At 34.7% G+C, this 57671-nt stretch carries 48 protein-coding genes (1 of these 48 running past the window's edge); 15 read left to right on the top strand and 33 right to left on the bottom strand.

The features are described from left to right. On the bottom strand, positions 1-829 hold the 5' portion of the coding sequence (gene fcl, locus IP023_RS08855; RefSeq protein ID WP_241789913.1) for a GDP-L-fucose synthase. The gene continues 101 nt to the left of window position 1, outside the view; the window shows 829 of its 930 coding nt (coding positions 1-829); its start codon is at positions 827-829; the stop codon falls past the left edge of the window. 56 nt (positions 830-885) lie between these two features. Here fcl and trmB point away from each other — a divergent pair, with 56 nt between their 5' ends. Further along, positions 886-1539, top strand: a complete 654-nt coding sequence (trmB, locus tag IP023_RS08850) for a tRNA (guanosine(46)-N7)-methyltransferase TrmB (protein WP_241789912.1) — start codon at positions 886-888, stop codon at positions 1537-1539. Between the two features lie 41 nt (positions 1540-1580). Here trmB and IP023_RS08845 read toward each other — a convergent pair whose 3' ends face one another. The 14 genes from IP023_RS08845 to IP023_RS08780 form a co-directional block, all read right to left on the bottom strand. Continuing rightward, positions 1581-2501, bottom strand: a complete 921-nt coding sequence (locus IP023_RS08845) for a glycoside hydrolase family 43 protein (protein WP_241789911.1) — start codon at positions 2499-2501, stop codon at positions 1581-1583. A 134-nt stretch (positions 2502-2635) separates the two neighbouring features. Next, entirely contained in the window at positions 2636-3616 is a 981-nt protein-coding gene (trhO, locus tag IP023_RS08840; protein WP_241789910.1) for an oxygen-dependent tRNA uridine(34) hydroxylase TrhO, read from the bottom strand. 90 nt (positions 3617-3706) lie between these two features. Continuing rightward, a complete protein-coding gene (locus tag IP023_RS08835) occupies positions 3707-3943 on the bottom strand; it encodes a DUF3820 family protein (RefSeq protein WP_394801848.1) in 237 nt (78 codons plus the stop codon). Beyond that, complete coding sequence (locus tag IP023_RS08830; RefSeq protein WP_241789909.1) at positions 3924-4700, bottom strand: glycosyltransferase family 2 protein; 777 nt, start codon at positions 4698-4700, stop codon at positions 3924-3926. Before IP023_RS08830 ends, IP023_RS08835 begins: the two co-directional genes overlap by 20 nt. Next, positions 4679-5608, bottom strand: coding sequence for a sugar transferase (locus IP023_RS08825; RefSeq protein WP_241789908.1), 930 nt, complete (start codon positions 5606-5608; stop codon positions 4679-4681). Before IP023_RS08825 ends, IP023_RS08830 begins: the two co-directional genes overlap by 22 nt. After that, a complete protein-coding gene (locus IP023_RS08820; RefSeq protein ID WP_241789907.1) occupies positions 5601-6731 on the bottom strand; it encodes a TDP-N-acetylfucosamine:lipid II N-acetylfucosaminyltransferase in 1131 nt (376 codons plus the stop codon). The genes IP023_RS08825 and IP023_RS08820 overlap by 8 nt, the downstream gene beginning before the upstream one ends. 9 nt (positions 6732-6740) lie before the next feature. Then, the gene (locus tag IP023_RS08815; RefSeq protein ID WP_241789906.1) at positions 6741-7373 is read right to left on the bottom strand and encodes an acetyltransferase; all 633 of its coding nucleotides are present in this window, start codon (positions 7371-7373) and stop codon (positions 6741-6743) included. Next, a complete protein-coding gene (locus tag IP023_RS08810; protein ID WP_241789905.1) occupies positions 7367-8458 on the bottom strand; it encodes a DegT/DnrJ/EryC1/StrS family aminotransferase in 1092 nt (363 codons plus the stop codon). Before IP023_RS08810 ends, IP023_RS08815 begins: the two co-directional genes overlap by 7 nt. Continuing rightward, entirely contained in the window at positions 8455-9894 is a 1440-nt protein-coding gene (locus tag IP023_RS08805; protein WP_241789904.1) for a lipopolysaccharide biosynthesis protein, read from the bottom strand. Before IP023_RS08805 ends, IP023_RS08810 begins: the two co-directional genes overlap by 4 nt. Positions 9895-9917: 23 nt before the next feature. Further along, positions 9918-10661: a DeoR/GlpR family DNA-binding transcription regulator gene (locus IP023_RS08800; protein WP_241789903.1), complete on the bottom strand. Its 744-nt coding sequence runs from the start codon at positions 10659-10661 to the stop codon at positions 9918-9920. Between the two features lie 36 nt (positions 10662-10697). Beyond that, a complete protein-coding gene (locus tag IP023_RS08795; protein WP_241789902.1) occupies positions 10698-12668 on the bottom strand; it encodes a hypothetical protein in 1971 nt (656 codons plus the stop codon). A gap of 75 nt (positions 12669-12743) precedes the next feature. Beyond that, positions 12744-13469: a YebC/PmpR family DNA-binding transcriptional regulator gene (locus tag IP023_RS08790; protein ID WP_241789901.1), complete on the bottom strand. Its 726-nt coding sequence runs from the start codon at positions 13467-13469 to the stop codon at positions 12744-12746. A 9-nt stretch (positions 13470-13478) separates the two neighbouring features. After that, positions 13479-14426: an NAD-dependent epimerase/dehydratase family protein gene (locus tag IP023_RS08785; RefSeq protein WP_241789900.1), complete on the bottom strand. Its 948-nt coding sequence runs from the start codon at positions 14424-14426 to the stop codon at positions 13479-13481. Between the two features lie 35 nt (positions 14427-14461). Then, complete coding sequence (locus IP023_RS08780; RefSeq protein ID WP_262914390.1) at positions 14462-16129, bottom strand: lamin tail domain-containing protein; 1668 nt, start codon at positions 16127-16129, stop codon at positions 14462-14464. Between the two features lie 275 nt (positions 16130-16404). On the opposite strand from IP023_RS08780, the gene IP023_RS08775 reads away from it, so the two are divergent. Then, positions 16405-17394 carry an aspartate-semialdehyde dehydrogenase gene (locus IP023_RS08775; RefSeq protein WP_241789898.1) on the top strand — a complete coding sequence of 330 codons (990 nt, stop codon included), beginning with the start codon at positions 16405-16407 and terminating at the stop codon, positions 17392-17394. A gap of 319 nt (positions 17395-17713) precedes the next feature. Here IP023_RS08775 and IP023_RS08770 read toward each other — a convergent pair whose 3' ends face one another. Next, positions 17714-18694 (bottom strand): Kelch repeat-containing protein, encoded by a 981-nt coding sequence (locus tag IP023_RS08770; protein WP_241789897.1) that lies wholly within the window; start codon positions 18692-18694, stop codon positions 17714-17716. Between the two features lie 3 nt (positions 18695-18697). After that, positions 18698-20062, bottom strand: coding sequence for a DUF4270 family protein (locus IP023_RS08765; protein WP_241789896.1), 1365 nt, complete (start codon positions 20060-20062; stop codon positions 18698-18700). A 118-nt stretch (positions 20063-20180) separates the two neighbouring features. Between IP023_RS08765 and IP023_RS08760 the strand changes: the two genes are divergently transcribed. Genes IP023_RS08760 through pncA form a run of 3 tightly spaced genes read left to right on the top strand, consistent with a single transcriptional unit; the run spans position 20181 to position 22879 of the window. Then, a complete protein-coding gene (locus tag IP023_RS08760) occupies positions 20181-21602 on the top strand; it encodes a sensor histidine kinase (protein WP_241789895.1) in 1422 nt (473 codons plus the stop codon). A 6-nt stretch (positions 21603-21608) separates the two neighbouring features. After that, the gene (locus IP023_RS08755; RefSeq protein WP_241789894.1) at positions 21609-22280 is read left to right on the top strand and encodes a response regulator transcription factor; all 672 of its coding nucleotides are present in this window, start codon (positions 21609-21611) and stop codon (positions 22278-22280) included. Positions 22281-22288: 8 nt separating this feature from the next. Further along, complete coding sequence (gene pncA / locus IP023_RS08750; RefSeq protein ID WP_241789893.1) at positions 22289-22879, top strand: bifunctional nicotinamidase/pyrazinamidase; 591 nt, start codon at positions 22289-22291, stop codon at positions 22877-22879. Positions 22880-22895: 16 nt separating this feature from the next. Here pncA and IP023_RS08745 read toward each other — a convergent pair whose 3' ends face one another. Next, the gene (locus IP023_RS08745) at positions 22896-25634 is read right to left on the bottom strand and encodes an outer membrane beta-barrel protein (protein ID WP_241789892.1); all 2739 of its coding nucleotides are present in this window, start codon (positions 25632-25634) and stop codon (positions 22896-22898) included. Positions 25635-25762: 128 nt separating this feature from the next. Here IP023_RS08745 and IP023_RS08740 point away from each other — a divergent pair, with 128 nt between their 5' ends. The 4 genes from IP023_RS08740 to IP023_RS08725 all read left to right on the top strand — a co-directional run bounded on the left by IP023_RS08740 (position 25763) and on the right by IP023_RS08725 (position 30527). After that, positions 25763-26305, top strand: coding sequence for a TetR/AcrR family transcriptional regulator (locus IP023_RS08740; RefSeq protein WP_241789891.1), 543 nt, complete (start codon positions 25763-25765; stop codon positions 26303-26305). An 89-nt stretch (positions 26306-26394) separates the two neighbouring features. Further along, positions 26395-28098 (top strand): glycoside hydrolase family 3 protein, encoded by a 1704-nt coding sequence (locus IP023_RS08735; RefSeq protein WP_241789890.1) that lies wholly within the window; start codon positions 26395-26397, stop codon positions 28096-28098. A gap of 103 nt (positions 28099-28201) precedes the next feature. Next, positions 28202-29629 carry an L-serine ammonia-lyase gene (locus IP023_RS08730; RefSeq protein WP_241789889.1) on the top strand — a complete coding sequence of 476 codons (1428 nt, stop codon included), beginning with the start codon at positions 28202-28204 and terminating at the stop codon, positions 29627-29629. Between the two features lie 139 nt (positions 29630-29768). Then, complete coding sequence (locus IP023_RS08725) at positions 29769-30527, top strand: MBL fold metallo-hydrolase (RefSeq protein WP_241789888.1); 759 nt, start codon at positions 29769-29771, stop codon at positions 30525-30527. Positions 30528-30595: 68 nt separating this feature from the next. On the opposite strand, the gene lipB is transcribed toward IP023_RS08725, so the two are convergent. Both lipB and hflX read right to left on the bottom strand, forming a co-directional pair. Further along, the gene (gene lipB / locus IP023_RS08720; protein WP_241789887.1) at positions 30596-31291 is read right to left on the bottom strand and encodes a lipoyl(octanoyl) transferase LipB; all 696 of its coding nucleotides are present in this window, start codon (positions 31289-31291) and stop codon (positions 30596-30598) included. 2 nt (positions 31292-31293) lie between these two features. After that, positions 31294-32487 carry a GTPase HflX gene (hflX, locus tag IP023_RS08715; protein WP_241789886.1) on the bottom strand — a complete coding sequence of 398 codons (1194 nt, stop codon included), beginning with the start codon at positions 32485-32487 and terminating at the stop codon, positions 31294-31296. A gap of 985 nt (positions 32488-33472) precedes the next feature. On the opposite strand from hflX, the gene IP023_RS08710 reads away from it, so the two are divergent. Genes IP023_RS08710 through IP023_RS08695 form a run of 4 tightly spaced genes read left to right on the top strand, consistent with a single transcriptional unit; the run spans position 33473 to position 37699 of the window. Beyond that, positions 33473-34360 carry an AraC family transcriptional regulator gene (locus IP023_RS08710; protein ID WP_241789885.1) on the top strand — a complete coding sequence of 296 codons (888 nt, stop codon included), beginning with the start codon at positions 33473-33475 and terminating at the stop codon, positions 34358-34360. A 20-nt stretch (positions 34361-34380) separates the two neighbouring features. Further along, positions 34381-35136, top strand: coding sequence for an SDR family NAD(P)-dependent oxidoreductase (locus tag IP023_RS08705; RefSeq protein ID WP_241789884.1), 756 nt, complete (start codon positions 34381-34383; stop codon positions 35134-35136). Further along, positions 35114-36517: a neutral/alkaline non-lysosomal ceramidase N-terminal domain-containing protein gene (locus tag IP023_RS08700; protein ID WP_241789883.1), complete on the top strand. Its 1404-nt coding sequence runs from the start codon at positions 35114-35116 to the stop codon at positions 36515-36517. Before IP023_RS08705 ends, IP023_RS08700 begins: the two co-directional genes overlap by 23 nt. Before the next feature lie 6 nt (positions 36518-36523). Then, a complete protein-coding gene (locus tag IP023_RS08695; protein ID WP_241789882.1) occupies positions 36524-37699 on the top strand; it encodes a Gfo/Idh/MocA family protein in 1176 nt (391 codons plus the stop codon). Between the two features lie 355 nt (positions 37700-38054). On the opposite strand, the gene IP023_RS08690 is transcribed toward IP023_RS08695, so the two are convergent. The 13 genes from IP023_RS08690 to IP023_RS08630 form a co-directional block, all read right to left on the bottom strand. Next, positions 38055-38351 carry a transposase gene (locus IP023_RS08690; protein ID WP_241789881.1) on the bottom strand — a complete coding sequence of 99 codons (297 nt, stop codon included), beginning with the start codon at positions 38349-38351 and terminating at the stop codon, positions 38055-38057. Between the two features lie 168 nt (positions 38352-38519). After that, complete coding sequence (locus tag IP023_RS08685; protein ID WP_241789880.1) at positions 38520-39788, bottom strand: acetylxylan esterase; 1269 nt, start codon at positions 39786-39788, stop codon at positions 38520-38522. A 3-nt stretch (positions 39789-39791) separates the two neighbouring features. Next, on the bottom strand, positions 39792-40682 hold the full coding sequence (locus IP023_RS08680) for an SMP-30/gluconolactonase/LRE family protein (protein WP_241789879.1): 891 nt from the start codon (positions 40680-40682) through the stop codon (positions 39792-39794). 9 nt (positions 40683-40691) lie between these two features. Beyond that, the gene (locus IP023_RS08675) at positions 40692-42263 is read right to left on the bottom strand and encodes an SLC5 family protein (protein ID WP_241789878.1); all 1572 of its coding nucleotides are present in this window, start codon (positions 42261-42263) and stop codon (positions 40692-40694) included. A gap of 19 nt (positions 42264-42282) precedes the next feature. After that, the gene (gene dgoD, locus IP023_RS08670) at positions 42283-43461 is read right to left on the bottom strand and encodes a galactonate dehydratase (protein ID WP_262914389.1); all 1179 of its coding nucleotides are present in this window, start codon (positions 43459-43461) and stop codon (positions 42283-42285) included. 8 nt (positions 43462-43469) lie between these two features. Then, entirely contained in the window at positions 43470-44801 is a 1332-nt protein-coding gene (locus tag IP023_RS08665; RefSeq protein ID WP_241789876.1) for an aspartate aminotransferase family protein, read from the bottom strand. A 28-nt stretch (positions 44802-44829) separates the two neighbouring features. Beyond that, a complete protein-coding gene (locus tag IP023_RS08660; RefSeq protein WP_241789875.1) occupies positions 44830-45885 on the bottom strand; it encodes a serine hydrolase domain-containing protein in 1056 nt (351 codons plus the stop codon). A gap of 26 nt (positions 45886-45911) precedes the next feature. Then, a complete protein-coding gene (locus tag IP023_RS08655) occupies positions 45912-46970 on the bottom strand; it encodes a serine hydrolase domain-containing protein (protein ID WP_241789874.1) in 1059 nt (352 codons plus the stop codon). A 31-nt stretch (positions 46971-47001) separates the two neighbouring features. After that, entirely contained in the window at positions 47002-48288 is a 1287-nt protein-coding gene (locus IP023_RS08650) for a Gfo/Idh/MocA family protein (protein ID WP_241789873.1), read from the bottom strand. 138 nt (positions 48289-48426) lie between these two features. Next, the gene (locus IP023_RS08645) at positions 48427-49719 is read right to left on the bottom strand and encodes a Gfo/Idh/MocA family protein (RefSeq protein WP_241789872.1); all 1293 of its coding nucleotides are present in this window, start codon (positions 49717-49719) and stop codon (positions 48427-48429) included. Positions 49720-49848: 129 nt separating this feature from the next. Then, positions 49849-51612: a RagB/SusD family nutrient uptake outer membrane protein gene (locus tag IP023_RS08640; protein WP_241789871.1), complete on the bottom strand. Its 1764-nt coding sequence runs from the start codon at positions 51610-51612 to the stop codon at positions 49849-49851. Between the two features lie 12 nt (positions 51613-51624). After that, positions 51625-54783, bottom strand: coding sequence for a SusC/RagA family TonB-linked outer membrane protein (locus IP023_RS08635; RefSeq protein WP_241789870.1), 3159 nt, complete (start codon positions 54781-54783; stop codon positions 51625-51627). A 79-nt stretch (positions 54784-54862) separates the two neighbouring features. Continuing rightward, positions 54863-55840 carry a serine hydrolase domain-containing protein gene (locus IP023_RS08630; RefSeq protein WP_241789869.1) on the bottom strand — a complete coding sequence of 326 codons (978 nt, stop codon included), beginning with the start codon at positions 55838-55840 and terminating at the stop codon, positions 54863-54865. Between the two features lie 878 nt (positions 55841-56718). Between IP023_RS08630 and IP023_RS08625 the strand changes: the two genes are divergently transcribed. Together IP023_RS08625 and IP023_RS08620 are read left to right on the top strand one after the other, a co-directional pair. After that, the gene (locus tag IP023_RS08625) at positions 56719-57072 is read left to right on the top strand and encodes an ISAon1 family transposase N-terminal region protein (RefSeq protein WP_241789868.1); all 354 of its coding nucleotides are present in this window, start codon (positions 56719-56721) and stop codon (positions 57070-57072) included. Between the two features lie 76 nt (positions 57073-57148). Then, positions 57149-57487 (top strand): transposase, encoded by a 339-nt coding sequence (locus IP023_RS08620; RefSeq protein WP_241789867.1) that lies wholly within the window; start codon positions 57149-57151, stop codon positions 57485-57487. The last annotated feature ends 184 nt before the right edge of the window (positions 57488-57671 follow it).

Below are 57671 nucleotides of genomic sequence, written 5' to 3'. Positions count from 1 at the left end.
TTAGTTTTCTCGGTGTTCCATCTGGTTTTGTGCTGTCGAATTTAATCGATCCTTTATAGCCAATAATACGTTTTATCAATAGAGCAAGGTCTTTGATGCTTAGATCCTCCCCAATTCCAATATTTACAAATTGCTCATCATCATAGTTCTTCATTAAGAATATACATGCATCAGCTAAATCTGTAGAGAATAAAAATTCGCGCAATGGTGTACCAGATCCCCAGATAATAACTTCTGCTGAATTATTTTCTTTAGCTTCGTGAAAACGACGGATTAAGGCTGGTAATACATGTGAATTTTGTGGATGATAATTGTCATTGTAACCATATAAATTCGTTGGCATTACGGAGATATAATTGGTCCCATATTGTGCTCTGTAAGCTTCACACATTTTTATACCCGATATCTTCGCAATAGCATATGGTTCATTTGTAGGTTCTAGTACACCTGTCAATAAATATTCTTCCTTTAGCGGTTGTGGAGCCATCTTTGGATAGATACATGAAGAGCCTAAGAACATCAATTTCTTTACATTATTTAAATAAGAATGATGGATTACATTATTTTGTATAGCCATATTCTCGTAAATGAAATCTGCTCTAAAAGTATTATTAGCAATAATACCGCCTACTTTGGCCGCTGCTAAAAAAACATATGCTGGTTTTTCGGTAGCAAAGAATCGTGCAACAGCCGCTTGATCTCTTAAATCAAGCTCTGAAGAAGTTCTGGTAATGATATTGGTATGTCCTTCGTCTTTCAATTTATTGAAAATCGCTGAACCAACCATCCCTCTATGACCTGCAACATATATTTTAGCTTCTTTTTCCATGATAATTAGTTGAATTACTGCAAATATAAGGTTATTTTTGCGACTTAATATTTGTTATGGGTAAGGATAAATTAAGAAAATTTGCTGAAGTAGCGACATTTAAAAATGTGGTACAACTAGATGCAGGTAAGGAATATAAAGGACAATGGGCTTCTAAATTTTTTGGAAATGATAAACCTGTTGTTTTAGAATTAGCTTGTGGTAAAGGTGAATATACAGTCAACTTGGCTAAATTGTTTCCTGATAAAAACTTTATTGGAATTGATTATAAAGGGAATCGTATTTGGAGAGGAGCAAAGACAGCGTTAGAAGAAGGTATTGATAATGTAGGTTTTTTGCGCATTCAAATTGAGACTATTTTAGAGCATTTTGAAGAAAATGAAATCTCTGAAATATGGATTACTTTTCCGGATCCTCAACCCCAGGATTCTAGAGAAAAAAAGCGCTTGACAAATCCTAAATTTTTGGAACGTTATAAGTTTATCCTTAAGGATGATGGTATTATGCATTTGAAAACAGATAGTGATTTCTTCTTTAACTATTCTGTTGAGCAAATAGATCTTTTAAAATTAACAAAGTTTAAACAAACAACTGATTTGTATCATTCGGATTTAGTAGATGAAGTATTGTCTATTAAAACATATTATGAAAGAAAATATCTTGCTATAGATAAGAGTATTAATTATGTTCAGTGGACATTTAAGAAATAACTAAAAAAGAGGCTTTATCCATGATAAAGCCTCTTTTTTAGTTATAACAGTTTTTTAAATTCTGCCTGTGATATCTTAAATGCCGTACCATGTCTCAATTGAGAAGGCATTTTAATTTGATCAGATATATCTGTCCATTTTTTTAAATCTTTAGATTTTACCGCTCCATATTTGTGTTCTGTATATTTATCAAAATAAACAATCCATTCATCTCCAACTTTTAAAGTAGTAGGACCTTCCGCCCAATAATCACCGGTGATGGCATCTGATATGTTGGTATATGGACCTTCAATATTTTTGGCTGAAACAATTTTTATATCCTTTTTGGGAGGAACTATAGTTTCATCTTTTATAAACATTTTCCATTGTCCATCTATAGGTACAATACTAGCATCAATAACATTAAATCCGGGTTCTAATAGAATTTTTGTTTTTTCAAAAGTCTTAAAGTCTTTGGTTTTTGTGTAGTAAATTCGATGGTTGTAGGCATTTTCTTTTTCCTCTTGTGTTTCTGGAAATAACCCAGTGATAGTCGTGGACCAATAGATTAGGTATGTTTTATCTGAAGGGTCATAGGTGATCTCTGGAGCCCATGTATTGCGTGCAAGGGGCTCATGTTCCATAACGGGGATTAACTGCTGTTCAGACCAATTTATTAGATCGGTTGAATGTGCATAGCCTATGCTTCTTTGCGTCCAACTGACGGTCCATACCATATGAAATTTTCCATCTCCGCCTCGTATGATGCATGGATCGCGCATCAATTTATCCGGACTAAGTTTGGGTTGTAGGTAAGATTTCCCATCCTGAATTTCTTTCCATTCAAGTCCATCATTACTGTATGCTAAATGTAATCCATCGGCTCCATTGTTGATGAAATAGGAAAACATATAGACGGAATCTTGTGCATACGAGGATAGCGATATTGTGAAGAGAATAAATAGGTGAAAGATTTTTTTCATACTTTATATTGAATTTAATTGGTTATTATGGTCAATATACTGAAAATATTTTTCAATAAAAGGGGCTATCAAAAAAGTCCCTTTAAAAAACAATCCCCGATACGCAAAAGTGTCGGGGATTGTTTTTTTTATGTTTATACTTGCTCCTTTGGAGGGAAGTTTTTGTGTTTTCGTTTAGAAATCTTTTCGACGTTTACGGGTTGAGGTACTTTTACATAGTAACCTGTTCCGTCGTATACTCGCTTATCTGGTACTGATTGACATTCTGTAGAGCAACATCCATCCAAATCCCATCCACATTCGTCACATTGTGTGAAATGCTCATTACATTTAGCATTGGCACAATTTATCATTTTATTTGTAGTTTTACCACAGTTTTTACACGTAGATATGATCGTTGGGTTAACGGAGTTTACAGGTACTTTGACACGATTGTCAAAAACGTAGCAATCACCTTCGAAATCTTGTCCTCCAGCTTCTTTACCATATTTGATTATACCGCCATGCAATTGATATACCTCTTCAAAGCCTTCTTTTAAAAGTAAGGCCGATGCTTTTTCACATTTGATACCTCCTGTACAGTAGGTTAATATTTTTTTACCTTTCAGGTGTTCTAACTCTTTTACTTTCTCTGGAAACTCACGGAAGTTCTCAATGTCCAAAGTAACGGCATTTTTGAATCTTCCTAATGTATGTTCATAATTGGAGCGTACATCCAAGATGACCACATCTTCTTGGTCTTTCATGGCCAAAAAATCTTTTGGTTCTAAATGAATACCTGTTTGTTTATTCGGGTCGATTATTTTAGGATCGCGCAATCCAGAGTGAACAATTTCTGCTTTGTAGCGGCAGTGCATTTTGATAAATGAAAGCTCTTCTACATCATCAATCTTAAACTCTGTATGATTGAATCTGCCGTCAGCATAGATGCTGTCCATATAAGTTTTGCAAGCTTCAGGTGAACCTGAAACAGTACCATTAAGACCTTCGTCCGCAACTATTATACGACCTACAAGTCCAATTGAATTACAAAATTCTAAGTGTTCTGCAGCAAATTGTTCTGCATTTTCGATAGGGCTGTAGCAATAGTACAGCAAAGTTTGATATTGTGCCATATGTCATTGATACCGCTGCAAACGGCGTTTAATGTTAAAAATTATGATGCAAAGATACGTTTTATCTAATTAAATAAAATTAAAGGTCGTTTATTTTTTGATAAGGGGCTGTAATAGATATTCTAAGCCATTTAGTTTTATCTCATATAAGGTAGCTAATTGAATACCTAACTTTCCGGCAGGAAATCCTTTTTTGTGGTACCATACCAAATAGGGCTCTGGAAGGTGGCACAATCGCCAACCTTGGTATTTGCCAAAAGGCATCTTTGTGTTCGCTAGCTCGACAAGAATATTGGGGTTAAACATGCTATTCTCTTGATTTGCCATTAGTGATGCGATAAGATATTAATCGTAATGCTATGATGCCATGATTGAACCAGTTTTGCACGGTGCCATAGTGTTTTTTAAAGATATCGTATCTTTCTTTAAGACTTTGGCGATGTCTTTTTTGGGACATACCACCTACTAAATAACGGGCTACGTAGCAATTTACATTCTGTGTGGTTTTTGCTTTTTTTGCAGCACGGATTACCCAATCAATATCAGCACTAAGCTGATATTGCAAATCATAAGGCGATGTAATGTCTCGCTTTATATATATTGCTTGATGGCATATATTCATACCATATTGAAAGGATTTCCAATTAAAGTGTTCAGGTGCTTTATGTCTTCTATTACCGATGATTTCTCTGTTTTCATCAACTAGTTTTGTCTCACCATAGATGATGTCGGCATTATTACCTTTTTCTACTATTGTTTGGACCGTGTTTTCATCATATAGCGCATCACCAGAATTAAGAAATAGTAGATAATCTCCTGTGGCAAGAGCCAATCCTTTATTCATAGCATCATAAATCCCTTTATCTTTTTCAGATACCAAGGTTGCTATATTATCTTTGTATTTTTCAATTATAGCTAATGTACCATCAGTTGAAGCACCGTCGATGACGATATATTCGATATTGGTATAAGTCTGTTTCAATACGGACGATATGGTATATTCAATGTCTCTGACGTTGTTATATACGATAGTGATTATAGAAATTTTTGCTGTAGACACGTTTATCGATTTCTCTTTTTCCATATTTTTTTTGCATATCGAATGGCTCTATTTACAAGAGAGCCTTTACGTTTTTTGTAAAAATACCGAATTGCTTCGTAAGCTACTTTATTTTCTTCAATTTCCTTTGGAAAGCTAGTGATTGGTTTATCTGCTAGCTCTACTGTATAGATGCTATCTTCATCCGAATGTGTACCTGATCCGTCAGTGCCTATATTTTGAATCATTGATTCGCGAGGGTAGAGTACAAGGCCATTTTTATTAAATATGGATAAGTACCAACGTATCGCCCATGAGTTTATTTGTCCTGCTTTAAACTGCTGAACTTGACGCCAAAAATTTTCGGTATGATCTATCGTGAATCTTTGGATATCTTCTTTGCTGAAGTTTTCTGTTAATTTGTTGATATCAGTATCAAAATGATTCCATGCTCTAGACCATGTGGCCCATCCCCAGCTATTGGCTACTCTAAAGAAAAAGCTCTCATCCAGCTCGCTAGGATTTTTGATAGGATACATGTATCCTGAAATTTCCATCACCTTGTCTTCAAACTGATATGTTGTAAGCGCATCATTAAAATATCTCAAGCCGTACTTGGAAATTTCTAAGTCATCCTCTAATACTATTACTCGGCCATATTTTTTGATTATCGATGATACACCATCAATAATATTAGCCGCAAGTCCTAGGTTGCTTTTACGCTCAATAATGGTGATACTTTTGAAGTGCCAAGGCTCACATATTATTGCCCTTACTTGGTTGACCAAATGGATACTATTTGAATCTTTAGCACCATCGGAAAATATAAACAGATCTGATTGGTTAGATAAATCTGCTTTTTCTAAGGCAGTTAATACTTTTCGCGTATGGATAGGTCTGTTATAAACAAATAGAAGTATAGGTGATGTTTGTTGTGTCTTATTGTTATTCATTGTACAGCAATTTATCCATCATTTCTTTATAAACAGTATTATTAAAGGTTTTAGTATAACAACTTCTATTGTGTGCTATTTGTTTGTCTGTCAGGCCGGTTAATTGTGCTAACTCTTCTATATCATCTTCCAAAGAATATACCATAAAATCTCTCTTTCGTAACCAATGTAATAGTGTATTCTCTTTACGTAGAAAAACTTTTGCTCCCATATTCAAGAGTTGAAATATGTTGCCTGCAGCTTCTTGTCTTTTCATACCAAAAATAGCAATTTTTACCTCAGATAGAATTTGTTGGTAATCACCTAACGGTATAAAATTACGGAGCGTTTTAATATCACAGGATAAGGTCGTATAAGCACTTTCTACTATTTTATCAGCAAATGCCTTGTCACCATAGCTTAGCGGTAATAATACGGTGTAGTTCTGTTGCTGTAAAGCTAGATTTTTTAGTGTTTCTAATACAAAGAAATGATTGCCAGATGGAGAGGCAGAATGATTCACCATTATTGTATTTTTCTTTTCTATCAACGGATATTCTGGATTGCCTAAAGCATTATAATAGATGAAATCTTTGTGCCGAGCATTAGTTTCTACTTTTGAAGTAAATAATGTATAATCGTATTCATTCCAGAAGCAAAAATAATCTAATTTCTTAAATGCTTTTTCCATCGCTGACTTTGTTGTCCAGCCAAACCATAGTAAATACTTAATATTTTTTAGTAAATCCTTTTTAAATGTATTTTTCTTTAATGATCTATGGTCTAATATGTCATATTGCTTATATCGACTCAAATAATCGTAAAGATCACCGCCATAAAAAATCCAGTAAAATTTGAGCGTATACTTTGCTAATATTTTTAAGCTGATGGATGCTTTGTAGGTATCCAAATAATGTACAAATAAGTTCTCTCCTTTATTTGAGCTAATTATTTGACCTATCTGTTGCACGATACCATTATCCCTAATATGAAAAGTTTTAATTTTCAAATTTGGATTAGTAAATTTTAATTGGGTACTATTATACAATAATACAATGTATATATTTTGACCGGGATAATATTTTTCAAATTGTTCTATTGCTCCATTTGTGAACTTATCATCATGGAATATATGGATATTCATATAGAATAATTATTCTTTATATTTTATGATTTTTGCAGGTACTCCTGCAACGATCGCATAATCGGGGACATCTCTTGTCACTACAGCTCCTGCACCTACGATACAGTGTTTGCCTATTTTAATGCTTGGTAAAATGGTAGCATTGGCACCGATTTGTGTATAATCATCTACGGTAACATGTCCCAATAATGTAGCGCCTGGAGACAGCTCTACATAGTCTCCAATAGTACAGTCATGGGTAATTACCACGTTATAATATACCAATGTAGCTTTCCCTATTTGTACAGCATTACTGATATTAGCATTGTTTAATATTGTTGCGCCATTACCTATCTTGCAATAAGTACTAATATGTGCATTCTTATCTATTGCTGATTGTAGAATACCTCCGTGCTCTGTCGCCATCTGTATCATATATGCTCGAGCTTTGGAATTGCCGATGCCTATGATAAAGTTAGGACCATGCTGTAAGAAATATGTTTTTAATTCTTCTTGATTTTTTAAGATTAAATATTTGTCAAAAAGTAGATCTGGTAGATTTTCAGTTCTATCGTCATAAAAAGCAAGTGGTTCGTTTGCATAATTATGCTCGACTACTTGTAGTATTTCTTTTGCAAATCCTCCAGCTCCTAATATTACCATTGTGTATTATTTTGGGTACGTAATATTAATCGCGTAATCAAATTGACCTCTTCAATGGTCAAATCATAATATAGAGGTAGACAAAGTACGCGTTTGGAAATATCATCCGTGATAGGCAGGTCCTTGGGTTCTAAATAAGGAAGAGCTGAAGCTAATGATGGGTAGAAATATCGTCGCGTAAAGATTTGGTTTTTACCTAATTCTTCCATCACATTTAATAAGAGCTGTTCTGTCTGCAATACAATTGGGTAATAGGCAAAATTAGGATCTGAATTTGTATTCCATGTAGGGAAATAGCCCTTCACATTTTTTAAACCTATATTATATTGTAAAGATAACTCGCGCCTTTTGGCAATAATATCGTCTACATATTTCAAGTTTACCAAGCCCATAGCTGCATGGAATTCTGAATTTTTGCCATTAATTCCTAATTCAGCGAATTTATTAAAATCAGAAATACCAAAATTACGCATTAAAGCGGCCTTTTTTAGTAATGAAGGATCTTTGGTTATAATCAATCCCCCTTCTGTAGAATGGTATAATTTGGTAGCGTGAAGTGAGCAAATACTGATGTCGCCATATTCAAAGACAGATTTACCTTTATATTGCACAGCAAAGGCATGTGCAGCATCATAAATAATTTTTAAATTGTGCTTTTTTGCTATTTCTTCAATTTTATCTATTTCACAGGGATTACCATATACATGTGTAGCTAATATAGCAGATGTATTTTCTGTGATAGCAGCTTCGATTTTGTCAGCATCTATATTTAACGAGTTTTTATCAATATCAACAAATACAGGTGTGCACCCTTCCCAGACAATGCTACTCGTGGTAGCCACAAATGAAAAAGGAGTAGTAATAATTTCCCCTTTTAAATCTAAAGCACGTATAGCAAGCTGTAAGGCTACAGTTCCATTGGTAACAAATATTAAATGATCAAGATTTAGGAATTCTTTCAATTGCATTTCTAACTCGCTTGAAAGGGGGCCCATGTTCGTGAGCCATTGTCGTTGCCATATTTTGTCTATATATTTTTTATAGTCTTCTACTGGGGGCAAGAAGGGCTTTGTCACTTGAATCATGATCGATAATTTTTAATGATTTTGAGTAGAAAATAAAATGGAGTTAATTTAAAAATATAACTAAGTCCTATATATCCTATTATTCCTGCAATAAAGTTAAACAAAATCTGTAATATGAGTGCGAAAGATGCTGTGTATTGTGCTACTAAGATGATAATACCGTACATGCATAGTGCTGCAAGTAAGGTAGGGATCATTTCTATAAGTTGTTTTTTTGTAGAGTAGTCAATTAGTTTTTCGCTATAATAGGTATTGACCAACAAAGATAATGCTGAGGCGGCTACAGAGCTCCATAACAAGCCTATTATTCCATAATTCCAAGCGCAGGCTATACATATAACGGTGAGTATTTTCTTTATAACTTCTAGTTTTAAGAATAGATCTGAGCGTCCATAAACTTTCAATACATTCAAGTTGATAGAATGTATAGGGTAAAGCATACTTGCTAGACAGAGAATCTGAAAGTAAGGTATTGCTTCAGCATATTGAGCGCCTAACAAAAATAGAATTAGACTGGGCGCTGTAGCAGCAAGTCCTAACATTAAAGGTGCGCTAATGTAAAGGGATACTCTTAAAATTTGCTTGTATGCGTTGGATATTTCTTCTTTATTGTCTTTTATATTTGTTAATAATGGATAGGTTACTTTAGAAACTATTGTCGTTAGAATATTAGTAGGATATCCATTTAATGTATTCGCTCTTTCGTATTCACCATTAGAAACTAACGAAAATCGTTTAGGGATTATGATATTGTAAATATTTTTGAAAATAGTATCTAATAAAGCTGATAGTAAGAGTTTATAACCAAAGGAAAAGTGATATTTAGCTTTGCTTTTTACGAATATAAAAGCAGGTCTCCATAATGATGCAGTCCATAATGATATACTTTGAAAAAAAGGTGCCGTTAAAGACATTACTACCAATGACCATATGCCAAATCCATAATAAGCTAGTGTGACACCAACAGCAGGACTAATTATTGCGGAAGGAATATTCGCAATCATCAATTTTTGAAATTGCATCTCTTTGGTTAAGATGGCCATTTGTACTGTTGTGAAACTGGATAAAATAATACTGATAGAGCTTACTCTTAGTACATCTATTGGAATAGGTTTACCAATGTAACTAACAATAGAAGGTATAGCAAAGTATAAACCTGTGTATAATAAAATAGCAGAAAATATATTCATCCAAAACACAGTAGAATAATCTAACTGTGTTGGATTCGTTGTACGAATAAGTGAGTTGCTTAATCCACTTTCTACTATGGTAGTACCAATATTGATAAAAACAATAAGAATGGCATACAAGCCATAATCTTCTTTGGTAAGTAACCGCGCAAGAATATAAAAAGAAAGTAAGGATAGACCTTTTAGAAGAATAGCATCTGTAAAAGTCCAAAAAATACCCGATACTGCTTTTTTTCTTGTTGACATTAATATCTACTGTAAAAAATAGGTTAGATAATTTTGATTTCGTTGGCGAAGTCTTTAAGGATCTTATCTGTATTTTTTAATTCTGTAATCAAATAGTTAACCTCTTTCAAAGGTGCTACACGCATTTTTTGGTTAGAATTTAATTTTTCTGCTATACTTAAGATGGCTAAGTTTTTGGAACATTTAATCATCGCACGTTTAATCTGCACTACCTCCCAATCTGAATCCGTTATACCATCTTCTATAGACAAACTATTAGTTCCTAATAAGCATAAGTCAACTTTTATATCTGACAATTCATTTATAACTTGTGCGCCAGTAACGATATTTGTGTTGCGTGAAAGTTTTCCGCCTAATAGATTAACTTCAATATTTTCTTTCTCCGCTAATTCTAATGCTACAAGTGGACTAATGGTAAAAAAAGTACATTGTAAGTCACTCGGTATTAATCGTGCTAATTCAATCATAGTGGTTCCACCGCCAATCAATATCGTCATACCATTTTGAATAAGTGTCAATGCTTTACTAGCAATTTCCTTTTTCGCATCCTTAGCATATACGTTACCTTCTTGAAAAGGAAATTGGAAAGATTTAGACAATGCACCACCATATACTTTAATAACCTTACCATTTTCAGCAAGTTCATTTAAATCTCTTCTAATTGTATCTTCAGATACATTTAGTTGAATGCTTAAGTCTGTCGATAAAACTTTATTATGCAGATTTATTTGGTGAATAATATATGCTTGTCTTTCTTCTTTTAACATGGTTTTTTATTTAATAACTGGTTTATAATTAAAACGTTAGTTTTCGTTTTTATTGTCTTGATTCTTTGTGATTCCTGCTTTAAATCGAGGTTTGAATCCAGCAGGTTTATTTGTTGTTTCTTGGGCGTCGGCTACTTCCGAAGGTTTTACTTCTTGTGATGCGGTATTATCTTGTGCTGTAGCTTCTGTAGCTTTTGTTACGCCTGCTTTAAATCGAGGTTTGAATCCAGCAGGTTTATTTGTTGTTTCTTGGGCGTCGGCTACTTCCGAAGGTTTTACTTCTTGTGATGCGGTATTATCTTGTGCTGTAGCTTCTGTAGCTTTTGTTACGCCTGCTTTAAATCGAGGTTTGAATCCAGCAGGTTTATTTGTTGTTTCTTGGGCGTCGGCTACTTCCGAAGGTTTTACTTCTTGTGATGCGGTATTATCTTGTGCTGTAGCTTCTGTAGCTTTTGTTACGCCTGCTTTAAATCGAGGTTTGAATCCAGCAGGTTTATTTGCTGTTTCTTGGCCGTCGGATACTTCCGAAGGTTTTGCTTCTTGTGATGCGGTATTATCTTGTGCTGTAGCTTCTGTAGCTTTTGTTACGCCTGCTTTAAATCGAGGTTTGAATCCAGCAGGTTTATTTGCTGTTTCTTGGCCGTCGGATACTTCCGAAGGTTTTGCTTCTTGTGATGCGGTATTATCTTGTGCTGTAGCTTCTGTAGCTTTTGTTACGCCTGCTTTAAATCGAGGTTTGAATCCAGCAGGTTTATTTGCTGTTTCTTGGCCGTCGGATACTTCCGAAGGTTTTGCTTCTTGTGATGCGGTATTATCTTGTGCTGTAGCTTCTGTAGCTTTTGTTACGCCTGCTTTAAATCGAGGTTTGAATCCAGCAGGTTTATTTGCTGTTTCTTGGCCGTCGGATACTTCCGAAGGTTTTACTTCTTGTGATGCCGTATTATCTTGTGCTGTAGCTTTTGTTACGCCTGCTTTAAATCGAGGTTTGAATCCAGCAGGTTTGTTTGCTGTTTCTTGGCCGTCGGATACTTCCGAAGGTTTTACTTCTTGTGACACCGTATTATCTTGTGCTGTAGCTTCTGTAGCTTTTGTTACGCCTGCTTTAAATCGAGGTTTGAATCCAGCAGGTTTGTTTGCTGTTTCTTGGCCGTCGGCTACTTCCGAAGGTTTTGCTTCTTGTGACGCCGTATTATCTTGTGCTGTAGCTTCTGTAGCTTTTGTTACACCTGCTTTAAATCGAGGTTTGAATCCAGCAGGTTTGTTTGCTGTTTCTTGGGCGTCGGCTACTTCCGAAGGTTTTACTTCTTGTGACACCGTATTATCTTGTGCTGTAGCTTCTGTAGCATTTGTTACGCCTGCTTTAAATCGAGGTTTGAATCCAGCAGGTTTGTTTGCTGTTTCTTGGCCGTCGGCTACTTCCGAAGGTTTTACTTCTTGTGACGCCGTATTATCTTGTGCTGTAGTTTCTGTAGCTTTTGTTACGCCTGCTTTAAATCGAGGTTTGAATCCAGCAGGTTTATTTGCTGTTTCTTGGCCGTCGGCTACTTCCGAAGGTTTTGCTTCTTGTGACGCCGTATTATCTTGTGCTGTAGCTTCTGTAGCTTTTGTTACGCCTGCTTTAAATCGAGGTTTGAATCCAGCAGGTTTAGCATTAAGCTCTTCCGTATTTGGACTTACTTGTGGTTTAGCAACAGTATCAGTTTTAATTTTAGGTTTGAATCCTAAAGGTTTTGGCACGGTTATATCTGTGACCTTTATTTCTGCAGATGAAACTATCGGTTCATTTATTTTACTTATTCCAGAAGTAGATACTTTAAGGTTCTCTATTTCTTTAAGCAAATATGTCTTTCTAAGGCGATTGAACCAAAATTTTTTAGAATGATCAAAGCTTTTTTCTCCCATTATCAAATAATGAGATTTAAATTCATCATATAAAGGCTGATCTGCAGCTTTTAGAGCAGGTAAATCTATTTTCTTTTTAATGAAAAAATCTTCGAAACTAAGCATTATCAAAGGTAATGAATTGTCTATATAAAAAAAAAGAGGGTATAACCCTCTTTTCTGCAATATAGCGAAAAATTTTTAGTCCATGTTATGATACACAGCTTGAACATCATCATCTTCTTCGATTTTATCTATCATTTTTAAGACATCAGCAGCTTGTTCTTCTGTCAATGTAGAATGAGATAATGCAATACGTTCTAATTTTGCAGAAGAAACTTCAATTCCTTTTTCTTCTAATAGGCGTTGCATATTACCAAAATCTTCGAATGATGTTTGTACTACAGCAATATCGTTTCCTTCTTCGTCAGATTCGATGTATAGTTCTTCTAATCCTCCATCGATTAACTCTAATTCTAGTTCTTCAACGTCCAGATCTTCTGCAGCAGGGAATCGAAAAATGGATTTGCGATTAAATATAAAATCTAAAGATCCAGTTTTACCTAACGAACCACCAGCTTTAGTGAAGTAACTGCGTACATTTGCAACAGTACGATTTGTGTTATCTGTAGCTGTCTCGATCAATACAGGTACTCCATGAGGGCCGTATCCTTCGTAAACGTATTCCTCATAGCCTTTAGCATCTTTTTCTGAAGCTCTCTTAATTGCTGCTTCAACACGATCTTTAGGCATATTTACTGCCTTTGCATTTTGAATAGCCGTACGTAAGCGAGAGTTATTTTCTGGGTGAGGGCCTCCTTCTTTTACAGCGATAGCGATTTCTTTCCCTAAACGCGTAAACTGAATTGCCATTTTGGCCCAGCGCTTAAATTTTCTTTCTTTTCTGAATTCAAATGCTCTACCCATTTTGTTATGTTATATGTTTGTTTTAAGATTTTCGATCATGTCTTTGGTCATCGTCGTTAAATCATATTTTAACTTCCAATTCCAATCTTCTTGTGCATATTGGTCATCAATACTTTGTGGCCAAGAATCTGCAATTGCTTGGCGCGGATCACCTTCTGAGTAAGACATTTCAAAATTAGGAAGAATTTTTTTAATTTCTTCAGCTATTTCTGCAGGAGTGAACGAAATACCTGCCAAATTGTAGCTTGAGCGAATTCTTAAATTTTCTGCCGGTGCGTCCATTAACTGGATGGTAGCACGAACAGCGTCATCCATATACATCATTGGAAGTGCGGTGTTTTCACTTAAAAAACTTTGGTAAGCACCTTTTGCTAGTGCTTCGAAGAAGATGTGAACGGCGTAATCTGTTGTACCTCCTCCTGGTGCTGTTTTCCAAGAGATAATACCTGGATATCTGATACTGCGGATATCTAACCCATATTTTTCCGTATAATACTCACATAGTCTTTCACCAGCCAATTTACTGATACCATAGATGCTGTTAGGATCCATTACACAGTATTGAGGGGTATTAGTAGTAGGCGAATTTGGTCCAAAAACAGCAATAGAGCTAGGCCAAAATATTTTCTTAATACCTAATTCTATACATAGATTTAAAACATTTAATAAACCATTCATGTTCAAATCCCATGCTTTCAATGGATATTGTTCACCTGTTGCAGATAGCATTGCTGCTAATAGATAAACTTGTGTAGGTTTATATTTTTCAAAAAGAGTTCTTAGGGCATCTCTGTCCAGGACGTTAATAGTTTCGAAGATTTCACCTTCTCCTAATGATTTAGGTTCCCTAATATCAGAGGTAATTACATTGGATGTGCCGAATTTAGCACGTAGTGCTAAACCTAATTCTGAGCCAATTTGGCCATTTGATCCTAAGAGTACAATCGTTTCTTTCATTATAGTACAAAGATACTTTTTTTAATACGTTCTTGTCAATAGCTGAGTATATCAGAGACAATAACAAATGCTTTTTTGAAGCGTTCTTTTTGGCCTTTATTATTATATATTTCAGCAATCATTATGTAATGTCCGGCAGTTGCTTTTTTGCCATTTTCATGTAGTGTGTTCCATTCTATTATTCCTGTAGAACCTGCTCTTTGATTACGAATCAAACGGTTGATTAAAGTGCCTTTATCATTATATATTGTAATATTTATGTAGTAGTCAGCATCATTAAATTGATAGTTTATTTCTAAAAAATCCTCATAGAAATCATTGTTTGGAGAGACCGTTTTTGAGGTGAAAAATATTTTATTTTTTTTCAACATATTATCAACACTTGTTGAGTTTTTATATCCTGGAGTGGCTCCTTCATGTAAAGTTGAAGCAGAACTAAACGTATTGAACTGTAAATCGAATCGATTAGTAGATTGTCTTTCCAATGAAATACCTTTCACATTACGGAGTATCGGGTCATGCATATTGGCATTATAATATACCGAATCTATTAAAAGATTATTGGCCGAAAATAGCATTACGTTTCCTTGTTGATTAGGATAGGGCGGGAGACTTGCGAGTTGTAATATATTATTAGCAATCGCGGAAGGATAATGCAGGGATAAGATAGCTTTATTTATGGTTAGTGCGAGGTATTCATCAGGATCGATTAATAGTATATCTTCGCTAATAGTTCGGTTCCCAATTTTCCAATTTTTTAAGTTTATAGGTAAGTTGGTAACATTATATACTTCTACAAAATCAACCCCTCCTTCTTTAGGGTTAAATAATATTTCCGATATAATAATATCTTGATGATTTACTGTTGTTTGCTTGAATAGTTTTTCATTGGGTATTTTGACAAAAAAGGAACAGATTTCAATGGGTTTGGTCATTAGTATATATATCTTGTTTTCTTCAAAATCCTTAACGAAGAGTAGGGTCAACGTATCTAGGGATTCATTCCATTGAATAGAAGTTGGTTTACCAATACCATTATTTATTTCAAAATCGTCTACCGTGATCTGCTGATGATTAAAGGATGATGTATTAAAGGTTAAGTTTATTTTATTAGCGGTAATACTCGAATGTGTTAGCAGGATCTGTGGTCTTGAATTTCTGTCAACTATTGAATTACGTCGCCCTGGTGTACCGCCATTTAATGCTTCAGAGCTAGCCCAGTTTTCCCTTAAATTACAAGTCCAATTAGGATTAATCCGTTCTAGACTCCAGCCACCATTTCGTTTTGAAGTATTGCGATGCCAAGTGTTTCTATAAGAAACAGCATCTATTAATGTGCTGTTTCTAAATATTTGTAAGGTAGCACCAGTGTTAGCGAGTATATACCATCTTGATAAAGCTAATACATTACCATATCTCTCGAATGCTGGGAGAGCCTCCTGATTGCATAGAATAACATATTGCTGTGGTGCTAGCAAATATTCTGGTAAGGATACGCGATTATTATTATATCCAAATGTAAACTCGCTCAATTGGATTGGAATTCTACTAGAGTTGAACAATTCTATATATTCATAATTGGGTAATCGCCCATTATTTGGATTGGACATAATTTCATTTATGACTATTTGAGCTTTACTGTTATTTAGGGTACATATTTGTACGATAAATAGTAATGAATATAATAAGAACCTAGCAGTCATAAATATACGGCACTTGAATCAGTGCTCTTCGTTAGTTTACTAAATTTACTGAACTTTTTTTGTTCTTGGAGATACTTTGAAACCGTTAATTCGGAATGTAATCGTAGTAATGTTATGATATTTGCAATTTTAACATCGTTATTGTGTGGTTTTTTACGAATATTGTTTTAAATTATTGAAAATAATGTAAAAATTTTTCATTTTATAATTTAATATTCGTTAAGTTTGAAAAGTTTAATAGAATTTAAAACAATTAAAAACTAAAATTCAAGAAGATGAAAGTAGCAGTAGTTGGCGCGACAGGTTTAGTTGGGTCAGAGATGTTGAGAGTATTAGCGGAAAGAAACTTCCCGATAACAGAATTAATTCCAGTTGCTTCAGAAAGAAGTAAGGGTAAGGAAATTGATTTTAAAGGTAAGAAGTATAAAATCGTAACAGCAACAGATGCTATTTCTTTAAAACCTGATGTTGCTTTATTCTCTGCAGGGGGTAATACTTCTATTGAATATGCACCATTATTTGCTGAGGCAGGTATTACGGTGATAGATAATTCTTCAGCTTGGCGAATGGATCCAACAAAAAAATTAGTTGTTCCGGAGGTTAATGGAGATGTTTTGACAGCAGATGATAAAATAATTGCAAATCCTAATTGTTCAACTATTCAGATGGTTGTTGTATTGAAGCCTTTGCATGAAAAATATAAAATTAAGCGTGTCGTAGTATCTACTTATCAATCAGTGACAGGTACAGGTGTTAAAGCTGTACAACAGTTAAATGATGAGCGTACAGGAGTTGAAGGGGAAAAAGCATACCCTTATCAAATTGACTTGAATGTTATTCCGCAAATCGATGTATTCCAAGATAATGGTTATACAAAAGAGGAAATGAAGATGATCAAGGAGACAAATAAAATCATGCAAGATGATTCTATTAGAGTAACGGCTACGACAGTACGTATCCCTGTAATTGGCGGACACTCTGAAGCTTTAAATATTGAGTTTGAGAATGATTTCGATTTGGATGAGTTACGTCAAGCTTTAGCTAATCAAGAAGGTGTGATTGTCGTGGATAATCCGTCTAAGCTTGAATATCCAATGCCTAAAGATGCGCATGGAAAAGACGAGGTATTTGTAGGAAGAATTCGTCGTGATGAATCTCAAGATAAAACGGTTAACTTATGGGTTGTGGCGGATAATTTGAGAAAAGGTGCCGCAACTAATGCAGTACAAATCGCGGAATTACTTGCTAAAAAGGGGCTTATATAATTATAGATTAACCTAATTTACATGAGAAAGTAATCTTATAATATTAACTTATGTAAATTTGGTATTATTATTGATGTTGTTAGATAATTTATCTATCATGAATAATCTATAAAGAAGCTACTACTTTTTATAAAGATATGAAAAAAACAAATATTAATAGTATCAGTTTATTTCGATTGACAATTTTTAATGTTTTATTAATCATTTTAATTGCTTTTGTAATGTATGTAATGCCTTCATAGCGAAATTTATAAGGCATAAAAAAAGAGTAAGTACCCATGGGTACTTACTCTTTTTTTATGCCTTATAATTATAGTAATTATCTAATTTGAGTAAATACCCAAGTGTCATCAAATTTGAAAGAACCATTAGCACCTGTAGTTAAGTATCCTTTAGAATCTATAGAATAAGAAACAGCTCCTTCTCTAGCATTCTGAGGTAATGCATCATGAATGTCAATCCATTCATTTTTAGCTGAATCATATTTCCATGTTGTTCCTAAAACGGATGATTTTTTACCACCTACTACAAATCCATTATTACCAATTACAAATGAAGATGCCGCTTGACGAGTCAAGTCATATGTGCTTTGCTTATCTTTTAGAGGTGCTAATTCATTCCAAGCAGTACCATCGAAAGAGTAGAAATCTTCAGGGTACTGATTATTGTCTATACCACCACCTACATAAGCTTTATTTCCAATGACAAATGCAAAAGCATTTACACGTTTGTTTTTGAATGGTGTATTTACAACTTCCCATGTATCGTTACTAGGGTCATATTTGTAGAAATCTTTAAGTGTTTTCTGTGTTTTAGTTGCACCAGTACCTACATAGCCAAAGCCACCTAAAGTAAATGCAACTGCACCATAACGTGCTTCACCTGGGAAATCTGCAATTTTTGTCCATTTTTGAGTTTGTGGCTCATATTTCCAAAAGTCAGATAATGCATCTGTACCATTAAAACCTGTTCCTATAAAACCAACGCCATTGATAGAAAATCCTACAGCACCATTTCTAGCTTCACCAGCAAAATCAGGTAGTTTTGTCCAAATATTATTAGTAAAAGACCAAGCGTCGTTTACACGTTCGTTAGTTGATAAAATTCCCGTTGCTAAATAACCAGTATTGCCAATTTGAAAAGATGCGGCAAAACTTCTTGGGTCGCCATCAAATGCAGAGCTTTTTACCCACTCTTCAATGCCATCGTCTTCGTTTGATTCACTTTTTTTACATGAGTTAAAAGTTGTAAAGGCAAAAGCTGCGGCTAACAATAAACATAGCCAATTTTTCTTATTCATAAATTATCTAAATTTAGTATATACAATATTTAATTTAATTTTTGGTTTTCCATTTTCTGTTGCTATAAATGCAGCATTTGCTGTATTAAATAGAGCAGGGGAAGTCGTTGCCAACAATAAGGAAGCATCCTTATATGATGGAGTATTCACTAGTTTTACATATTCAATTAAGTTGAATATGTATTTTCCATTTACACCTGAGCCGTTACCTGGGGTAAATGTTGCTGATTGTATAGTGTTCGAAAATGGCGTAGTCACATATGAAAAAGGAATACCATTTCCATTTGCTACTAAGATCATAAGTGCATTTGGAGATGGATAAAATCCATAATTAATGCCTGTTGTTTCTACAATTAATTCAATTTTATTGATCGCAATATCTGGCTCAATTAAAAAATCATTTAATGAAGGGATATTTACTTTAGCTACAAGACCTGATCCCGATTGTATTAATACTTCACCGTTTGTAGCAGTACTTTTAAGTTCTCTATTACTATTGTTTATACTAGCAAATGGAGTGCCTGTACGATCGTACTCAATATTATTAAATTGATATGCTTTTTGTAATGAAACTAAGCTCTTTTTACCAGTCTTTACAAAACCATCACTTCCAATATACGAATAATTTATATTTAAATTAACGGTATCACTTAATCCTAATAATGCACTGTTATTTGCATCAGGAACAATCACAATTCCTTTCAAGTATTGTAACAATAATTCATTACTACTAACATTCCAATCATTAGTTATGATTTTATCATATAGATCTTTCCCAAAGGCATGATCCAGCTTAATAGCAATGCTATCTAAGCTTTTTACATTAGGACTGAATGTTATATCGCCTAATGGCGAAGAATCGTAAGTGAAATTTTTTGTGTTAAATATAGTAGGTCCTGTTACATAAACAGGCGTATTAAAGTTGTCTACTGAAGTTGTAAGGTCTTCTGTTTTTATTTCTTCGGTTACTCTATGTATGGCTATTGACTGTACTTTTGTAGTATCTCCATAATAGTATCTATTTGCCGAAGGTTTTAAAACAACATTTACAGAGTCAAAGGTTGCATTTTCTGGAATATCATTACCCAAAGCTTCAAAAATCAAATTCATATAGGATTTAGAAGTAATGGTACCAATATCTGCTTGGGTAGATTTACCTACTAGTACAACACCAGTGGCTGCCGAAGGCATATTTAAAAGTTGGTATGTTGAAGTAAATACAGACATTGAGTCTACGGTAACTACACCAAAATTTTCATTTATTTTTCCTAATGATATACTTGTATCTTTATTACAACTATAGAATGTTGTAGTTCCGATTAATAGTGAGCAGATAAAAAGTATTCTAAAGTGTAATAATTGACTCATATATATTTGTTACTATGCAAATGTAAGTAATACCTACTGTTAATATGTGTTATAATTTGTTAAATATGACTTGTCATAAGTTGTCGTGCAAATCTAAGAATTTAAATTTGTTTTAATCATGTTAAAGAAGTTTAAAATATTGATGTTTATAATTATCCTGTCATTAACAGGAATTGTAGCAGTAATCTCCATTTGGTTATATGGAAGTTATAAGGATCGGCTTGAAACATCTGTCTCAGAAGTGGAAAGAAGTTTGTTTAATGTGGTGCAAAATTATTATAATTTTCACCAAGATAGTATTAAGCAGCATCATAAAGGGGACTTTCATAGTTTTGATAGCGGCGATCTTGTAAAAGAATTGTCAAAGGTATATAGTGGTATTGATTCGTCGAAGCTCAAGGTAATATTAGATAGCTTATCAATGGAGCGGTTTACTCACTTTAATTCAAAAATGGAAAAGCCATATTATAATAATGTAAGTAAATCTATAATGCCCCCTTTTCTGTTGGAGCAAATATCATTTGACACCAATACATTGGTTACTTTGGATAGCCTATTGAGCAATGTATTGAAAGATAAAGGGATGGGTTTTGATGTTCGTATCGTTTTAGAACGAATGCATGACAATCAGAAAAGATATAGACCCCGGGCATATGTTGATAGTTTAGGGTTTATGAGTACAAGACCTATGCTGGTTAATCCAGCAAAGAGAGAATTTTTGAAGGCTACTTTTGTACAGCCGGTTAGTTATGTATTATCCAAAATGTTTTGGCAATTGGTAGTTGCTTTTCTGTTAGTGTTTGGTTTGATTGGGACATTTAGCTATCTGTTTTGGACCATTAGTAGGCAAAATAAATTGGCGATTCTGCGAAAATCATTTGTTAATAATATGACTCATGAACTCAAAACGCCAGTTGCCACCGTGATGGCGGCAATTGAAGCTGTACAACGATACGGCGCTAAAGATGATAAGACTAAAATGGAGAAATATCTCCAAATTTCACAGAGCGAACTTACTCATTTAGCAAATATGATCGAGAAAGTTTTACAATTAGATATGGATGAAGTTAAAGGTATAGTTTTACTCAAAGTACCTATTGACATTAAACTTTTAGTATTGGAAGTGATTGAATTATCTAAATTGGGGGCCAATAAGGAGGTACATGTAAATCTATTAGTAGATGATGATGATTTTTGGCTTAATGCAGATGCTTCACATTTAAAAAATGTCTTTAATAACCTTCTTGATAATGCTATAAAATATTCTTACGATAGTGCAAAAGTAGATGTTCATATTTATAAGGCTAAAAAGGACATCACTATTGAAATAAAGGATTATGGAATCGGTATTGCGCAAAATTATATAGATAATATCTTTACTATGTTTTTTAGAGTGCCGAGTGGGGATTTACATCCTGTAAAAGGATTTGGTTTAGGTCTGGCTTATGTTAAGCAGGTAGTTGAGCAACATGGAGGAACGGTTGCTGTCAACAGTGAATTGAATAAGGGAACTACATTTATAGTAAAACTACCATTATAATATATTATGATAAAAGTATTGTATATCGAAGACGAGGTTAATTTAGCGATGATAGTCGTAGATAGTTTAGAGAATTATGGATTTGAGGTAATGCATAGATTGAATGGTCATGATGCATTGGCGATATTTAAGAAGGAAAAACCTCATGTCTTAGTTGTTGATATTATGATGCCTTTAATGGATGGCTATACTTTTGCTACTGAAATTCGTAAGCTGGATGCACAGGTTCCTATATTATTTCTTTCTGCACTCACCCAAACTGAAGATGTGGTTAAAGGCTTTCATGTTGGTGCTAATGATTATATTCGAAAGCCTTTTAAAGTGGAAGAATTGATCGTAAGGATAGAAGCATTAGTGAAGCGTAATTTGAGAACAGTACCTATGATATATCAAATTGGTAATTATACCCTAGATACGAATAAAAGCCTTCTTACTTTTGGTACTTATTTTGAGAAGTTGTCTTTTCGTGAAACGGAGTTGATACGTCGTTTATTTGAAAATAAAGATAGGGTAGTTCCTCGTGAAGAAATAATTAAAACATATTGGAAAGAGGATACTTATTTTACCGGTAGAAGTTTAGATGTTTTTATCAGTAGAATTAGAAAATATTTTGTCCATGATGAGCGTATTCATATTACGAATGTTAGGGGTGTTGGTTATGTAATGAATATAGATTAATACGATTTATGAAAGCTTTAATAGTAGTAGATATGCAGAATGATTTTTTACCTGGCGGTAATCTATGTGTACCAAATGGTGATGAAATTATTCCAGTTATTAATGCATTGCAAAGCAGGTATGAATTGGTGGTAGCAACACAAGATTGGCATCCTGCAGTTCACAAAAGTTTTGCGTCACAATATTCGCAGTATAAAGAATTTGATGTTATTTCGATAAAGGGTATTCAACAAACATTGTGGCCAGATCATTGTATCCAAGGATCTTTTGGTGCTCAATTTTCAGATTTATTAGATCAGGTGCGCTTCGAGGGGATTTTCAGGAAAGGAACAAATGTGAACGTGGATAGCTATTCAGGTTTTTATGATAACTCACGTCAGCGTAATACAGGTTTACATGGCTATTTGAGTGATAGAGGGGTTACAGAAGTACATATATGTGGATTAGCAGCCGATTATTGTGTTTATTACACCGCTATAGATGCTTTGGCCTTAGGCTATAAAACCGCCATTGTATCTAAGGCGACCAAAGCAATAGATAAGGATTCTTATATGACCAAGAAGCAATATCTTATTAATGCCGGAGGAACTTTTATATAGTCTTCTTGGTAAAATGTTATCTACCGCCAAATTTTCTCAAGTTATACGTGAATGTAGTTAGGAAGTACCTTGTAAGTGTGTTGGATGTGACATTGGAGATGTTATTCTCATTGACTCTTCTATTTATATTTTGTGCATTATTTAAAAGATCAAAACCACGAATAGCGATTTCTGCATTTCTATGTTTCAATATTTTATATCCTAATGAAGCATTCCAAAGGGTTGTCTCTATTGCTGGAGCACCCAGTATCCCTCCATTGTATAGATACATAAAGTTGGAACCGAGAACTATTTTTTTGAATAGTTCTATAGTTATATTGTTGTTTATTTTATGGGTATATATTTGGTACTGTTTTACAGTAGACATGGGGTTTTCTGTAAATCTACCGTTAATGGTATAACTCAATCCGATAATATATAATTTGCTGAAATTTGAATTGAAGCCTACTGTCTGCCCAAATCCGTATGAAGTACTATTAAATAAATCCCCATTTATTTGTGTAATATCATGGGACAGGTAAGCATTAGTATTGCTTTGTAGGTTTATTTTCCACTTTTTTATGGGGACACCGTAGCTGTTGTTTATTCGTGCGGTATAGGCACCACTCACATTGATCGGAACGATGTATTGTCCTCCGGCTCCTAAGATAATATCATCAAATAGAGCTATCGTGGTGTCTGTCATGATGATGGAGTTCACGATTTTATTATTGAATAAATCTAAAGATAGGTTGGTCCTTAGAGACCTGCCTGAAACTTTGTTAATATCTTTGTATTGGACTCTTAAACTATGGGCATATTCTTGTTTGAGGTTAGGGTTTCCATTTGTTATGCGTAGTTCGTTTTGATTATTAACAAAATCCTGTAGATTATTGATGCTTGGGGCGTTTGTCTCGGTATTGTAGTTCAGTTCAATATGTCTGTTTTCATCAATTTTAAATGCAAATGTAAACTCTGGTAATATACTGTTGAAGTCGGCTGTTGTCTTTAAATTAATGGGTACGATTCTATTATTTACGCGTATGCCGTGTTGGAAATTTGTGCCTATTTGTACACGTATTGTCTCTTTGTTGTTATAGGAATAAGAAATACCTGCACTATGATAATTATAGTCATTTCTAAATTCATTTGAAAGCCTGTCTTTTAGTTCGCCCAGTTGCCCAGTTTCTGCTAAGAATTCAAATGTTTCTTTGTCAGAATAGCCGGCCGTATTGCGGAAATTATAATTCGCTTGTAGTCTACTTTTTGTGGATATATTTTCCGTGAAGGAAAGCCTACTATTGACACCTGAGCCATATCCATGGGTAAGACTTTTATTGTTGTTGGTGTCTATGCGTGACAGGCTAGCGTTTTTGTAATAGGAAGTAACAGCAAGATTTAAGGCTGTGGCATCATTAGCATTAAAATGGCCACTGACATTTAATGAAATAGTCCTTCCTTGTTTTTTGAAGCGATGCATATACGTAATCGAGCCACCCACATTGATATTCTCGTTTATTGATTCAGTGCTCCTGTTTGATGAATTTATAGGTTTTGTTTTTTCCAAATTTGTTTCACTTATAGACATTGAAATGTTTTGTCCCCCAGTATAGGAAATAGTAGGGGAGAAGTCAATTTTATTTAAGGAGTCAATGTCCCATTTTACCCTAGCATTGAACTTCTGTTCTTTTACTGTATGGTCCGAGTATTGATCTTGAAATCGAAATTGGTTAGCTTGTTTTTCGGACAAATATTCTATCTCGGACAAACTATTCGTTAATGTAGTCATCTTTCTGAAGTTGTAATCTCCTGATACTTCCATCTTTTTGTCCCAAAATGTATTGCTATAATTTATTGCAGCAGCGTAGGTGTCTGATAGCCCTCTTTCAGTATTAGAATTGCCACGGCGTGCTCCCCCGCGTCCTTGTTCAGCAAAATTAGTTTCATTAATGTTATTTGCTAGTATGTTGATTGAAAATTTTCGGTCTTGGTTGAAACCATTCAATGATCCATTAATAGCAAATTTGTCACCATTTCCTTTTGCTAGATTGGATTTCCCAAACTTACCTTTCCTTTTATCTGGTTTTGTTACAATGTTTATTACTTTATTCCGCTTTCCATCATCAAAACCGGAAAATCGGGATTGATCTGATTTTTCATCTATTATTTGGATCTTCGCAATGATATCTGCCGGCAGTGTTTTTAGTGCGATTCTTGGGTCTGAGCTGAAAAATTCTTTTCCATCAACAATAATACGGGTTACCTGTTCACCGTGAGCTGAGACATTCCCTTCTTCGTCGATGATGACACCGGGGATTTGAACTACGAGTTCGTCTGCGTCTGCATATTCTCGTGTGGAGAATTTGAGCGCATCAAATTCCATGGTGTCGCCCTTCATTTTGATTGCATGCGGAGCAGAAATTTCTACTTCTTCTATAGTGGTTTCATTGGGTTCTAATTGAAAGGAAAGATGAATCGGTTTCTCCATTAATTCTATATCTTTAGAGTCTCCCTTATAGCCTATATAATTTGTGCTTATGTTGTATTTGCCTTTTTTCAGATTTTTTGTGCTGAAAATCCCACTTTCATCAGTTGTAAATGTAGCTTTGCTAGAATCAAGCTTATTTAGTAAGGTCAAAGTGACACCAATTAATGGTTTTGAATTTGTTTTTTCAATAACTACCCCTGAAATACTATTTTGTCCATTAGAGAATAATGGTGTATTCAAGCACACTATGATGGATGCAATTAAAGGTATAAGTTTATTGGTTTTCAAAGTATTATATAGGTTTGCTAACACAATTTTACAGTATTATTCTTTATATTCCATTTTATCATAGAAATAATACAATTCATGTTTTACGTTAAATTAAATATATTTGTGCTACTCGGAATTTATAATTTATGAAGGAATCCTCAGTAAGTAGAAAAGAAAAGATATTGCAAACAGCGTTGGCATTGTTTGCTCAGAAAGGATATGCTGATACTTCAACAAAAGAAATTTCACTTCAAGCAGGAGTATCAGAAGCATTGATTTTTAAACATTTTGGTAACAAAGATGCTCTATTAGTTCATTTGATTAAATCGGGGTATCGTAGAGTTCTGCAACATCATCGTGGCATGATGACGTATAAAAGTGCAAAAGATTTTTTACGTAATATGATATTTTTGCCGAGTAAATTAGTGGCAGAAGAGCCTATGTTTTGGAAATTGCAAGAAAGACTCTCACACGTTCCATTTTCTAAACAACAGCATGAACAGTTTATGAAGCCTGTTCAGCCTATTATACTTAAGGCATTTATTGAACTTGGGTATGCTGAGCCCGAACTAGAAACTCAATATTTATTACTTATAATAAATATGCTGTGGAAGAGAGAGGCTTGCGGTGATATAGATAACCCTTTAGATATTGCCATATTATTGGAGCAAAAATACCAATTGCTTTAGTGCGTTTTTTTGCGTGTTTGTAAAATATTCATGCAAAATATGGTTTATCAAGCGAAAAATTGTATTTTAGTAATCTACTTGTTTATTCTATGATAAAAAATATACTTTTTAGCATCGCATTAACCATAACAGTAACAGCTGTCATGGCACAAAAAAGGCCTGAATTCGTGCCTTTTATTAATCAACAACATCAATGGGTTGATTCTGTTTTTAATAACCTTACTCCCAAAGAGCGTATTGGGCAGCTTTTTTTGGTGAGAGCACATACCAATTTGGGTCAAGGATATATTGATTCTGTCGCAACGGTACTGAAAAAAGAACAACTGGGTGGCTTGGTTGTATTTCAAGGTGGACCAGTTCGTCACTTGGATATGTTAAACGCTTATCAGAAAAATGCTAAAGTTCCTTTGTTAGTTACTGTCGATGGAGAGTGGGGATTAGGAATGAGATTGCCTGATTCTACACTGTCATTTCCTTATCAAATGACACTGGGAGCACTTCAAGACAATCGTTTATTGTATGATATGGGTCGTGAAGTAGCTAAAGATTTCTTGAGATTAGGCATGCATTTTAATTTTGCACCAACTGTTGACGTCAATAATAACCCTAAAAATCCTGTTATTGGATTTCGTTCTTTTGGTGATAATAAATTTAATGTAGTAAAAAAATCTAAAGCTTACATGGACGGTATGGTTGATGGTGGTATACTAGCCTCCATTAAACATTTTCCTGGACATGGTGACACGGATGTAGATTCACATTACGATTTACCTGTTCTTAATTTTTCAAGAGAGCGTTTAGATTCATTGGAGATTTTTCCTTTTAAAGAATTGATCAAAGATGGCGCCCCTTCTGTAATGGTGGGACATATGTTTATTCCAGCTTTGGATAATACGCCAAATAAACCTTCATCTATTTCTAAAAATGTGGTAACAGAGATTCTTCGAAAAGAGTTAGGATTCAAAGGGCTTACGGTTACGGATGCTATGGATATGAAAGGCGTAACTAAATATTTTCCCAATGGTGAGGGAGATGTCTTAGCGATAGAAGCAGGTCACGATTTATTAGAGATTTCAGAAAATAGTGCACGAGCAATTGATTTGGTACAAAAATCAATTCAGTCCGGACGCTTGAATCAAGCGGATATTGATAGTAGAGTAAAGCGCATTTTAGCAGCTAAGTATTGGTTAGGGTTAGATAAATATAAGCCTGCAAATAGAAATGGTCTAATTGAAGATTTAAATAGGCCTGCTACGAAATCACTCATTCAACGTATGGCTGATGGTGCTATCACTGTTTTGAATTCTGATAAGGCTATTTTTAGTTTTAATAAAAAGCAATCTACAGCAGTTGTTTCGGTAGGAATAACTAGCGCTCAGGATTTCGAAAAAGGCTTAGCTTTACAGCTTACAAATGGCAAGAATTTTTATATTCCTTCAGATGCAACAGACGAGGAATTGAAAGCGTTGATTAAAGAGATTAAATCTTATAAACAGATTGTATTAGTAATACATGATGATAGATCTCGACCAAGGCCTGAATTGGCAATCAAAGAGCCCGTGAAAAAATTTATTGATGAGCTTGCTGGACGACGTACTATTACGGTAATGTTTAGTAGTCCATATGCTTTGAATTCTGTAAAAGTAGATAGAAGTAGTGCTATAATATTGGCGTATCAAAACGATGATTTTATGCAGCGCGCTGCTTTAAAGGTATTATTGCGACAAATCAAAGCGACAGGTAAACTACCTGTTACTGTTAATAAAAAATACGACTTCGGGAAAGGTATTTAGTTTATATATTAAAATATTGTTAAAGCCAACTTGATTCATCAAGTTGGCTTTTTTTTTCACCACTAATACCTTAGTTTTGCGAATGGTATAAACGAATAATAAAATGGCTAAAGAGCAAATTTCTGTATTTGATATGTTTAAGGTTGGCATTGGACCGTCTAGTTCACATACCCTAGGTCCGTGGCGTGCAGCACAACGGTTTGTTCAGTCACTGATAGATAAGCGTGTGTTTGTGCACGTGCAATCGGTCAATGTATTTCTTTATGGATCTTTAGCAAAGACAGGGATTGGGCACGGGACGGATATTGCTGTATTATTAGGATTGAGTGGTGATGATCCCGTTACTTTTGATGTGGCTCAAGTAATTCCAAAAGTACAAGATATTAAGAGTGCTAAGAAGTTGGTATTGGGAGGGATTGCAGAGATAGAATTTAGTTATACGGATCAATTTCACTTTTTATTTGACCAAAGTCTTCCCTTTCATTCTAATGCTCTAACTTTCCAAGCTTTTATCAATGATGGTACTGCTATTAGTGAAACCTATTACTCGATAGGTGGTGGATTTGTGGTGCAAGAAAATGATACTGAAAGTGTATTGTCAGAAGTTGACTTGCCTTTTCCAGTAGATACAGCTAAAGAGTTAATCAGTGCTTGTATGCGTACAGGGCTTAAGATTTCTGAACTTGTATTAGAAAATGAATGTGCTTGGCGTCCTGAATATGAAACGCGTGCAGGTATTTTGAAAATATTCGATACGATTAAGGATTGTATCTATAAAGGATGTCATACAGACGGTATATTACCGGGTGGGTTGAATGTTGAAAGACGAGCTGCTAAGATGAATAAGCGTATCTTGAAAGATAGATCTTACCATAATTACGAAACTTGGGTGAACGCACTTCGTCAAGGAGGTAAAGATTTTGGCTATATATTGGACTGTGTAAGTTGTTTTGCGTTGGCTGTAAATGAAGAGAATGCTTCGTTTGGAAGAGTGGTTACTGCGCCTACTAATGGCGCTTCTGGGGTGATTCCTGCAGTTCTTCAATATTATATTATTTTCTTTGATGCTCTTTCAGATGATAATATTTTACAATTTATTGCTACGGCCTCTGAGATAGGTGCTATCTTCAAGAAGAATGCAACTATTTCTGCAGCAATGGGGGGGTGTCAAGCAGAAATCGGTGTCTCCTCCGCCATGGCAGCAGGTGCACTCACAGAGTGCCTTGGTGGCTCACAACGCCAAGTATTAATGGCAGCAGAGATTGCAATGGAACATCACCTCGGGCTGACTTGTGATCCTATAGGTGGTTTGGTGCAGATACCTTGTATTGAAAGAAATACAATGGGTGCTATCAAGGCGATTACAGCTGCTCAATTGGCACTACAATCGAATCCTGATAAAGCCAAAGTAAGTTTGGATGCTGTCGTTAGTACGATGTGGGAAACTGCTCAAGATATGAATGTCAAGTATAAAGAAACAGCTGATGGTGGCTTGGCAACAAAAGTGCCGGTTAGTTTGGCAGAGTGTTAGTGAATAGATGCTATTTAACTTTGATCAACAATAGTTTAACATAAAGCATTTTTTAAGCAGATAAGTATAAACAAAGTTTATACTTATCTCTGTATTCGGGAAGTGATTAGTTTATCTTTTCTTTACCTTTGCCTCCATTATGAAATATTGTTCTATTGCTTCGGGATCGAATGGAAATTGTTATTATATCGCGAATGGTGATGATGTAGTGTTAGTCGATGTAGGTATTAATACTAAACATGTCGAATTGCGTATGAATAGGCTGGGGATTGATCCGGCTAGTGTTAAAGCTATTTTTATTACGCATGAACATACAGATCATATAAAAGGCTTGTCCGTTTTTTGTAAACGCTATCAAATTCCTGTCTATCTTACAGAGGGCACGTATCAAGGAACTAAACTTCACCTCCCAGAGCATTTGGTAAATATTATTGCAGCTGATGCTCGGGTGTCTATTGGCTCTCTTACTGTTATTGGGCTGCCTAAGCAGCATGATGCGAAGGAACCTTGTAGTTTTGTAGTGACGGATTCTGTTTATAATATTGCTGTCTTGACAGATCTGGGCAATGGCTGTGAAAATGTACAACAAGCTATTCAAAATGCTGATGTGCTTTTGTTGGAAAGCAACTATGATACGGAAATGTTGAAGACGGGACGTTATTCTTATTTTTTAAAAAATAGGATTAGTGGTGGCTTAGGGCATATTTCTAATGATATTGCTTTGCAATTATTTTTAGAGAATAAAACTGATCGATTAAAACATTTGATCTTAGGACATCTATCAGGTCAGAATAATACTATTGAAATTGTAAATAATACCTTTGCTCAATATTGTGAAAAGATACAATTGTCAATAGCAACGCGTGATTGCGAAACTGAAATATTTGAACTTCTTTAAGTGATAATATTGGTGGTACAACAAAGGGGCTAATTTTGTTAGCCCCTTTGTTGTCTATTGCCATATGATTAATAAAGCTCCATCTTCATCAAATCAGCGATATGATTCTTTAACTTCATTTTCACTTCTTCTAAATCTAATTTTCGACCTAGTTCGCGCTCCATCGACGTCACGTCTTTATCATCTATGCCACAAGGGATAATGTGTCCAAAATAGTTTAAATCTGCATTAACGTTGAATGCAAAACCATGCATTGTCACCCAGCGTGATGCTCTGACCCCCAAAGCGCATATTTTTCTCGCCTTTTCATTGTCTGCATCTAGCCATACTCCTGTGTATCCTTCGTATCGGCCAGCTATTATACCATAGTCGCTAAGTGTTAGGATAATTGCCTCCTCCAGTGTACGTAAGTATAAATGGATATCGGTAAAAAAATTATCTAAATCCAATATAGGGTAGCCAACGATTTGACCGGGGCCATGATACGTAATATCTCCACCACGATTGATCTTGTAAAACTTAGCATCCTTTTCTTTTAACCCTGCTTCGTCCAAGAGCAAATACTCTTCATGTCCACTTTTTCCTAATGTATACACATGTGGATGTTCGGTGAATATTAAATAGTTTGGTGTAGGTACCTCTGTATTGTTAGTTCTATTATTTTGTTTTATTACTAATGTCTCCGCAAAGATTTTTTCTTGTCTTTCCCAGGCTTCTTTATAGTCTACCGAGCCCCAGTCAACAAAGTGCGTTTTTTTATTCATTGTTAATACAACAGATTGTTATATGGATATCTCTCGTTATGCATTGCTGAAATTATCTCATAAAGCTTCTCTTTGAACTCTTCTAGATTTATTTTCTCTGTTGCTGACAAGAAGATTGCAGGGTCTGCATTTTTTGACATCCATGAGTTTCTGAAATCATCTAACGTTATTTTTACCTCTTCGCCTTCTTGGCCGACCTCAATAGGAGCCTTGTAAGCATCTATCTTGTTGAATACCGTGATGACAGGTTTATCTAAGGCATTAATATCTTTTAATGTCTCATTTACCGCTATAATGTGATCCTCAAAGTTGGGGTGTGAAATATCTACGACGTGAATTAGAATATCTGCTTCACGGACTTCGTCCAACGTAGATTTAAATGATTCTACAAGATGATGTGGTAGTTTTCGGATGAATCCTACTGTATCTGATAATAGGAATGGTAGATTGTCTATTACCACCTTCCGTACTGTTGTGTCTAATGTCGCGAAGAGCTTATTCTCCATTAATACATCAGATTTTGAAATCATATTCAAAATCGTAGACTTACCGACATTGGTATAACCAACCAAGGCAACACGAATCATTTCTCCACGGTTTTTACGCTGCGTAGAGTTTTGTCTATCTATTATTTTTAGGCGTTCTTTCAATAAAGATATTTTATCTAAGATAATACGTCTATCTGTTTCGATCTGTGTTTCTCCAGGTCCACGCATACCGATTCCACCACGTTGACGCTCTAAGTGGGTCCATAATCGCGTAAGACGTGGTAATAAGTATTGTAGTTGTGCTAATTCTACTTGGGTTTTTGCCTGTGCTGTTTGTGCGTGTCGCGCAAAGATATCCAAGATGAGACTTGATCTGTCTAATACTTTTTTGTTTAATTCACGTTCTATATTACGTAATTGTGATGGGCTGAGCTCATCATCAAATACAATTAGGTCAATATCTTCGGCATCAACAAATTCCTTAATCTCAATAAGCTTTCCTGTTCCAACAAATGTGGCGTGCTCCGGTTTGGAAAGTTTTTGTGTAAATATACCTTTTACTTCACCGCCGGCAGTTTGCACAAGGAAGTCCAATTCTTGTAAATAATCTTTGGCCATCTGTTCAGTTACATTAGGCGTAATTACTGTTACTAGAATTACGGATTCGGCTTTAGGTGCGGTTTCTTCTATTTTAAATCTTTTAGACATAAATGTTATTTATTGACATTACTAAAAAGATATTTTAGTGATGGTAGACTCTATTAATTACTATTAATAGAACACTTTGCAAAGGTAATGGTTTTATCTAAATATTACGAAAAGCGAAAATGTAACTTCCACAATTATTTAACTCATGCTCGGGGGGCTTGTAACAATAGATTTTATGAGATTTCTTAACAAATGAAAATGTTTTGACAAATGCTATGAATAAAAAAAAGCGACTCTTTTGAAGTCGCTATGGAAATAGTCTCTCTTTGTCGTGACTTAATGTAGGCTTTAACGGATACTATGATTCTTTTTATTTAACAAAAAATACGATCACTATGGAAAACTATAAATGGAGAGTTTTCACTTTCTTTGGATATAAATATAGGTTCACTGATTAAAGCAGATGCGAAACGCATAATCAATACTATCCACAAATTCAATCTTTCGGGAGATATAGGTTTCGACAAAGTCGAAGTCATGCGAGGTGGAATTTCAATCACACAAATGATTCTGAAAAATTTAGAATCAAATTAAAATCATGGTCTTTACTTTGCTGGTGTAGCAGTAGATATTACGTGATGGTTGGGGGAGGGGGAATTTTCAGTGGGCTTGGGCTACAGTTTACGTAAAACCTGAGGATATTTAATTTACTATTACTGGAATGATACTTTTCAATATATCAATTTACGATTCATATTAAGGAGGCGAGTTTCATTGCTTTTTTTAAACTTAAAAATCCAGTTTTTTATCGAGTACTATTATTCCATTTTAATGAATAATGTTCTAAAATTACTCATGACGGACTGAATTTGGGTTAAAATAGTTTAAAGGTTAGTGAATTGGGCTTTAACGCTTTAGTGATTGTTTTACTAATTTCATATTTATTATATTGTAAACTAATAAATTAGGATTTTGCAAAAATCTAATGTTTTAATTAGTGAACATTAATCAATAGATTAGGTGATAACCTATAATTTATTAAACTATGAAACCATCACTATTTGATGTCCAATCTCTATTAAAAAACTCCATTCATGTAAAGGAGGTTGTGCAAAAATCCCTTAGTGATCAACTGCATTATCATAACGCATATGAAATAGCTCTTATTTTGAAAGGAAATGGGAGACGTATTGTAGGGGATAGTGTGGATCGATTTGTAGATGGAGACTTGACCATAATGCCGCCGTATATGCCACATGCAACATATACTGAGTCCAAGCATCATGTAGTAAACAATGATGAATCTATACATGCTATTGTAATTTATTTTTTACCAGACTGGTTTGAAGATCGCCATTATAATTCAGTTGAATTTGCCCCTTTACGCTTGCTATTTAATAATTTAAAAAGGGGAATACGGGTAATCGGTGATAGCTATATTACTATAGTACAATTATTAAAAAAGATAGTTGAAACCGAAAATGGACTAGATCGATTGTTATTGTTGTTGAATTTGATTAATGACTTAGCCTCTAACCCAAACTATGAATATTTAGCGAGCTCCATTTATCAAATTAGTAACAGAGAGGATAGTATTGAGAAAATTAATAAAATTTATAAATACGTCATGGAGAATTTTGTCAATAAAATCAGTTTGGATGAAGTCGCGGATATTGCATATATGACTCCTCCTGCATTTTGTAAATATTTTAAAAACAGGACGAACAAAACATTTTCTAATTTCGTGAATGAAATTAGAATTGGGTATGCTTGTGAACTCCTTTTGCAAGGGAATTCAGATATTTCTTCTATAGCCTATCTTTCCGGTTTCAATAATTTTACTTCGTTTAATAAAAATTTTAAAAAATTCACCAAGGTAACACCTTCTGAATTTAGAATCAAATCGTTATCATCTTTAGAATTTTCCGAATAATCAATTAATATCTAATAATCATGTTTGAAGGTAAAACTGTTATAATAAGTGGAGGAGTAGGAGGAATTGGGTTTGCGACAGCACAAAAATTTGCGCTCTTGGGAGCTAATATTGCTCTGGGTGACATTAAAAGTAAGGATGAAGCGAAAAGTGCAATACTATCGATAGAAAAACTTGGGGTAAAATGTATGTATACAGCACTAGATATTTCCAATGCAGTTCAAGTGAAAAATTGGATAGATGAAGTGCATAGCACATTAGGGTTGCCAACCCTAATAATTGTTAATGCTGCGATCACGAGGCTTTCATCATTCCAAGAAACGTCAGCACTACAGTGGGAAGGAGATATTGGAGTTAATGTCAATGGTGCATTCTACATGAGCAAATATGCTACTGAGTTGCTTAAAGAGAATAAAGAACCAGGTAGAGTTGTATTTGTTGGCAGTTGGGCTGCACAGCACGTACATAGCCATATGCCTTCTTATTCTGTTTCTAAAGCAGCAGTCCAGATGCTTAATAAATGTTTAGCATTGGAACTAGCTCCGTATGGGATTTTGGTTAATGAAATTGCTCCTGGATATGTAGATGCAGGGTTGTCAGGAAGAATATGGGATGAAAATCCCGGCCGTCGTGAGCGAGCTGCAGAAAGAGTTCCGACAAAGACTGTAATTACAGCAGAAGAAGTAGCTGAAAATATAATTTTTTTATGTAACCCTTTAAATCGACATATGGTAGGTAGTACACTATTGATGGATGGAGGACTTTCTTTACAGTAATAAAATGTTCGATAATAGGATTTTTAAAGAGAATAATTATCATGGTTTTGTTGGTATTGCTGAAGTCGATATCACTCCACCAGTAGGTATTTATGCGCGTAATTGGGGGGCTGCAAAGTATGATCAATCTATTGGGAATCACAATTCGCTAAAGTTATCTTGTGTGACAATATCTCAGAAGTTGGAAGAGACAGCGATGGTTATGGTCAGTTTGGACGCTGGCGTATGGCGAAGTTATGAGGTACGTGTTAGAATTTTAAATCACATATTAGATTATTTTTCGCTTCCTAAAGAAAACCTTGTTTTTTGTCTTACCCACACACACGCTGGTCCAGTGCTTTCAGATGAATTGGATGAAAAATTGGGCGGTGAAATAAATAGGCAATACATCTCCATTCTTCAAGATAAAATTATTGAAGTTATAGCTGCAAGTTTGGATAATCGATCATTAAGTATTATTACTTGGAAATATGGGAAATGTGCTTTGGCGAGGAATAGAGATTTATATATAAAAGAAGAAAACCGATATGTAACGGGATTTAATCCTGTTAAAGCAGCTGATGATACATTGTTGGTGGGACGAATTCAAGATTTAATTACGAACAAAGTAAAAGGTGTTATTGTAAATTACGCATGTCATCCCACAACATTAGCATGGACAAATCAATTAGTATCTGCTGATTACGTAGGCGAAATGCGTAATCTTATTCAAAATGATTTAGATTGTCCTGTACTTTTTATTCAGGGTGCTTCAGGTGAGCTGGCTCCTCAATATCAATACACAGATGACTTACAAATTGTAAAACGTAATGGGAAAATTTTAGGCTACGCTGTTTTAGCAGTTCTGGAGGAGATGATTCCTGCCGATCAACAAATGTATTTTAAAAATGTAGTGGTTTCTGGTGCTGATTTGGCAGAATGGGATTTTTCGGAGCAAGAGTTGAATAGGCAGTTGTCCGCTGATGTAGTTGAGGTAGATTTTGAATTAAAAAATATGCCAACCCTTCAAAATATCATTTCTACGATGGAAACTGATATTCCCCGCGTGGAATATGAGAAATTATTTAGGCTAAAAAATTTACGTATTCAATTTGGTGATAATAATTCAGCAAAAATTAGTGTTTGGGTGTGGCAGATTGGTGATGCTATTTTAATTGGGCAACAGAACGAAGCTTATTCTGATTTTCAACAAAAAATAAGAAGTGCTTTGGGCGAAAAATGTGTTTTAATCGGTAATTTAGTAAATGGTTCAGCGGGATATTTACCTCCAAAAGAGTTGTACGATGAAGACTGTTATACCGTAATACAAACTCCTTTTGCCGTCGGTGGACTCGAAAATCTAATAGAGCAAACATTATCTTTTATTAAGAGATTTAAATAGTGAATTATGGAATCTAGAAGAAAATTTATACAGAAAATTTCATTAGGAACATTAGGTCTTTCCTGTATGGCTAGTGCAGTTCCCTTGATGGCAAAAGTTAATGGATTTGATTCATTCGCAGATCCTGATATTTATCCTAAGATAACCACCAATAGGAAAATTAAGGTAGGATTGGTAGGCTATGGATTTTCAAAATTTTCAGCAGATTTTGGATTTCAAAATCATCCAAATGTAGAAATAGTGGCTGTAAGTGATATTATTCCCGAACGATGTGATGCATTGGCAGTACATGTCAAATGCTCCAAAAAATACAACTCACTAGAAGAGTTGGTAAAGGATAAGTCTATCGAGGCGGTATTTATTTGCACGGATGCTCCTAGTCATGCGAAGCATGCTATTCTCGCACTAAATCATGGTAAACATGTGGCCATAGCAGTTCCTGCTGTATTTAATGATTTGGACGAAGCATTCCAATTAAATAAAGCTGTAGAAAAGAGTGGCAAATTATATATGATGTTTGAGACGTCTTGCTATAGAGAAGATTTATTTGCCATGCGTCAGATATATAAAGCAGGAGGATTTGGAAAAATAGTCTATTCTGAGGGTGAATATTTACACTATAAACCCAATGGCTTACCGAGTTATAACAATTGGCGAGATGGTATTCCACCTATGTACTATCTTACGCACGCAACAGCCTATCACTTGGCGGTCACCAACGGATATTTTACCGAAGTTTCTTGTCATGGTGTCGAAAGTTCTTTGCCTATTTTGAAGAATGGTGATAATATCTATAAAAATAAATTTGGAACCGAAGTAGCGATTTTTAAAGCCAATGATGGTGGTATTTCGAGGATGTTGTACAGTAATGACACGAATGGACCATTTGCTGAGGAGGGCAGGATTAGAGGAGAGAAAGGTTCGTATTCGAGAGGTAAAAAATACCATGGTGAGATGAAAAATTTACCAGAAGTATCTAGACCAAAATTGCCAGAAGGTATGCCTGAGGGAGGACACGGTGGGTCACATGGTCAACTCACACATGACTTTATTACTTGTATTTTAGAAAATAAAAAGCCATGGATAGATGTACGTTTATCCTTAAATTTAAGTGTTCCTGGAATAATTGCTCATCAATCAGCGCTCCAACATGGAAAGTCTTTAAATATTCCACATTTCTAAAAAATTGATCCGAAATATAAGAGGGTAGTGAAATTACCTTAACATTTTAATGATTTTTAAAGAAATGACTGAGTATGGGTTTAACCTAGCTCGGTCATTTTTATAACTAAACTCTTGGTCAATATCGTTGGATTCGTTCTTTTGTGGCAGATTATCCTTGTATTCCTCATCAATCCTATATAGCCATTTCGCAATACTTTGGGACGTTCCTTAAGTACTTCCAATGCAGTATAAGGGGTTGTTCTAGAATGGTAATGGGGCGCATCTTCGATGAGGGACTTTGATCAAATATTTCCTTTCTTCAACGCAATTGATACGGTCTTATTGATCAACAGGTTTAATAGCTCCATCTCTTTTAATATAGATTGCGAAATTCAGTAAGTAAACTTGAATTGAACAAGTCATCCTCAGAAGGCATTTCTAGAAAGTATTTAAAAGACAGGTCATATCTGGAACGCTCAACAACAGGTACTTCCGAAATCGTGTAGATCGTTTTTATCAGTAGGTACTTGAACATCTTTTTAGGACTCTCAATAGTACGTCCATTAGTGTGACAATACTTCTCTAAAAGCTCATCATAGATAAAAGTGAAATCGATAAGATCATTGATTTTTCGAATAAGAGTATCTTTTGTTATAATAATAACATGCAAACCTGAATAGGAGCTGAAATGTATTTTTTTTGTGGAGTAGAATGCAGTTTAGTATCCGTTAAAAACTACTTTAAGGCGCAAAAAAAAGGAGTGGAAAACGACAGTTCTTCACTCCTTTTTTTACTTCCTATTTAAAAGGAGACTTTTTAAGTGCCCTCTAAATATGGACTATTTTTTTAGTTTATTTATCAACCATTCATTCTTTTTTTGTACTTGTATTGGGGTTACGGTATGACCTGTTTCCTTCACTAGAAACAACTCTTTTGGAGCATTTATTACATTATATGCTGCATATATGGAGGTGGGTGGACATACCTCGTCATTATAACCCCATGAATATAATCCCGGTTGTGTGAGTGTTCTCGCAAAATTTACTACATCATAGTAGGGGATAGTTTCCATTTTTTTATCTGTATAATTTCTTGATTTATTTTTTTCATTCAATAAATGTGGCCATCCTCCAGCCTGATTATTTAAATAACCAGTAATATCGCATAATGCCGGGTAATTACATCTCAAATATTTAATGCGTGGTTCTAAAGATGCGGTTACGATGGCAAGTGCACCACCTTGGCTTCCACCACTCACAGCAATATTTTCTCCATCAAATTCAGGTAGACTATAGATAAAATCCACGGCTTTGACACAACCTAAATAGACTCGTTTATAATAGTAATAGTCTTTATTATCTAAATTAATAAAAGGATATTCAAAAAGTGCTCCTGCAGCTAAATTACTGTATACGCTTTGATCGAGATCGACAGGTATTCCATGAATCCCTATTTGCAATGTAATGATTTCATCGTCCACAAGTTCGAAGTTTCCACTATATTTTCTAATTCCTGCCCCCGGTACTTCTAAGACTGCAGGATATTTTCCAGATTTAGTGGGTACAGTAAGTATACCGTGTATACGGCTATTAATTTTATCATTTTCAAAACTTATTGCATAGACATTAACTTTCTCATTCGATTGTTCAGGGATAAGCTTGACTTTTGAATTAAGAGGGATTTTACGGGTTTCTGTAATTGAATTATTCCAAAATTCCTTAAAATCTGAAGGAAATGATACCGTAGGTTTTATATTGTATGGCTCTATTGCAGCTGTAGCAAGGCCTTTATACGTTTTATTGCCTACTGTTACCAAAATTGTACACCTTAAAAATCCAGATTTTGATAGTTTATTGTTTTTGATATTTCCTTCTAACTTATCCAAGCGTCCCTTTAGTTGATTTGGCATTTTTTCTTCACCAATTTCGTAGGTAATTTCAGCATTCTTTAATGAAATATTATCGCTAGTTATTTGGTAACTAAAAGTAATTTCTTCATCAATTTTATATTGCCAATCATCTTTATCACAGTTGACCACAATATTTACTTGAGTAAATGCATAAATGGATTGAAATACCAAGCTGAGTATTAGAATGAGTTTTTTCATGATTTAAGTAAGTTTGAATAAATTTGTATTTATGCCTTTATATGGCAGATTTTTTATAACAAAAGTTGATCCTGCAAGAGGTTGGTCTTTTAAATCCTCTTCACTCAAACCAATTTTGGCAGTTGTGATATACAGATCATTTAATTTTTTACCACCAAAAGTACATGAAGTTACTTTGCTGACAGGAAGATGAATTTCAGTCAGTGTCTCTTTTGTGTCGGGATCAAATCGGATTACTTTATTACCATTCCAGAATCCTATCCATAGCTTGCCTTCTGAATCAATGGTCATTCCATCAGGAATTCCTTGTGTATCATCAAACTTAAAGACTTCTTGTTGATTGTTAATTTCACCTTTGTTGTAATCAAAACTGAATAATTTTCTTACTCCGGTATCAATAAGGTAAAATTTATTTTTAGCCAAATCCCATGCTAATCCATTAGAACATGATAGCTTTGGTATCATTAATTCAGTGTCTTGATTTGATTTTATTTTATACAAATTTGCGACTTCCTTCGTATTATACACTTCATCCATAGTACCCGCCCAAAAATTGCCAAGAGGATCTATTTTGCCATCATTGAAACGATTATTAGGTAAATTACTTTCAGGAGAAGTAATTAGCTTACTTTCTCCTGAAGGTATATTTGTGAAATAAATACCATGCTTTTGAGCAGTCAATAATACTGTAGGATTATCCGTGAGTGCTAAACAACCAATTTTCTGTGCTATAGAAATAGATTCTGTTTGCCCAGTTAATGGATCATGACAAAATATTTTTTGCCCAAAAATATCAATCCAATAAAGCTTGTTTAGTCTATAGTCCCAAGTTGGGCCTTCACCTAGTTCCGCTTGTATATGGGAGACAAGCTCCCAATTATCTTTTAGTATCATTGAAAACATCTAAGCATAGGTAATATAAAAGTACAATACTAGAATTGTAACTAACGCCCACCAAATAAAAGGATTTCGTAAACCTCTATTTTGTGCTCGTTCTTCAGGTCTCAAACGTAGGCTTTCTTTATTCCAAATTAAACCCTCCAGCTCTACAGCAGTTTTAGCAGGCGTCAATAAACTCACTACTGCACATGTCAACATACAGGTCCAAAATACAATTCCAGCTCTATTCATATAGGCTATTTCGGGGAAAGCTAGTTCAAGAGATAATGCGAGAGGAATTGTTAATATTCCAGCTGCAAGTGCCCCTTGTTGCGTAGTTCGCCTCCAAAGTATACCTAATAAAAACATGGTAGCTATACCAGGTGTAAAATAACCGTATGCTTTCATTAGGAAAAGAAATATCGGTTTATCTGAATAGTTGATTAATAATCCTGTACAGATCATTCCTAATACAATTACTACTACACCTACTGACTTCCCAAACTTTACTGATTGCTCATCTGTAGCTTTTTTATTGATATATGGAATATATACATCCATGGTTAGGATAGTTGTACATGAATTGATTGCTCCAGATAAATGGGACATGATCGCAGCAATTAGCCCTGCCATAACCAATCCCACTAATCCAGAAGGAAGTAAAGATCCTACGAGTGTAGAAAAGAGTAGGTCTGGTTTTTCAAGGTTGGGGAAAAGCTTAGGAGCCACCAAGGCTGGGAATATAATCAGAAAGGGGACTAAAAATTTAAGATATTGTGAAAATACTACTCCCATTCTTGCATGCCATTCATTTTTAGCTGCTAATACACGTTGAACAACAAATTGATTCGTTGCAAAATAAAATATACTTACACATAATGAGCCGCCTAAATACATAGTCCATGGAAAGTCAGGGTCTGATGCAGGTAACAAAATATCCCAGTCTTTTGAAGACTCTATTATTGCAGGTATTCCACCAGCTGTATCAATAGTCACATAGGATAAAACTACCATACCAGAAAGTAGTACTACTAATTGTAGCATTTCTGTCCATACCACAGCGCGCAATCCACCCAATATGGTGTATATACCCGTTGCTACTGCCAATACGATCACACTTGTGATAATTGGAATGTCCAATAATGCATGAAGAGATAATGCGCCTAAATAAAGTACAGCACCAATTTCAACAAATACATATGTTAATACGACAAGTATAGAATACGTTGTTCTTGCTGATCCGCCAAATCTTTTTTGCAAATATTCAGGCATAGTGAAGAAGCCATTACGAATATAAAAAGGAAGAAATACCCATAAAAGAACATTAAGTCCGATTAATATGGCTCCCCATTCCATGGTAACTGCGACAAATCCTCGCGTGTAGGCTACCCCCATTGCACCCACCAAGTGATGGCTACTGATATTCGCCGCAATGATACTTCCTCCGATCATTGCCCATGATAGCTTGTCTCCAGCGAGAAAGTAATCTCGTTTGGTTTTTTTGCCTTGTCGAGAGGCATACATACCTAGTCCAAAGACTATTACTAGGTATGTAATGAAAATACTTATGTCTAAGTATGTAATATTTAAATCCATTTTTGTTTTATTTTATATATTACCAATCTCCAATACTTCCATCCTTATAGAAGACACGTTGTAATACTTCTTGTTGAAATGGGTGTTTTTTGACTTCTTCTTCATTGATTTCAATTCCTAATCCTGGTAGGGTGTTAGGAGAGACTGTGCGTCCCTGCTTTTTAATATCAAAGTTTTCAGTTACAATATCAGAGCGCCAAGGCACATCGTTATGTACACTTTCACAGATAATATATGAGGAAGTTGAAAATCCAATAGCAAGCGATGCGGCCGTACTTATTGGACCTTGTGGATTGTGCGGCGCCATAGATACCTTATATGCATCGGCTAGTGCTGCTATTTTTTTTGTTTCTGTAATTCCTCCACAGTGTGTAATATCTGGTTGAATAACACTTACTGCTCGTTTTTCAAGGAGGTCACGAAATGCATGTATGCCTACCAATCTTTCACCTGATGCAATTGGTGTAGTTACTGCACGTTGAATCAAGGCGATATCCTCAGGAGATTCTGGCCAGCATGGCTCTTCGAAAAAGTATAAACCATATGGTTCTAGTGCCTTTGCAAATTGTAATCCCATCCTTGGGCTAGGGCGAGCATGACAATCTACCATAATATCTATATTGTCGCCTACCGCTTCGCGCATGGAACGGACACATGCTTCTGCATATTTAATAGATTCTAAACCTTCTAACGACATAGTCTCAGGTACGGCCATGGATTTAAAAGCTGTAAATCCATCTTCAACTGCTTGTAAAGCTAATTCGCCAAATCTTTTCGCGTCATCAATCTTAGTTTCGTAAAAATCCTCCATTTTTCCGCCACCGAGATGACAATACAAGCGTACGTAATCACGAACTTTCCCTCCGAGCAATTCATAAGTTGGTACGTTATGAATTTTTCCTGCAATATCCCATAATGCGATATCAATCCCACTGATGGCTGTGCCACGTACGATATTATCACCATGCCAAAAATGTTGTCTATACATCATTTGCCACAGGTGTTCAATTCGACGTGGATCTTCTCCAATTAAAAGTTGACTTAGATCTTCAATGGCACCAACCACAGCTCGTGTATGCCATTCCAATGTCGCTTCACCCCATCCCCATAAACCAGGTTGATCCGTGACTACTTTTACAAATATCCAATTACGCATGCGAGCATGGCATACAAAAGTTTCTATAGCTGTTATTTTCATTAATTTAATTATTGTTCGTTGTTAGTCAATAGTTGTGCAAGTACTTTTTTAGTTTTTTCTAATGTAATTTCAATATCTTCCTCCGTGTGAGCATACGAAATACTGCCTTGTTTAATAGGAGTAGGGAAATTGAATATTCCTTCTTGGATCAATGCAGCACGGTATTTTTTATCAAATTCCATATCATTATTTTCCATTATATCATGGAAATCTTTGGGTTGGTGATCCATAAAGTAGACGCAAAATGCAGAGCCTTGTCTAGCTACATAATATGGTTTTGAATATGCACTAAAAATAGTGTTAAGCCCATCTTCTAGCTTTTTGCCCAAATATTCAACGTGTTCAAATACGTTTGCTGAGCTAAGTTTATTGAGTGTTGCTATTGCTGCAGCAGTTATCATTGGATGCGCATTAAACGTTCCAGCAATTAATACTCGATCTTGTTTATTTGGATGTGCGAAATAATCCATGTATCTGCTTTTACCAGCAATTACTCCCATCGGATAGCCGTTGGCAACAGCTTTGCCAAATGTGCTTAGGTCAGGAGTCACACCACAAATACTTTGATAGCCGCCAAGAGCATGACGAAATCCTGTCTTAACTTCATCAAATATCAGTAGGAAGTTGTTTTCGTCAGCCAGTTTTCGTAATCCCTCTAAATAGCCCGGAAGTGGTTTTACAATGCCTATGTTCTGTAATATAGGTTCTAATAGAATACAAGCTATTGGATACTTTTCAATCATTGCTTGTACGGATTCTAAGTCGTTGAAGTTGATGATGTGAACATATTTTTTGTGATCATCTGGAATACCAGCTGACAGGCTGTCAAATGGGTATTCATCCTTATTCCGACGAGGGCCAATATCATCCAAATTACTTATTACATTGGCAGCAACGTCATTATGCCATCCGTTATAACCTCCCTGCATAATTATGATGTGTTCTTTTTTGGTTACAGCACGTGCGATACGAATAGCATGATATGTTGCTTCTGATCCAGTTGTAGTAATTTGTATTTTTTCTGCTGAAGGAACTGCTTTTAGGAAAATGTCTGCAAAATCACCTTCAGTGGAAGTTGGACCAGCACCCATTAATACCGTATCATCATTTATAGCTTGTATAGCAGCTTTGTTTATATCTTCATCATTATGGCCTAAGAATGCAGCTGCAAATCCGGCTTGATAATCAATATATGTATTACCATCTATATCCCAAATTTTAGAACCTTTACCTTTACTAAAGCAAATAATAGGATCTGTTTTTCTATTTAAAGAAACTACTCCGCCTGGAATAATCTTTTCATTTTGATTTAAAAGTTCTATTGATTTTGGCCAATTCATAATTATTGTTTTATTATTTTTTTATTTCTTAATTAATGATTTCAAGTATTGCTTTTTCGAATTCTTCAATTCTAATAAATGGTTTGTTTTCTTCTCCTATACCATTAATTTTTGTAAATACTATACCTTCATCCGGCAATACTATACAAAACTGTCCGCCGTTGCCGCTCATGTACCATAGAATTTTTCCTGATTTTGTTCTTAAGCCGCGCCAAGCTAGACCATAAGTATATTTTGGATCTCTAACCTTTATTTCACCTGGTTTTCTATATTCATAGATAGGTACTTCTATTGGTGTTTGTGTATTTTTTGTATAATCTACAGGGAGCAGTTGAACCCCATTCCAATTGCCATTATTTGCATATAGCCAACCCACTCGAGCTAAATCAGTTGCGGTCCATTCGGTAAATGCATATCCATGAACTACAGGTATAGTTTTTCCATTTTTAATAACGGTCTTCTTGCTTTCCGCCCATTCTACTTTAGCTCCAATTTTGTTTGTGATATCTTCTTTGAGAACATTATTTAATGATTCTCCATAGATATAAGTTAGAGCATGAGCAAGGTGTTTGGTGTGGTCATTGTGATAATGTGAGCCAGAACCTGGCTCTATGTTTCCTGGATCAAGATAATTGTTTTTATACTGTTCTACTGGTAAGCCTGAGGTTGCAGTCGCCAAATGTTTAAAAGTAATTTTGTCTTTATATGTACCACCATTAAAATCGGGGTAATAGTTAATAACAGGATCATTTATATTTTTTATTTTACCCGTTTGCAAAGCCAATCCTAAAATCATTGTAGTAATTCCCTTTGTAATGGATTGAACCTCGATTTTTTTATTCGATGGTCCTGCATGATTCCATTCATTTATCAAGTAACCTTTATATATAAGTGCACCGTTAGCTTTAGACTTTGCCATTAGAGAATCAATAATGAGAATAGATTCGGAATTAATTTCTTTAGATATATCCTTATTCGTTTCCCAATCTTGGTTAGGAAATTTCGTTTGGGCAGGAAGTATACTATGAATAATCACGATTAAACTCACCGTTATTAAACTTTTAGTTAATGTTGAATATGTCATATGGTAAAGCTTTGCTAAGTGATTTTTTATTTTTCCACTAAATTGCGTAGTGCATTTTCAAATTTGTCAATACGTATATAAGGTAAATATTGATCAGAGTACCCGTTAATTTTACAGAATACTATACCTTCATCGGGTATTACAACACAAAACTGCCCACCATTACCACTCATATACCATAATGTTTTATCATTTTTAGCGCGAATTCCCCACCATGCTAGACCATAGGTAGTGGACCAATCCATAACTTCCATTTGTTGACTTTTCTTTCTGAAATTATATATAGGCTGCGTAATTGGGGTAAAAGTTTCATTAACAAATTCTGGCGTGATGATTTGTTTGTTTTTCCACTTTCCTTTTTGCACAAATAGCCAACCTAGTCGTGCTAAATCTTTAGCAGTCCAAGATGTAAATGCATATCCATGAACCAAAGGAATTTCCCTGCCATTTTTAATTATTTTTTTTGAACTTATGTTCCAATCAACTTCAATACCTAAGTAATCTGAAACTTTACTTTTTAAGATTTCATTTAATGGTTGCCCATAAATATAAGTTAGGGCTGCTGCCAATTGTAGTGTATGATCATTATGGTAGTGTGATTCCTTTCCTGGTTTAATATTTCCTGAATCTAGGTATACTCCTTTATAATGACTAACAGGTAGACCAGATGTTGCCTGCGCTAATTGTCTAAATGTTATTTCTTTTGCATATTTACCTTCTTGGAAATCAGGATAATATTTAATGACCTTTTCGTCAATATTTTTTATCTTTTTTTCCTTAATAGCAACACCTAATATTAGTGATGTGACTGATTTCGTGATCGATTGAGTTTCAAATTTTTTATTTTCATCTCCATCATGGTTCCATTGAGCAACTATATATCCATTACGTATGAGAACACCATTTGCTGGTTGCATCATCATTAAAGAGTCAATTATCTTTAGCGATTCTTTATTGATATTTAATTGGTCAGGTGTTGATTTTAACCAATCCTTATCTGGATAGATGGTTTGACTAAATAGAATTGTATGAAATAAAGATAAAATACAACATAATGATATGTTGAGTAGATTTGTAGATGTCATAGTGCTTATTTATAGAATGATATCTAATGTTTTACTTCCACATTTTGAAATGAGGAATTTTCAATGTTTCTCCGCCTTTCATACAAGATTCATGGGCAACAATTCCTGGAATACTTAAATTCAAGGCCATTGCTACATCAAGTATAGGATGCCTATCCTCCAATATGGAACGAATAAACTCTTCAGTCAAGTGCCCATGAGATCCTCCGTGTCCACCTGGGGGTACTCCGGGAGGAAGGGGAGGTCTTTTTGTATTTGGTAGACTGTCCTTTTTTTGACCTTCGTAACCGATAGTTCGTTCGTACATCCCCAATTCGCCTCGAACTCTACCGATTTCAGAACCTTTACCAGGTAAATCCTTTAAGTGTGCCATTCTTGAATATCCACCATCATCCGTTCTAAACATAGCAACTTGGGAGGCGTAAGGATTGTTGTATCTGTTTTTTCCTCCTTTGTAAGGAGCAATATGACTTTCTTTACCATAGCATGATACTTCGGTAAAATGACCATTTGTAACGCAAATATGATACGCAGTTGCGTGCGTCAAGTAATACATAGGTACATTTCCATCACGCCAGCCATTATAGGATGGTAAAGGTTTACTTGAATAATGTATATATTCTCCTTCAGAATATACAATCTTACCAAATCCACCAGCCTCATAGATTTTTCTCATCGCATATAAATCTTCTCTATAAAAAGAAGTTTCAAACATCATATACTTTAAACCTGTGCGCTTAACAGTATTATAGAGCTCTTCAGCTTCGTCTAATTTAGCAAAGATAGCAGGTACAGCAACAGCTACATGTTTCCCATGGTTTAAGGCCAAAATAGCATGTTTTGCATGGCTAGGAGCATCAGTGCAGATAAATATAGCTTCAATCTCTTTGTCCTTGACCATCTCCTCTAGTGAAGGGTATTTTTTGTCACATTTTACATGCTCTGCAAGTTTATCACACTGTATAGGATTTATATCACTTACTGCTGTGATTTCAACATTTGGATGGTCTTGAAATCCAAATGCAGTACAGAAGGCACTCAAACCATATCCAACAAGACCAACTTTTACTTTTTTATCGGATACAGGCTGCCAACCTGCATAAACATCATTATTTGCGTCACCTACTTCGTCAAATCCCGCAATAACTTTTCCATTCACTGTAGGAGCATTAGTTGCTGTACTTGACTTTCTTGAGGAACATCCTATTTGAGCCAAACTTAAAGAAGCAATTCCTAATCCTAATGTGGTTATAAAAGACCTTCGATTATTAAAACTGGAATGCGTGTTAGATTCTTGATCAATATTTGATTTTTCCAAAATTTAAAGAATTATATATAAATAATAATTTAATTATTATTTTCAAGGTTAAAAAAATGGTTTATAATTTATTATAATCATGGGTTGTCAACCAAAATAATTTAGAGTTGCCTTCATGTAAAATTTAAATTGATTTAATTACTTCCACATTTTGAAATGAGGAATTTTCAATGTTTCTCCACCCTTCATACAAGATTCATGGGCAACAATTCCTGGAATACTTAAATTTAATGCCATAGCTATGTTAAGGATAGGTTGTCTATCCTCCAATATGGAACGAATAAATTCTTCAGTTAAGTGGCCATGAGATCCACCATGTCCACCTGGAGGTACTCCCGGAGGTAGGGGAGGTCTTTTTGTATTTGGTAAACTGTCTTTTCTTTGACCATCGTATCCGATATTACGTTCGTACATGCCTAATTCACCACGCACACGACCACTTTCAGATCCATGACCAGGTAAATCTTTCAAGTGTGCCATTCTTGAGTACCCACCATCATCAGTTCTAAACATGGCAACTTGAGAAGCATATGGGTTTTTATATCTATTATTTCCTCCTTTATATGCTGGTAAATGACTTTCTTTACCATAACAAGAAACTTCTGTAAAATGTCCGTCAGTTACACAGATATGGTACGCTGAAGCATGTGTTAAGTAATACATTGGTGCATTACCGTCTCTCCAGCCATTATAGGATGGAAGAGGCTTGTCTGAATAGTGGACATATTCACCTTCAGAATAAACAATCTTACCAAATCCTCCAGCCTCATATATTTTTCTCATTGCATATAAATCTTCTCTATAAAAAGAAGTTTCAAACATCATATATTTTAGGCCTGTTCGCTTAACGGTATTATATAGTTCATCTGCCTCGTCCAGTTTTGCAAAAATTGCAGGAACTGCTACAGCGACATGTTTTCCATGGTTTAAGGCTAGAATAGCATGTTTAGCATGGCTAGGCGCATCAGTACAAATAAATATAGCTTCTATCTCTTTGTCCTTTACCATTTCCTCTAGTGAAGGGTATTTTTTGTTACATTTAACGCGTTCAGCCAGTTTATCACATTGTACAGGATTTAAATCACTTACTGCTACAATTTCTACATTAGGGTGATTTTGAAATCCAAAAGCACCAGAAAAAGTACTTAATCCATACCCAACTAATCCTACTTTGACTTTTTTATTAGATACAGCTTCCCATCCTGCATAAACATCGTTATTTGAGGCACCTACTTCGTCAAATCCCGCAATAACTTTTCCATTAACGGTAGGAGCATTAGTTGCTGTACTTGACTTTTTTGTGGCACATCCAATTTGAGTTAAACTTAAAGAGGCAATTCCTAATCCCAATGTTGTAATAAAAGATCTTCTGCTATTATTACTTGATTGTGAATCTGATTCCTGATTAAAGGTTGAGTTATTTACGTCCATAATTCTACGGTTTATTTAATTATTATATCAAAAATAGCTTGATATATTGATAATATTATATTGATAATTATCTCAATTTTAAACTATTTTAATCAATAATCTGTTTAAAATTGAGATAATTGGTTTAATTTAATTGTACCCTGGATTTTGTTTTAAAGCTGAATTTCCATCTTGTCTTACACTTAAATCTATTTGTCTTTGAGGTATAGGGAATAATTCATGTGTTCCTTTAATAAACTTTCCTGAGCTATAGTTACTTGCTGGATTGAAGTTCGCTACTTCTCTCTCTCTTTGCATCAGATTATTATGAACTGTAGCGATATCTAATTCATTGCCATCCCAACGACGTAAATCTAGGTATCGGTGGTGTTCTAATGCTAATTCTAATCTTCTTTCATATCGAACTGCTTTACGAGCAAAAGATTTTCCATTGATTGTAAAATGATTATTATATAATCCAACTTTATAGTTGGCTGCCGGAGTATTACTAAATCCCGCGGTTGGATCATTATCCCTAATATATTTCTTTACAAATCCATCAGGATTCGATGCTCTAGCTCGGATTATATTAACATAATCCTCTGCTTTTTTTAAACTTCCAATTTCTACTTCACATTCCGCAGCCCACAGTAGAATATCCGCATAACGTATCATATTATATGGTGTATTTGTTGCACGTCCCGATTGTCGATCTGATGTTACAGATGCTTGTCGTGCTGCATGTTTGATAGAACTGTAAGGGCCACCAGTGAATTGGCTACGAACCCATGCTTTTCCAGGATGTACTCCCCAATCTAGGTATGGAATTCCTCGTCGTCCAACAGACCAATCTAATCTAGAATCAAGTGTTCCTGTGTGTGGCATAAATGGTTCTGTAGAATTTATATTTTGATCATGTTTGACTGGTGTTTGAAAGTAATTATCAAGGATAGGAAGTCCAGATACTTCGTCCGTTTGAAAAGCATTCACTAGATCGAAAGTTGGTTGGTACCAGCCGCAGCAAGTAAACGCAGGTCCTCCATATGTTCCATTATAATTATCCATAGGATTACCATTGTTACCACCACCTCCATCATTAACAGACATTTGAACTGAAAAAACAGATTCTGACTTATTTCTTCCTGCATTACTGAAATTATCACCGTAAAAATCTAGAAGTTTGTATTTCGTTCCCGAAGATGTTACTCCATTTGCTATAATATCATTTAATAATATTGATGCATCTGAAAATTTGTTTTGAAACATGTATGTCTTCGCTAAAAAACTTTTTGCAGCCCATTTGTTTGCACGGCCAACTTCTGATTTTGTTTCAGTAAGATTGTCAGCGGCAAATTTGAAATCTGCTTCTATATATTTATAGATATCTGTATTATTTTCAACGAGGTAGTTTTTTTCTGAATAATTCACAGTTTCATCAATCCATGGTACATTTTTCCAAAGAGTAGTTAGTTGTAAATAATATATTCCTCTTAAAAATTTTGCTTCAGATTCAATTTGAATTCTTTCAGTCTCTGAAATATCTGGTACCTCAGGAAGTACTCGTATTACATCATTACATCTTTGTACCGCGGCATAGATAAATTCCCATCGTGCATTAATACTCCCTGTAGTAGCGTCGATAAGAAATGCATCTTCAATACTCACCCCAGATTCAGAGCCCATTCTGGCATCATCTGGTGCAAGCAATGATGTCCATCCGTTATCATAGTTTCCGGATAATGTACCTCCACCCTTTAATAAACTATATGCTCCAATTAGCATTCCATTAATACCATCTTTTGTTTTTAATAACTCTTCATTTAAACTTCCGTAAGGCGGTATTTCTAAGTATGATTTTGAACAGGAAATCAGTAACATTGTACTAATTACCATAAGTAAATATATTTTTTTCATATTGTGTTATTATTAAAATGATGCATTTAGTCCGATTGTAAAACCTTTCTCGTTATTTGGATAGCTTGCAAAGTCAACACCAAAATTTGAAGGATCTCCACTTGAAATTTCTGGGTCTACACCACCATAATTTGTAATTGTAAATAAGTTAACTCCTTGCGCGAATATTCTCAACTTGGAAATGCCATACTTGCTCAATTTAGAGTTTGTTATGTTGTATCCTAAAGACACATGTCGTAGTTTTAAATATGAACCATCCTGCACAAAATAGGAATTGGAGGCACCATGCGTACTAAATGAACGAGTAGATTCTAATTTTGGAACAGTGGTGTTTGTATTTTCTGGTGTCCAAGCATTTTTTAATTTATTACTTTTTGCACCTTGGTAATAAGACATAAAGTCTGTATATGCAAGTACTGTATTGTAAATATCATTACCTTTAGTACCATAAATTAATGAGGAGAAGTCAAAGTTTTTGTATTTAAATCCTAAGTTTAATCCATAAGTATAATCTGGATTTGGATTACCTAAAATTATCCTATCTTGATCATTTATTTTTCCATCCTGATTTGTATCTTGATACTTGAAGCGTCCAGCTTGCGCAGCGGTTTGAGTAGGGGAGTTTTGAACTTCTTCCTCTGAATTGAAGATGCCAATTACTTTATATCCATAGAATGATCCCATAGCATTGCCTTCTTCATTTATTGACATACTACCAACACTCTCATGGTATCCACTCGTGAAATATCCTGGATCAGGTAGGTCTACGATCTTATTTTTATAACTCGTGAAATTTAATCCAACATTAAAAGAGAAATTATCATTAACTGACTTATTATAATTTATGTTTGCATCAATTCCAGTATTTTGTATGTCACCAATATTGATTGTTGGTGTACTTGCACCTCCTAGGATAGTAGCAGGTAAAGGCTCACTGAATAATAGGCCATTTATTTTTTTCTTGTAATACTCAATATTGAAGGTGTAATTTTTTAAAAATTGAAAATCTACACCTATATTAGTCAGAATATTTTCTTCCCATCCTGTTGCTAGATTACCAATACGAGATTGTGCAAATCCCTGTACAACAGAGTTTCCTGTACCCATGATATCGTAACCTGTTCCATTTATTGATGCTGCATAAAGAGAATATGCATTTGCTGAATTTACATTATTCTGAGAACCTAAAACTCCATGGCTAGCTTTTAATTTTAATTCATCAATCCATGAAACTGAATTTAAGAATTTTTCTTCTGAAATGCGCCATCCGATTGAATATGATGGAAATACGCCATATCTTCTGTTAGATCCAAATTTAGAAGATCCATCTCTCCTTAAGGTTATACTCGCTAAGTATTTTTTTGAATAATCATAGTCTACTCTTCCAAATATTGAAAATAAACTATTAGAATTAACAGAACTGCCATTTGTAATATTTACGGTACCATTATTTAGATTTAAATAACTTTCGTCTTCAATAAATAAATTACTAGCTCCTCCAGTTAGACTTTTACCTATGTAACTAATTGCTTCCGTACCTGCTAATAATTGAATATTATGTAGGTTAAAATTATTGTTATACTTTAATGTATTAGTGAATGTTAATGTATTGGAATAACTTGAATTAATAATCAACCTACTGTCACTTGAACTACCTTGTACATTTTCTGTTTGAGTAGCTTCGAAGTTTCGTTCATAATTTGTTCCATAATTAACCCCTAGGCTTGTGGTAAACACTAAATTTTTTAATATTTTTACATCTGCAAAAACATTTCCAGCTATACCCCAATTGTAATTTATATCTTGACTATCCCGTTCCTGATTTGCAACTGAGTTTGAAAAAGAGCCTAAACTTGGTCCTCCGAATGTACCCGCGTAATTGCCCATTATATCTCTTAATGGTACTATTGGAAGCATTTGATATGCTGCACCCATGCCATTACCGCCATTTGATTTTTGTCTAAATAATAAATTAAGATTTTCTCCGATTCTAATATTACGACCGATGTTGAATTCGGTATTTATACGAGCACTATATCTTTTATAATAAGATTTGTATAAAGTTCCATTTTGATCAAGATACCCTAATCCAAAATAATATCGATTATTTTCGCCTCCCCCAGATACTGAAGCCACATGTTGGGTTGAGTTTGCGGGTCTAAATATATTATGAAACCAGTCTTCACCTTCTTTATTTACTTTTTGAATTATGTAATTTCGGCCACTATTTTTCTTTTCATAAAAGTATAAACTAGGATCTACAGCTGGATCTCCCTCCATCGCTACTCCGGCACCATTTGGTCCTCTAAATGTGTAATCGGGCATGCCGTTTGAAAATAGTGCATTACCTGGAAATACTTTATTATATATATCCATGTAGTCATTGGAATTCAAAAGATCATATACGTTACCTGGATGGGGCATTGTATGTGTAAAATTCCCTTCGTAATTAACTGTAGGTAAACCACTTTTTCCTTTTTTTGTCGTTATAATTAATATTCCATTAGCACCTCTAACACCATAAATAGCTGCTGCTCCGGCATCTTTTAATACTTGTATTGACTCAATGTCATTTGGGTTAATATGTGTAATACTTTGCTCAATACCATCAACGATTGTTAATGGTTGAGAATCTCCAAAAGAGCTCAGTCCACGAATATTTATTTTACTTGTTGAACCAGGTACACCAGATGAGACAACATTTACACCAGATGCCATTCCTTGCAATGCTCTATCAACAGAAACTGAAGGGTTGTCTTTTAAAGCTTTCATATCTACTACGCTTACTGACCCAATAATATCTTTCTTCTGTTGTGATGTATAACCTGTTACTACTACTTCATCAAATGTGTTGTTGTTTTTTTCTAGAATGGCAGTTATATAGTTACTTTTGTTCAGAGGTTTATTTAGTGTAATGTAATTGAGATGGGAAATAACTAAAGTTACATCTAGGTTTGGAGTTGTAATTTCAAAATTTCCTTTTTCATCAGTTATACTTGTCGAAGAGCTATTTAAAACACGAATACTCGCTCCCGGTATCGGCCCTCCATCAGTATCTTTAACGACACCTCGAACTTTCTCCTGCGCAAAGAGTGATTGCGCGATACAGCAGAAAAAAAATATCATAACCCAAGGCCTGGCATTTTTTTTAAGCATTAAACTTTTTTTCATTGTTAAATTTGTTATCATAATTTGTTAGGTTTATTATTATTTAGGCTTAATTTAATTGGTACAGAAAGAAATTTGATTGTTATTGAGCTAGTAAAAGGTCTAAAAACTGATCTAATCTTCTATAAGGCTTGTATTTTTCACTGTATCCATTGATTTTAACAAAGACCATGTTTTTTTCAGGTATTAGTACACAGAATTGACCTCCGTTTCCACTCATGTGCCAAATGTATGCGCCATTAGGACTTTTTTTTGCTCGCCATCCGTACCCATATGTATTATTCGAATCAATTCGTACATCTTGGTTCGGTCTAGATACCATTAAGGGAATGGAAATAGGCGTAAGGGATTCTTGTATGTATTTTTGAGAAATAATTTGTTTGTCTTCCCATTTGCCATTTTGCAGATACAAGAGACCAATTTTTGCGAGATCTCCTGCTGTCCATTTAGTAAATGCATATCCTGCATACACAGGAATTGTTTTTCCATCTGATGATAATACTTCTCCATCTATTGACCATTCTATATTAATATCAAGAGGATTCAAGACGTTAGTTTTTAACACCTCTAATAATGGCTTATCATATATAAATGTAAGAGCCTTAGCTAAGAGGTCGAAATGATCATTATGGTACCTCGCATCTAGACCTGGTGGCATGTCATTATGATTCCCATAATTTTCTTTAAATTTAGTGGCTTTTATACCAGAGGAAACTGTAACTAAGTGTTTGAATGTAATTTCATTGCTGTATTTTCCAGCATCAAATTGAGGGTAGTATTTAATTACCTTGTCATTGATATTAGAAATTAATCCTTTATCAATAGCAATTCCTAGTAATAGACTGATGATGGATTTGGTGATTGATTGTACTTCAATTTTTTGATTTATGTTTTTGTCATATTCCCAGTGCTTAATAATGACATTATCCCTAATTAAAATTCCATTAGAGTGACTTGCCTTCATCAATGAATCTATAGTATTAGATTTTGATTTGTCTACATGGTAAAGATTGTCTTTGGTTAATGTATTTTTTTGTTTTTTAGTTGATTGTGCGCACACACAATTTGTAAATAACAGAGCAACAGCCAAAATAATATATTTACTGCAAATTTGTTGTTGCTTAAATTTTCTATATAACCGATTTGTTATCATATCATAGTTCTTATAATGTAATCTTACCCCTAATTAGCTACACTCAAAACTAATAGAATTCTAATCCGACTTGCTATTGTTATTCTGTTGAAATGTGGGAAGATTATGGAGCTTTCCATATTTCAATATGGTTATTTTTATAAAATTATAACAGATTTTTTGGACTATGTTAAACTTAATTGTTGGATACCTAAACAATTTTATCCTTGATAGGTGCTATTTCTAATTGTTGGGCTTCTTACTTGATTTTACCTTATGGTTGGGATTTGAGAATTGCTCCAAAGTGTATGAGTTGAACATAAAATAAATGGATATGAGGAGTAAAAGCATCATTAAGATTCCTTTCATGTTACGGTTACCCAAGTGCAAGAAAGAGGAGGTGGCTGTTGTTTATAATTTGGAAATAATTTATTTTTTTATTTTTAATCTATTGTTTAACAAAGTCTTATTTTACACGTTGTTATTTAGATTATTCAAAAGATTAGACTATTATTGAAGAAAATATAGATAGCAACCCTGGTGTAGACATTATGGTTTCATTTATTGACTTCAAGAGGGATCATAAATTTTATTAATAGGATAATCGGATTAGTTTCAAAAACTCTTTCTTTTGTGCTAAAGTCAATTTGTGATCACTTTTATAAAGTAAGTATAGGCATTAAGTAAGGAGCTGTTTTAATGTATCTCCCTGTTGGAGTACATCTGGGAAAAGGTTTCGGATCAATCCCAAAAGTTGTGTGTGAATTGAATAATAATTCTGATTTTTGTAAAAAAGTACATCGATTTTGAGCCAGTATCTAGAATTATTAAAGCTGATCCTACCGGAGTACTTGGTAGAGTATTTTGACCTTGTTAGTAGCCAAAAGGAAGATGAAGTGATGCATCTTTACTTTGAAGAGCGTAACATTGTCCCCATCAAAGACAGTAAGCGTATCATTATCGCTCATGGCTTCCATAAATCTATCACGATCCAAGATTTTCCATTGCGGGGTAACACCGTTTATTTACATATCAAAAGGCGTAGGTGGCTAGATAAGAATAGCCAAGAAATCATTCAGCGGGATTGGGATTTAGTAGCACAGGGAACACGTATGACCAGCGAGTTCGCTGCTTTTTTAAAAGAGATTAGTCGATACTAAATCTACTGATTGCCATACTATTGGCAGCTTCTATCATGTAAATGGCAGGAAGCTTCAACGTCAATATCGAGATGTTTTGAGTGATTTCAAAGATTGGAAACAACAAACGATAAATAAAGAACTCATTTTTCCACAGAATATAGGACCTTATCTTTCTATTGACGAAACAGCGCTATCCAAAGGAGAATTGTATACTATCATAACCAATAAAAAAGCAAAAGGAAAAAAAGGTAGTATAGTTGGTATTTTCCCAGGAACTAAGGTGGAACCTATTATCGAGCAGTTGTTAAAAATACCACGTAGACTAAGAGCTAAAGTGCAAGAAATCACCTTAGATATGGCTAATTCAATGAAAACTATCGCTCTTCGTTGTTTTCCTCAAGCTATACAAGTTACTGATCGATTCCATGTATAGAAACTCGCAATAGAGGCTCTTCAAGATATTCGAATTAAATATAGATGGGAGGCTATAGATTTAGAAAATAATCAAATTAAAGAGGCTACATCAAAAGGGAAACGCTTTATAGCTGAAGAGTTTAGCAATGGTGATTCTAGGAAATTATTATTAGCTAGAAGCAGATATTTGCTTTATAAGTCAC

Source organism: Sphingobacterium rhinopitheci, assembly GCF_022627575.1.
GTDB classification, from domain to species: Bacteria; Bacteroidota; Bacteroidia; order Sphingobacteriales; family Sphingobacteriaceae; genus Sphingobacterium; species Sphingobacterium rhinopitheci.
The sequence above is the reverse complement of the archived record's forward strand: the minus strand, read 5'-3'. Positions and strand labels throughout refer to the sequence as shown.

Excerpts from the sequence above, each read along its gene's own strand:
- IP023_RS08635 (WP_241789870.1), bottom strand. The coding sequence starts at position 54,783 with ATGAAAAAAAGTTTAATGCTTAAAAAAAATGCCAGGCCTTGGGTTATG.
- IP023_RS08660 (WP_241789875.1), bottom strand. The coding sequence starts at position 45,885 with ATGACATATTCAACATTAACTAAAAGTTTAATAACGGTGAGTTTAATC.
- IP023_RS08780 (WP_262914390.1), bottom strand. The coding sequence starts at position 16,129 with ATGACTGCTAGGTTCTTATTATATTCATTACTATTTATCGTACAAATA.
- IP023_RS08665 (WP_241789876.1), bottom strand. The coding sequence starts at position 44,801 with ATGAATTGGCCAAAATCAATAGAACTTTTAAATCAAAATGAAAAGATT.
- IP023_RS08830 (WP_241789909.1), bottom strand. The coding sequence starts at position 4,700 with ATGGAAAAAGAGAAATCGATAAACGTGTCTACAGCAAAAATTTCTATA.
- IP023_RS08815 (WP_241789906.1), bottom strand. The coding sequence starts at position 7,373 with ATGGTAATATTAGGAGCTGGAGGATTTGCAAAAGAAATACTACAAGTA.
- IP023_RS08655 (WP_241789874.1), bottom strand. The coding sequence starts at position 46,970 with ATGACATCTACAAATCTACTCAACATATCATTATGTTGTATTTTATCT.
- IP023_RS08820 (WP_241789907.1), bottom strand. The coding sequence starts at position 6,731 with ATGAATATCCATATATTCCATGATGATAAGTTCACAAATGGAGCAATA.
- dgoD (WP_262914389.1), bottom strand. The coding sequence starts at position 43,461 with ATGAAAATAACAGCTATAGAAACTTTTGTATGCCATGCTCGCATGCGT.
- IP023_RS08800 (WP_241789903.1), bottom strand. The coding sequence starts at position 10,661 with ATGTTAAAAGAAGAAAGACAAGCATATATTATTCACCAAATAAATCTG.
- IP023_RS08825 (WP_241789908.1), bottom strand. The coding sequence starts at position 5,608 with ATGAATAACAATAAGACACAACAAACATCACCTATACTTCTATTTGTT.
- IP023_RS08645 (WP_241789872.1), bottom strand. The coding sequence starts at position 49,719 with ATGGACGTAAATAACTCAACCTTTAATCAGGAATCAGATTCACAATCA.
- IP023_RS08755 (WP_241789894.1), top strand. The coding sequence starts at position 21,609 with ATGATAAAAGTATTGTATATCGAAGACGAGGTTAATTTAGCGATGATA.
- IP023_RS08695 (WP_241789882.1), top strand. The coding sequence starts at position 36,524 with ATGGAATCTAGAAGAAAATTTATACAGAAAATTTCATTAGGAACATTA.
- IP023_RS08770 (WP_241789897.1), bottom strand. The coding sequence starts at position 18,694 with ATGAATAAGAAAAATTGGCTATGTTTATTGTTAGCCGCAGCTTTTGCC.
- IP023_RS08835 (WP_394801848.1), bottom strand. The coding sequence starts at position 3,943 with ATGGCAAATCAAGAGAATAGCATGTTTAACCCCAATATTCTTGTCGAG.
- IP023_RS08675 (WP_241789878.1), bottom strand. The coding sequence starts at position 42,263 with ATGGATTTAAATATTACATACTTAGACATAAGTATTTTCATTACATAC.
- IP023_RS08685 (WP_241789880.1), bottom strand. The coding sequence starts at position 39,788 with ATGAAAAAACTCATTCTAATACTCAGCTTGGTATTTCAATCCATTTAT.
- IP023_RS08765 (WP_241789896.1), bottom strand. The coding sequence starts at position 20,062 with ATGAGTCAATTATTACACTTTAGAATACTTTTTATCTGCTCACTATTA.
- IP023_RS08795 (WP_241789902.1), bottom strand. The coding sequence starts at position 12,668 with ATGCTTAGTTTCGAAGATTTTTTCATTAAAAAGAAAATAGATTTACCT.
- pncA (WP_241789893.1), top strand. The coding sequence starts at position 22,289 with ATGAAAGCTTTAATAGTAGTAGATATGCAGAATGATTTTTTACCTGGC.
- IP023_RS08640 (WP_241789871.1), bottom strand. The coding sequence starts at position 51,612 with ATGAAAAAAATATATTTACTTATGGTAATTAGTACAATGTTACTGATT.
- hflX (WP_241789886.1), bottom strand. The coding sequence starts at position 32,487 with ATGTCTAAAAGATTTAAAATAGAAGAAACCGCACCTAAAGCCGAATCC.
- IP023_RS08735 (WP_241789890.1), top strand. The coding sequence starts at position 26,395 with ATGATAAAAAATATACTTTTTAGCATCGCATTAACCATAACAGTAACA.
- IP023_RS08725 (WP_241789888.1), top strand. The coding sequence starts at position 29,769 with ATGAAATATTGTTCTATTGCTTCGGGATCGAATGGAAATTGTTATTAT.
- IP023_RS08680 (WP_241789879.1), bottom strand. The coding sequence starts at position 40,682 with ATGATACTAAAAGATAATTGGGAGCTTGTCTCCCATATACAAGCGGAA.
- IP023_RS08710 (WP_241789885.1), top strand. The coding sequence starts at position 33,473 with ATGAAACCATCACTATTTGATGTCCAATCTCTATTAAAAAACTCCATT.
- IP023_RS08730 (WP_241789889.1), top strand. The coding sequence starts at position 28,202 with ATGGCTAAAGAGCAAATTTCTGTATTTGATATGTTTAAGGTTGGCATT.
- IP023_RS08700 (WP_241789883.1), top strand. The coding sequence starts at position 35,114 with ATGGAGGACTTTCTTTACAGTAATAAAATGTTCGATAATAGGATTTTT.
- IP023_RS08790 (WP_241789901.1), bottom strand. The coding sequence starts at position 13,469 with ATGGGTAGAGCATTTGAATTCAGAAAAGAAAGAAAATTTAAGCGCTGG.
- IP023_RS08810 (WP_241789905.1), bottom strand. The coding sequence starts at position 8,458 with ATGATTCAAGTGACAAAGCCCTTCTTGCCCCCAGTAGAAGACTATAAA.
- IP023_RS08845 (WP_241789911.1), bottom strand. The coding sequence starts at position 2,501 with ATGAAAAAAATCTTTCACCTATTTATTCTCTTCACAATATCGCTATCC.
- lipB (WP_241789887.1), bottom strand. The coding sequence starts at position 31,291 with ATGAATAAAAAAACGCACTTTGTTGACTGGGGCTCGGTAGACTATAAA.
- IP023_RS08785 (WP_241789900.1), bottom strand. The coding sequence starts at position 14,426 with ATGAAAGAAACGATTGTACTCTTAGGATCAAATGGCCAAATTGGCTCA.
- IP023_RS08805 (WP_241789904.1), bottom strand. The coding sequence starts at position 9,894 with ATGTCAACAAGAAAAAAAGCAGTATCGGGTATTTTTTGGACTTTTACA.
- IP023_RS08705 (WP_241789884.1), top strand. The coding sequence starts at position 34,381 with ATGTTTGAAGGTAAAACTGTTATAATAAGTGGAGGAGTAGGAGGAATT.
- IP023_RS08775 (WP_241789898.1), top strand. The coding sequence starts at position 16,405 with ATGAAAGTAGCAGTAGTTGGCGCGACAGGTTTAGTTGGGTCAGAGATG.
- trhO (WP_241789910.1), bottom strand. The coding sequence starts at position 3,616 with ATGGCACAATATCAAACTTTGCTGTACTATTGCTACAGCCCTATCGAA.
- trmB (WP_241789912.1), top strand. The coding sequence starts at position 886 with ATGGGTAAGGATAAATTAAGAAAATTTGCTGAAGTAGCGACATTTAAA.
- IP023_RS08760 (WP_241789895.1), top strand. The coding sequence starts at position 20,181 with ATGTTAAAGAAGTTTAAAATATTGATGTTTATAATTATCCTGTCATTA.
- IP023_RS08740 (WP_241789891.1), top strand. The coding sequence starts at position 25,763 with ATGAAGGAATCCTCAGTAAGTAGAAAAGAAAAGATATTGCAAACAGCG.